The organism is Micromonospora sp. U21, assembly GCF_018070045.1.
Lineage (GTDB): Bacteria > Actinomycetota > Actinomycetes > Mycobacteriales > Micromonosporaceae > Micromonospora.
The window spans coordinates 113,752-169,124 of the sequence record NZ_JAGPYK010000006.1 but is presented as its reverse complement, the minus strand read 5'-3'; the positions used below and the strand labels follow the sequence as shown (position 1 = coordinate 169,124).

The window sequence follows — 55,373 nt, the reverse complement described above, 5'->3', positions numbered from 1 at the left end:
TTCTCAGCGACCGGTCCTACCTGGTCAGCGACGCCGGACTACCCCGCCTCTCCACCGACTACGGCCGGACCTGGCGGGACGGGAACGAGGCGATCGTGGCGGTTCCCACGTTCCCGGCGACGGCCCGACCGGTCTTCTGCGGGTTCGGCTGTGGCGCCCAGCAGGAGCCGCTGGCCGTGGATCCGTCGAGCGGAACCGTGTACCGGCTGAGCAGCAAGGCGCCGTCGTGGCGTCCGCTCTTCAGCCTCTACCCCAGCCCCGACGGGACGATCTGGGCGACGTACCAGATGCCGAGCCCCTCGGGAGCGACCGTCGCCCGCAGCTCCGACCGGGGCGCGACCTGGACCACCTGGGAGGTGGGGACCGACGCGAGCGTGGCGGCGGTGGTCGGGCTCGACGACCGAAAGGGGTACCTGATGGCCTGGCCGTCGACGGAAGGCGGCTCGATGCGGCTGCTGAGAACGACGGACGGTGGGGAGACCTGGACGGACACCGGCGCGGACCTGCCCACGCAGGCGCACTGGGACCTCACGGTCGGGTCCGACGGATCTCTGCTGGCGATCACAGCGGGAGCAGGCACGGAGCCCAACCGCCTCGCGCGGCTCCTGGTCAGCCGAGACGACGGGCGGCACTTCACGGTCGCCCGGGAGTACGGCCCGGTCGTCGGCGCGCTCAGCGTCGCCCCCGGGTACGCCTGGCTCTTCGGCCCGGATGACGGATCAACCGGCGAGCCGGACCATCTCCTGGTCACCACGGACGCGACCACCTGGACCCGTTTCACGCTCGCGCCCTGAACGGATGCGGCCGTATGGCAGCAATCCATTGACAGTCTCCTCATCGGGGCTCTACACAGAAGCTCGACGCCCATCGATGCGAGCGATGCCACGCCCGGCGACGCGCGTCGAGAAGGGAACCACCACCGTGAACACCAGACTCCTCTCCGTCGTACTGACCGCCGTGCTCGCCGCCGGCCTGTCCGCCATCGGTGCCGGGCCGGCGGCGGCCGGGCAGACCACCCTGCGGGCCGCCGATCCGAGCGTGATCCGCGTCGGCGGCACCTACATCTCCGTCCAGTCGCTCAACGGCGGGATCGCCGTGCGCCAGGCACTGTCGACCGACGGGCTGGCCGCCGCTCCGGCGCGGCAGGTCTGGTCGGACACCCGCAACCTGGGCGAGGTCTGGGCCCCGGAGATCATCACCGACGGCGGCCGCTACTACATCTACTTCTCGGCCGGGCGCGGCCCCGCACACCGGATGTACGCGATCAGCTCGACGGCACCGGCGAGCGGCTACACGGCCGAGCGGCAGCTCGCGCTGCCCGGCGGCAAGTGGGCCATCGACGGCAGCCTGTTCACCTTCAACGGGCAGCGGTGGTTCGTCTGGTCGGGGTGGGCCGGCGACACCAACGTCGAACAGAACATCTACCTCAGCCGCATGAGCGACCCGCTCACCCCGACGGGCAACCGGTTCATCATCTCGCAGCCACGGGAGAGCTGGGAACGCGTCGTCGGCAACCCGTACATCAACGAGGCCCCCGAGGCGATTCGGGACCCGAACGGGCAGCTGCACATCGTCTACTCCGCCAACGGCAGCTGGAGCAACCAGTACTGCCTCGCCGACCTGCGACTGCGCGCCGGTGGCGACCCGACGTACGTCTGGGACTGGTACAAGTCGAACGGCTGCCTGTTCGGCTCGAACCGGGCCACCATGATGGCCGGCTGGGACCCCACCCTGCACGTCGACGGCCCCGGCCACCACAGCTTCGTGCTGCTCAACGGCGACATCGCCACGAGCCCGCCCGCCGGGCCGAGGTTCCCGCTGATGTTCCACGCCGTGCCCAAGGGCACCCCGTACTCCTGGGCGAACCGCTACTGGTACACCGGCACCTTCTGCTGGTGGGGGAACACCACCTACCGCCGCGCCAACGTGCCCGGCCCGACGACCGACACCGGGTTCAGTATCAAGTTCTTCGAGTGATCCGCGCGCCTCAACCGTCGACGCCGACCAGCGGGGCGAGGGACGCCACGCCGGTCGGCGTCGGGTGGGCAACGACGGTCAGAAGTTGACGCTGACTCCGGCCGCCTTGCAGGCGGCCGTGATGAGCACCGGCCGTGATAGCGTTCCGGCGCGCCCCAGATGGGCCTACCCCCCGGAGGTTGTGGCTACTTCAGCCGCCACGCCGAGATCAACACGACGTACGTGTGTCTCGCGCGGAGTCCGGGGCGTCGGTGCCGTCGGGGCTTTGTCATCGGTGCGGTTGGTGGACGCCGCGGGCTTCCGATCGGGTCTTCGGATCTACCGGGAAGACGGTACGCATGGCAGTCACGTTCAACCACACCATCATCGCCACGAAGGACAGGAACGCGTCGGCCGCGTTCTACCGGGAGCTGTTCGAGCTGCCGGAGGCACCATCGTGGGGGCCGTTCGCCAACGTCCTGCTCGACGACGGTGTGCTGCTCCAGTTCGCCGAGCCGCCGGTGGACATCCAGATGCAGCACTACGCGTTCCTCGTCGACGACGAGCTGTTCGCGCGGTGCCTGGCGCGCATCGAGGAGCGCGGCATCACGTACTGGGCCGACCCGCAGATGCAGCGCGAGGGTGAGACCAACACCGAGCACGGCGGGCACGGGTTCTACTTCTTCGACCCGGCCGGGCTCGCCATCGAGATCGTCACGCGGCCGTACCTGTAGCCGGCCTCGGACGTGGTCCCTCCTGCGAGGGAGCGTCTTCCCCTGTCGGCGGGGGTCGCCCGCGCCGGGGCGCCGGAAGGATCGATGCATGACGACATCGGCATCGATCGCTCGCAGGAGCGGCCACGCTCTGACGTACGCAGTGCTCGGCTGGGCCGTGGCATACGGGGGCGCACGTCTGGCGTGGACCGTTGGCGAGGCTCCGGAGTTCGGGCGGTTCGGGTCTGACCTGCTCGGTTTCACCGGCTGGCGGTCGGTGGCGTTGTGCGTGGCCGCGGGTGTTCTGGCGGTTGCTCTGGACCGGGTGACGACGTGGCGGCCGGCGCTCGCGGGGTTCGCCTGGACGGTCGCCGGAGCACTGATCGCGGCAGCCGCGATTCTTCTGCCGGAGTTGGTGGGCTTCCTGCTGTTCACGGTCGGCCCGTACTTCGACCCGGTCGCGTTCGCCAGCCGGCTCGGTTGTGTCACCGGAGCGGTCCTGCTCGGTCTGGCCACCGCCCGCTATCAGCGGCGCACCCGGGGCGACTGTCCGGACTGCTGCCGGGCGGGCCGACCGGGTTCGCGGCGCTCAGCACCCGCGCGGTGGGCTGGGCCGCGTACGCCGCGGTAGCCGGCCTCGTCAGCCGCTTCGTGGCCCAGATCGTGGTGGGTTTCGACGGCCTCACGCAGGACGCCTCCGTGATCGGGTTGGAGATCGGCCTGGTGCTGGCTGGGGTGCTGTTGCCGTTGGCACTGGTGCACCGCTGGGGCGAGATCTGGCCGGGCTGGGTGCCGCTGCTCGCCGGCCGCACGATCCCTCGTCTGCTGTTGCTGGTGCCCGGCTTCGGGCTCGGGGCGGGCGTCGTCGCCTACTTCGGCATGGGGATGGTGCAGTTGATGTCGGGATCGGTCAGCCAGTTCTCCGACACGTTTCTCTGGGTGGCGATGTCGGCGTACTGCACCCTCGGGCTCGGGCTCGTCGCGGCGTCAAGCGACTACCACCTGCGCACCCGCCACGCGTGCGGGGCCTGCGGCCGGTGACGTCCCCTAAGCTTTCCTGCGCAGGTAGGCGTCGGCCAACTGGCGAAGGCGGGTCCTGTCGAAGCTGTGCCCGTGGCCGGGATGCACGACGGACACGTCGAGGTCGGTGAGGAACTCCATGCTTCGCCGGTAGGCCGCCACGTCGGAGTTCGGCAGGTTGTCGATCAAGGCACCCTCGTAGACGATGTCGCCGGAGTACAGGGTCCCGGTGCGCTCCTCCAGCAGGGCGATGCTTCCCGGTGTGTGGCCGGGAAGGTGCAGCACAGTCAGCACTCGCCCGCGCCCGCCCAGGTCGATGCGGTCACCGTCGTCGAGCGTGCGGTTCAGGGTCATGGGTTCGACGCGGTAGGTGGCCGGGTCGTAGCCGGGACCGGGCAGGACGTCGATCATGAGCTCCGGGACGGGTTCTCCCGCCGCGTCGATCCCGACTCTGTCGTAGAGCTCCGCGCCGTACAGGCTCGCCGGTACACCCGCCGCCAAGAGCTCCGCCTCGGCGGGGTGGGCGGCCCGGTCAGCGAACTCAGCTGCCCCACCGACATGATCCAGGTGCGCGTGGGTGAGCAGGACCATCGGATCGCGCTCGAACAGGCCCGGAATCGCATCCCGCAAGGCGACGACACCGAGCCCGGCGTCGACCACGATGTCACGATCGTTGCCGCGCAACCACCAGAAGTTCGCCGACACCAGTTCGTTGACGTGCGGTTCCGAGATCCGGATGACGTCACCACCCGCGTCGGCCTGCGCATACCAGTCGACCATGCCCGCAAGTGTGCCTACGCGGTGATGCCGTTTCGATCGTGTCGGATCCAATACCCCACCGCCCTACTCGACGACTTCCTCGCTCACAGCGGACTGACCCTCGAACCCAACACAACCTGACCGTTCAAGGTCTGTAGCCGGGTTCGTCGGGCGCCGGCCGCCAGCCCGGCCCCCGACGCGTTCCGCACCTTGTCAGCGCGGCAGACGGGTGCGGCGGTAGTAGGACCAACCGGCCAGAGGCAACGCGACCGTCCAGGCCAGAAGTAGCGGGAGGCCGATCAGCACGCCCGTCGGGGTGAAGATGTCCTGCGGGCTGGACCGGGACAGCTCGGCCGCGAACTGCCAGGGCAGGGTCGCCGAATAGCCGATCATCACGGCGGATCCCACCACCGTTGGCGTCAACGGCAACCACGGTGGCACTCGACGTCCGCGCGGCCACGGCACCCACCGGGGGAAGGTGATTCCCCAGTCACTGATGAGTCCAAGCGCCAAGACTCCGCCGAGCCCGGCGAGGACGCACAGGAGGCCCAGATAGAACGCGCCGGCCGGCATGCCCAGGAAACCGTCGACCGGATGATCGCCGACGCCGGGCCCGCGACCGTGGTACCACTCGTGGAACGGATCGGGATTGGCGAACATCGGGATACCGAGGATCCATGGAATGTGCAGCGGGATGAATCCCAGTACGGGGGCGATCTACGCCACGTGACCGGCTCGGCGCGCCCATGGCGACGCTGGTGGCGTACGAGGCGCACCAGACGTCGTGTCGGAAATGGTCTGCACACGTGGCGTTCGGATCACGGTGGTTTCTCCGTATCGGTGGTGAACGTCGGCACATCCGAGATCACCCTGCCCGAACGGCATGGCGGGCGAATCCCCGCACCGAGGGAGTCGCTTCCCCGTACGTGGGGAGACGCTTGCGATCACTTCCGCTCACTGAGCCGGATGTCGACGGCGTGCGCTTCGTCGAGTCGCATGGCTACGCCGAGGTCGACCGGTACCTGCCGCCGGGGGCAAGGAGCCCGTACGTCACTCCACCGACCAGGCAATGGCGGGAGGGCGCACCCGAGCGCACAGCGGCCCGCCTGCGGCGTCGGTCAACCCGACTCGGCCGACCAGGATCCCGCTGCCCTCGTGTGCGGCGCGCAGCAGCTCGGTCGGGATGTCGGTGAACATCAACTTCGCCCGTCTGAACATCGCGAAGCCGTCTTCGGTCACCGCGCCCCAGCTCAGATACAGGAATCGTGCTCCGGGGCGCCCGTGCACCCACGGTCCGCCGACGTCCAGCATCCCGTCGATCTCCCGGCTGGACACCTCGAAGCACCAGGTCGCCGTCGCCGCGTCGGCCGGCACCTGATCGACGACCTCGGCCTTGCGCTGGACCCCGACGTGCACGTTGCCGAGCCGCAGCGCGTCGGCTTCCGCACCGGCGCGCCGCCCCGGGAGGTCGCTGCCGTCGATCCGGATCCGCATACCGCCGACTCTAGTGCAGCAGCCGCCGTTCGATATTCCGCTGGTGGGAGCGGGTAGACGGGGCCCGGTCAGTGCACCGAGGGTCAGCCATGCGAGTCCTCGGACGGTGGCGGTGTGCTGGGCGTGTTCCCTGGCCACGACGTCGGGGGTGGGCCAAATGCGCGACGACCGGCCCGCACAGCCAGCGTGGCGAGGGCAGCGTTGGCGCCACCGCCAATCACAGCGCCGATACCGAACGGCGCCGCTCGACCGAGAACGATGATTCCCTGCTTGGTCCCGTACTTCGTGATGAAGTGTCTCCCCAAGATCCTGTTGATCTGACGCAACGTCTCGGCAGGCACCTTGGCGACAACCTGACGTCCCCAGTGTTGCCCCGTGCGCTCGGCGACCTTGGTGATGGTGGCGGAGCCGGACCCGCCGAGCATGATTCCCATCACGATCGTTCGGCGGCGCTCGATCTCGTCGATGGGGACTCCGTGGACTTCGGCGATCGAGAGCGCGAAGAGGGCGCTCAGCTCAAGAGATGAGAGTGCCTCGCCGGCCGACAGTGCCAGTGCGATGCCGGTGCCGACGCCGGGCGCCGCTGCCGCTCCTCCAACTGCAGCACCCGTTCCGGTCAGTGCGCTGACGTACATCCGCTCCAGATTGCGGATCACCTGTGCCGGTGTCGCCTCCGGGTTCCGCTGGCGGGCCCGGGCAATGTTCTTGCGCACCAACACGCTCTGGACGTCGATTGCCTTGTCCAAGAGGTCGAGGACTCGCTGCCCACGTACGGCTGTTTCCGGAACCGGTCCGTCGAGGGCATCTGTTGCCACGCCTTGAACTCCTTAAATCGTCACGTCCCAGCTGGGTCCCCCATTCGACCAGCGGAGCGGACCTTGCACCAGATCTGAACGGTGGACGCCGTACTGGTCGGCGAGTTGGTTTATTGAGACACCTGCGGCGTGTGCGGTCGAACAGCGTCCACCTGGGTCGCGGTAAACCAGGTCGCGCTGTGACCACCGACAAATCTGAAGATACGTCCACAACGGACACACGATCGCGCGGTGGCCGAAGGGATCGAGACGATCACCTGAGCGGCCAATTCTGACGGTCTCCGGTTCGCCGATGCGTGCGGCTTCGTCGAGGTGTCCCGATACCTGCCGCCGGAGGAGGACTTCGCCTACGTCACGCTGCGGCCAGGCTGACGAGACGGTTGCGCCGGCCACCGCGAAGCTCACCAGGATCGCGCCGGCCAGTGCCACGGGCCGACCAACGCCGCCAGTCGCGCCACGCCGGCCGGTGCCGAGTGCGCGCGGGCGATCTCGGCGATCTCGGTACGCGCCAACGGCCGGCACCGGACCTCGGCCGGCACGACCCTGTCCGACCCGGCCAGCCATCGTGGTTACTCGTCAAGCCGGCCTATCGGAATCACTGAGCCCTCCTGGGCAGCCACCCTGGACCAGAGTGGAACCGCCGGGTGATGCCGCGAGCCAGATTAAGGTGCTGCCGCGACCCAGATAGAAGGGCTGCTCAACGGGCCAGCGCCATGGCGCCCTTCCAGGGTGGAGACCGTTAATCTCGTCGTACGGGTCTGAACTCCTCGTTTCCTGCACACATGCAATCATTGCCGTATGGACTTGTCTGCGCACCCCCCAGGTGTGCCCGCAGGCGCCGACGCTGATCTCGTAGACGGTCTGGCCGCACTGAGCAGAGCCCTCGTCGGCATCACCGCTCACACTCTGGCGACCCTGGACGTGGAAGTCACGCTGTCCCAGTACCGGACGATCGTCGTCCTCGCGTCGCGAGGGCCGGTGCGGACGGTCGATCTCGCCGCCGCCCTGCACGTCCACCCGTCGACCGTGACGCGGACCTGCGATCGACTGGAGCGCCGGGGTCTGGTGGCTCGCCACCAGGGCGCGACGGACCGGCGAGTTTCCTGGCTGATCCTGACAGAGAGCGGGAAAAGCCTCGTGGGCGAGGTGATGCGACGGCGGACCGCGCAGATTCGCGAGCTCGTCCGGACCCCGGAGGCAGCGGCGGCCCGGTCCCTCGCCGAGCTGGTCGAGGCGCTGGCCGTCGCCTCCGGCGAGCCGTCCGAGCGGCAGTGGTGGCACCGGTGGGAGCACTGCACGGACCTCACGCCCACGTCGGCGGCCGGCTGACCCCAGGTGGCGAGCGGGCCGGTCACGAAACCGATCAGGCAGATTCCATCGATCATTCCCAGTGGGACGAACCGACCGGCCGCGGCAATCGGGTAGTGATCGTCGTAACTCACCGTGATGGCTACCCGCAGCTCGCCACAAATCTTCGTCGAGGGAAGTGCTGGTGGCCCCCGGAGCCGACCGCTACGCGTCCAGCACCACCGACAATCCGCCCACTCGTGCCGGGCAGGGGATTTCCGCGACAGATACGACGATCCAGTACCGCACTTCGATCGGGGTCCGTCCCCGGGGCAGCCGAGACGTACACCAACCTTTCGGCGCGGATCGCGCTGGTCACCGTGGGCCCCTCGGCTTGGGTCGGCTGACGTTGATGACGTAACGTGACCCCTTCCATTGTTTGCATGGGCACACGTACTTGGCAGAGGGAGGCGCGGGTGCGCTGATCGGCGACGACGTTCGGCGAGCTTGCTCTCCGACATGAACCGCCGTGTCCGGCACCCGGGAAGCCCGCCAGGGGAGGTGTAGATGACGTTTTTCGAGTATCTGCAGAGCCGAAGTGACCTACTGGTCGCCCAGACCATCGAGCACGCCACCATCGTGCTGATGTCGGTCGCGCTGGCGACGCTCATCGGAGTTCTGATCGGCGTGGCCAGCTACCGCAACCGGCGGGCGCGGGGATTCGCCGTCGCGGTCGCCGCGGCCATCTTGACCATCCCGTCGTTCGCGCTGCTCGGTCTGCTGATCACACCGCTGGGGCTGGGATACCTGCCGGCACTGGTGGCGCTGACCCTGTACGCCCTGCTGCCCATCATCCGTAACACGGTGGTCGGTCTGACCGAGATCGATCCCGCACTGACCGAGGCCGCACGTGGCATCGGGATGAGTCGCCTCCGGTCGTTGACGACCGTCGAGATACCGCTGGCCTGGCCGGTCATCCTGGCCGGCATCCGGGTCTCCACCCAGATGACGATGGGCATCGCGGCGATCGCCGCATACGTCGGCGGGCCGGGCCTGGGAAATCAGATCTTCTCCGGCCTGGCGAACCTCGGTGGCGTCAACTCGCTGAACCAGGCACTGATCGGCACCCTCGGTGTGGTCGTCCTCGCCCTTGTCGTGGACCTCTGCCTGGGACTGCTCGGTGTGCTGACCCGTGGCGGTCGGGGCGCCCGCAAGTCCCGGACCATGTCGACCAGTCCGATCCGGCCCGATGAGCCGGACACCGTCGGGACGCTCGCCGGCGCACCGGCCCTCGCGGTCGCGGCCAACTCTCAGGGAGGTCAACGATGACCGATGACGTGATGATCGAACTGCAACAGGTCAGCAAGTCCTATCGGGGGCAGAAAGCCCCGGCGGTGGAGAACGTGTCGATGACGATTCGACGCGGCGAGATCGTCGTGTTGGTGGGTCCGTCCGGCTGCGGCAAGACGACCACCATGAAGATGATCAATAGGCTGATCGAACCGACCTCCGGGCGCATCCTGGTGGACGGATCCGATGTCACGTCGCTCAACCCCACCGAGCTGCGCCGGCGCATCGGCTACGTCATCCAGCAGGTCGGTCTCTTCCCGCACATGAGCGTGGCGACCAACGTCGGTCTCGTACCGAAGATGCTCGGCTGGAGTCGCACACGGATCGACGCGCGGGTCGACGAACTGCTGGACCTGGTCGGACTGGAGCCCGGCCAGTTCCGGCACCGCCTACCACGACAGCTCTCCGGCGGCCAGCAACAGCGTGTCGGGGTTGCCCGCGCGCTGGCCGCCGATCCACCGGTGATGCTGATGGACGAGCCGTTCGGCGCCACTGATCCGCTGACCCGGGACCGGCTGCAGAACGAGTTCCTCCGCCTCCAGGAGAAGTTGCAGAAGACGATCGTCTTCGTCACCCACGACTTCGACGAGGCGATCAAGATGGGCAGCCGCATCGCGGTGCTCGGCGAGCGTTCCAGCATCCGGCAGTTCGACACCCCGGAGCAGCTGCTGGGCAATCCGGCCGACCAGACGGTGGCCCAGTTCATCGGGGCCGGGGCCTCGCTCAAGCAGCTCAACCTGCGCCGGGTGGACGGGATCGACTGCGACGAGGCCGTACTCGTCCAACTGAACGAGTCGCCGGCATCAGCGCTACGCCGACTCGACGAGTCCGGCGAGTGGGCTCTCCTCGCCGTCGACAGCGAACGTCGCCCCCTGCGCTGGGTCACCGCCCGGGACCTGGACCCGCAGCAGAACAACCTGGATGGCGTCGGCGTGGCCGCCACCACGGTGGATCCGCGCGCCACGCTGCACGACGCGCTGGACGCGATGCTTGCCTCCAGCAGCGGCGCCGTGGTGGTGGTCGACGAGGCCGGTCGCTATCGCGGCGTGGTGAACATCGACCGGCTGATGCGGGTCATCGCCGAGATGCGCGAGACGGAGCGGAGGCGCCACCGGCTTGTGGCGGAGTCTCCGGACCGCTCTGAAGGGACGACCGCGGGCATGCTGCCCACCCAGGGGCGCGGGACCCCGGCGATCGAGGATCGGACGTCGCGGTGAGTGCCGGCGCCACGGCTTCACGCCAGTCCATACCTGCTCCACCGTCGCGCTCACGCGGTCTGCTGCGCCGGCACTCGACCATGCCACTGGTGATCGCGGCGGCGTTGCTCGCCACCTACCTCTGGGTGCGCACCCTGGACTTGGACGCCATCGAGCAGCGCTCGCTCAACGCTGAGCATCTGCTCCGGGTGACCCGCCAGCACATCTCGATCACGGTGATGACCGCCCTGCTCGTCGTGGCGATCGCGGGCAGCGCCGGCATCCTGCTCACCCGCCCGGCGCTGCGCTGGTTGGCGCCGTACGCCACCGCCCTGGCGAACGTCGGCCAGGCGATGCCGGCCATCGGTCTGCTGGTGCTGCTCAGCATCTGGTTGGGCATCGGCGCCACCACGGCGCTGACCGGTCTGGTCGCGTACGCGGTGCTACCCGTGCTGAGCAACACGATCGTCGGGATCAACCAGGTCGACCGGAGCCTGATCGAGGCGGGCCGAGGTATCGGCATGTCCCCGTTCGCGGTGCTGGTCCGGATCGAACTACCACTGGCCGTACCGGTCATCCTCGCGGGCGTACGCACCGCACTCGTTCTCGCGGTCGGCGTTGCCACGCTTGCCACGTTCATCAACGCGGGCGGACTCGGCAGCCTGATCGTGACCGGGATCAAGCTCCAGCGTGATCCGGTGCTGATCACCGGCGCCGTTCTCACCGGCGCACTCGCCCTGACGCTCGACTGGCTCGGCGGCGTGGTCGCCGACCTGCTGCGTCCCCGCGGCCTGGACTGAGTCCCAGAACCATCCACTCCCCCGTTTCCCAGCCGACGCCCCGCGCGTCAAGGAGGTAGCCCATGCATGCCCGAAAGCTCCGTACCCGAAAGTCCGGTGCCCGAATGGTCGCCGGAGCCGCGCTCATCGCCTTGGCGCTGGCCGGCTGCTCGGTAACCACCGAGGACTCCGGCGGGGACGTCGCCGTCGGATCAGGGTCGATCAAGAAAGACGACGCGCTGGTGGGCCAGGCCGTCGTGGTCGGTTCCAAGGACTTCACCGAGAACATCGTGTTCGGCCATATCACCATGGTGGCGCTGAAGGCGGCCGGCGCGAACGTGACCGACCGGACCAACATCAAGGGTTCGGTCAACGTCCGCAAGGCCCTGCTCGCCGGTGATGTCGACGTGTACTGGGAGTACACCGGCACGACCTGGATCACCTACCTCAACCACACCGATCCGATCCCGGACTCTCGGCAGCAGTACGACGCGGTGGTCAAGGAGGACAAGGAGAAGAACAAGGTGGTCTGGGGCACCATGGCGCCAGCCAACAACACCTACGCCATGGCGGTGCGCGAGGAGAAGGCCAAGGAGTGGGACCTCAACACCCTCACCGACCTGGCAGCGTTCGCCAAGAACAACCCGGCCGAGGCGACCTTCTGTCTGGAGAGCGAGTTCGCCGGACGCAACGACGGCTGGCCCGGCATCACCAAGGTGTATGACATCAACGTGCCGGCCTCCAACGTCAAAATCGTCGATACCGGGGTTGTGTACACCGAGACGAAGAAGGGTGAGTCCTGCAACTTCGGTGAGGTCTTCACCACCGACGGCCGGATCAGCAACCTCAATCTGCGGGTGCTGGAGGACGACAGGAAGTTCTTCCCCATCTACAACCCCGCGCTCACCATCAATGGCGCCACCGCCACGAAGTACCCGAGCCTGACCACGATCCTGGACCCGATCACCGCCAAGCTCGACGACGAGACCATCCGCAAGCTCAACGAGCGGGTCGACGTCAAGGGCGAACCGGTGGCGCAGGTCGCCGCCGACTGGATGAAGGAGCAGGGCTTCATCGCCTGACCTCCTGAACCGAACACCGATCGGCTCTCCCCGGGCATCCGCAGGGAGCCGATCATGTGTTCCCCGGGTTCGGAGAAGACCTCCGCAAGCAGGTCGAACGCATCTGTTCCGGCAGTCGGCGCCTACGTCCACGACGATTGCAGTGCGTCCGGCGAGGAACTTGGCCGACACGCAGCTCGTACGGCTTGGGGAACCTGTTGCCGTCCCGGTAGCCACGAGGTACGTGCCCGATTTGTCGGTACTCTGGGTCGGGGGTGCGGATGGCCAACCCGCCTCAGGTATGGCCTACGTGCAGGCCGGCGGCGAGCCATGCTGCGATGCGAGGGCGTGGCTGGCCCGCCAGGGTGCGGCAGTGACCGCCAGTGAGCGAGGACAGACATGACGCAGGTGGACACGGCGGAGAGCGGGCAGGGCGGCGCCGGCCGCCGGGATACCGGCGCCATGACCTGGCGGGCCCGCATCCGCCGCGTGACACGCGCCGCCTCCCGGCCGGGCCCCTGGAAGCGTGGCCGGGTGCTCGCGGCGTTGGCGCTGCTGCTGGGCCTGTTCATGCTGCTGCACGCGAAGATCCCGAACCGGATCGGCAACCTCGGCAGTCTGGTGGAGACCTTCCTGCCGTGGTTCGGCCTGTTCATCCCCGTACTGCTGATCGGGGCGCTGTGGCGTCGCTCCGCCTTCACGGTGGCCGCCCTGCTGCTGCCGGCGGTGGTGTGGCTGAACCTCTTCGGCGGGCTGCTCGGCGACAGGTCCCGCCCGGGCGGCGACCTCACCGTGGCCGGGCACAACGTCGCCGCCGGCAATCCCGACCCGGTCGGCACCGCCCGCGACCTGGCCGCCTCCGGTGCCGACGTACTGGCCCTGGTGGAGCTGACCCCCCAGGCCGTGGGCCGGTACGAGAACGAGCTGGCGAAGGCGTACCCGTACCACACGGTGCAGGGCACGGTCGGGCTGTGGAGCAAGCTGCCGCTGTCGGACATTCAGCCGATCGATATCCAGATGGACGCCGGGCCGCTGGCGGCCACCAGGCCGGTCGACATCAAGATGGCCTACAACCGGGCGCTGCGTACCACCGTGGCCACGGACCAGGGGCCGCTGGCGGTGTATGTGGCTCACCTGGGGTCCGTACGGGTGAATCCCAGGGCGGGCTTCTGGACGGACCATCGGGACAGAAACGCGCAGGCGCTCGGCAAGGCCATCGCCGCCGAGCAGAACGAGCGGGTGGTGCTGCTCGGCGACATGAACGGCACCACGGACGACCGCGCGTTCGCCGACATCACTTCGCAGCTGCGCTCGGCCCAGGTCTCGGCCGGGGATGGCTTCGGCTTCAGCTGGCCGGCGAAGTTCCCGTTGGTGCGGATCGACCAGATCCTGGTCCGCGGCGTGCATCCGGAGAGCTCGTGGCTGCTGCCGGCCACCGGCAGCGACCACCTGCCGGTGGCGGCCGCGATCAGCTGGTGAACACCGCGTAAAGGCTGCGGCTCCACCGCGTGCGGCACGGAGCGCGATCTCACGGCAACACACAGATCCGCCGTCTCCGCACCGACAACGGCTCCTGCTACCGCTCCCGGAGCTGGTTGGACGCGCTCGCCGCAACCCGGCATCAAGCCCACGCGCACGAGGCCCTGCGGACGTCACGGACCGTGCGGCCGTCTTCGACGTGGTCGAGCAGGCGGTCGCGCGTTTCGACCGGCTCGACATCGTCGTCAACAACGCCCCCGCTATCCGCGCAGGCGGCTCGCGATCCGGTCGGCCTCACCAGCGTCCAAGGGACAGGGGCTGCCGTGCAGGATCGGACCGGTGAGAACGGCGGGGCCAGTGACCGGCGGCGAGCCATGCTCGGCGGCGAGCAGGCTCGCTGCGGGGTTGGGCTGCCCTGGCCGGGCCCGACCAGGGCTGTCCTCGGCGTGCCACAAGGTCAGGTCGGTGCCAAGCCTGGTGGATCGAATGTTCTCCGAGCCGAGCAGTCGGGCCACCTCCTGCACGAGATCCATCCCAGAGAAGTCTGTCGTCACCTGCTGGACGCCGTCGACGGTCACCAGCAGCAACTCGGCCGCTCTGCCAGCTTCGTGTGCCGTCACGGAATCACTTGGCCTGGCTGGAGAAGGGGTCACGGTCTGACTAAAGGTGGCCTGAGGCTGCGCCGGCCGGGACGCGCGCTGTATCAGCACGACGATCCCGCACACCACGGTGGCCAGCAACGCCACCGCCCCGAAGGGCACGGCCAGCATGAAAGGCCACCGCCAACCGACGGCGCGCCCCACCAGCACCCCCGCCACGGGCCCGAGACCCAGCGCCAGCACCACCGCGCCGGCAACGAGGGGCGTTACCCACACCCGTCGTGCCCCCATCTGCGTCACCAGCACGGCCGTGACACCCCAGGCCAGACCGGCCCCGAACCCCGTCACCGCGCGCCCGAGTAGCAGCAGACCACCTCCCGAGGCCAGCGCGGTCAGCAGTGACCCGAGAACCAGCAGCGCGATCGCGAGCAACGCGACGGCAGTCGGCAACCGCCGACCGACGAGAGCGCCGACCGCAACCGCCAGTACCGCCGGCAGCAGGTAAGCGACGAAGATCCAGAGGACCGCCGACGTCGGCAGGTCCATGTCTCGTTGGATCGCAACCCATTGCGGCCCGACGGTGACGGCGAGCAGGAAGGCGCCCAGCGACGCGGCGAGTGTCGGCCCGATCAACAGCCAGACCGGGCGGAGGACGTGCGGCCGATCACCGATCACGACGGAGCGTGGACCGTACGGTGGAATCTGGTTGGCGGTGCTGGGGAAGGGCGCGGTCACCACGGCGAATATACCGGCCCCGCGGCTCTGTGGAGTGTCCGGGCGGTCGATGGCGTGACCGTCCACGCCGTCCGCCGGTTCAGGTGCGGTTTCGGGCCTGTGCTAGTTGGCCGCGTCGGCCGGCACCTGATCGACCGCCTCGGCCTTGCGCTGGACCCCGACGTGCACGTTGCCGAGCCGCAGCGCGTCGGCTTCCGCACCGGCGCGCCGGCCCGGGAGGTCGCTACCGTCGATCCGGATCCCGCACACCACCGACTGTAGTGCGGCAGCCGCCGTTCGATATTCCGCTGGTGGGAGCGGGTAGGCGTAGCGCGGGTCAACCGTGCGAGTCCTCGGACGTTGGCGGTGTGCTGGGCGTCAGCCCGTCTCGCCGGCAGCCACTGCGAAGCTCACCAGAATCGCGCCGGCCAGCGGCACAGCGGCCGCGACGGCGAGCGCCCGCCGACGATGCGACCCGCCGGTCAGCACCACGATCAGCAGGCCCAGCGCAAGGTCGATGGCCACGTTCCACCACGCGCCGGCCCCGTAGTCGGGGTCGGTCGCCTTGCCGGCGAACCGGGCCGCCTCCTCGAAGAACACGGCGGCCGGCAGCGCAATCCCGACGACCTGCCGCCACCCCGCGCCGCGCGCCCAGGTCCCGGCGGTGCCGAAGACCACTCCGGCGAGCACACCGAAGAACATCCAGACCAGCGACGACGGTGCCCACAGCACCGCGAGGTCGTCGCCTTGCAGGAGTGCCGCCGCAAGGTAGTAGCTGGGCACCGCGACAACGAGCAGGACGGCAGCGCCGAGTGCCGAACGCAGCCGCCCGGACCGCACCCAGTACCCGAAGAAGAAGGCGGCGACCGCCCAGGTCGCGGTGGAGTTGCCGAGTTCCGCCAGGGGGAACGGCAGCCACTTTATCCAGCAGAAGTCGAGAAAGCCGAGCAGAAATCCGCCCACCACGGAGGCGAGTGCCACCGTACGGTCACCAGGTCGCATGGCCGCAGAGCATACCGAGTATGCCCTGAGGTCCGCCGCCGCGTCACCATGCAGCACCGTGGCCGACGCGGCCGCAAAGGGCGGGCGCGAACCTCACTGTGGTCGTCACCGTCGAGGCACCGCTTGGCGTACCTGTGGAACTATTCGGACGGGATCGTCCGGGTGGCTTGGATGGCGCGGCGCAGTCGACCGTCGGCAGCCAACTCCCCGAACAAGTAGATCTCCGTGGTGATGGTGCCGCCCTTGCGCAGCTCCGCGATGAGCCGGTACCGGGCGGCGACCTGGTCGCCGTCCACCAGCGCCTGCTCCACCTCGACACGGAGACCAGCAGCCCGTTTGCGGGCCGGACGGATGTGATCCAGCAGCCGCTTCCGGTCCAGCAGCACGCCGTCGTTGACAAGTTCATAGTCCGGGGTGTGGTAGCGGTCCAGCACAGTCGCCGGATCCTCGTCGCCCAGTCCCGCCTCCTGCGGATAGCGGACGAGGTAGCCGGTCAGATCGGTACGGGGCGTCACTTGATCTCCCTGAATCGACTTATCTTTGACACGATGTCTACGATAATTCTAGGCGATAGATTAGACAACGTGGCAGAGGTAAAAGGTGGTCGGCGCCGCCGACGGCGTTCGGACGCCGAGCGCAGCGCCGCCGCCGTACTCGAAGCCGCCGTCCAGGTGCTTGGCCGGCATCCGGACGCGAAGGTGGAACAGGTCGCCGCCGCAGCTGGCGTCACCCGCCAAACCGTGTACGCCCACTACCCGTCCCGGCCGCTGCTGGTGGCCGCGGTCATCGACCGCATCACTGCCGAAACCGTCGCCGCCCTCGACGCCACCGATGTTGACAGCGGCACCGTCACGGAGGCGCTGCTGCGCTGGCTGGACGTCACCTGGCGGCTGTTCGACCGGCACCCGCTGCTCCTGCACCCCTCGGTGACCGCCGCTGACCAGGCGGACTCCGACCGTCAGCATGCCGCGGTCATCGAGCGCCTGGAGCGGCTGATCAGGCGTGGCCAGACCACCGGCGAGTTCGACGGCACCCTCAGCCCGGCCTGGTTGGTCTCCGCGACCATCGCGCTCGGGCACGCGGCCGGCGGCGAGGTCGCCGCCCGCCGCATGACCACCGCGCAGACGGCGGCAGCGCTGCGCCACAGCATCCTGCGCGTGTACGGCGCCCGCGAGCCCTGATCAGCGACGGTCTCCTGCCACTCCTAGGGTCCACTCGAAGTTGATCGGTGCCACGATCATCGGTTCGTCGACAAAGAACTTGCCGTCGAAGATCGCCGCGGTGATCCGGGGCTCGGCCGCGGTCAGCTGTTCGGTCTAGTCGCGCCGGTCGGTGGCCTTGTTGTCCTCGCCGTACTCGCCGCGGATGGGTAGGTAGTAGGCGGGTAGGAAGCCGGCGATGATGACGACGCCGGCGATCGGCACGAACGCGCCGACGAGGATGCCGGAGCCGATCCAGACCAGCGCGAGCGCGAATCGGCGGCCGATGGCCCGGACGCCGGAGGGGCCGAAGTTCGGGTCCAGCAGTTTGGCGCGGCGGAGATGGGCCCAAATGATGTTGAACAGGGCTGCCGCCGTCCACAGTGTGGCGCCGTAGACGACGACCGCTGTCCGCAGGCCCTGCTCCGCGCGTAGTGCGCCGGCGAGTAGCGACGTGGAGAACGGCAGGAACGCGATGACCATCAGGAGCAACGTGTTGAGGAACAGGACCGCACGGTCGACGTGCCGGACGCGGTCGAACATGACGTGATGATTGACCCACACCTGCCCGATGAGCAGGAAGCTCAGCGCGTACGCCAGGTACGACGACCACAACGCCCCGAGGCCCCGCAGGAGATGCCCGAAGTCCTCCGGCGGTTGGATCTCCAGCACGAGAAGCGTCACGGCGATGGCGAAGACAGCGTCGCTGAAAGCCACCAGTCGACCCGGATGACGCGCGAGCCGCGGGGCGTCGCTCTTGGAACGCATGCCTCAAGTATGCTATTTGTCCGCTTCTGCCACGCTCGCCCGCGGCCCGCTCTCGGCCTAGCTCTGCAGCGCCAGGGTGCGCAGGACGCAGAACTCGTTGCCCTCGGGGTCTGCCATGACCACCCAGCTCCGGCCTGCGCCCTGGCCCACATCCGTCCTGGTGGCGCCGAGGCCGAGCAGTCTGGTCACCTCGTCCTCGGTGCTGCCGTCGATCGGGCTGACGTCGAGGTGCAGCCGGTTCTTTCCGGCCCTGCCCTCGGGCACCTGGATGAACACCAGGGTGGGCGGCATCTGGCGGGCCCGAACATCATCGACGGTCGGCACCCAGGAGCCGATCTCGACCTTGCCCGCGCTCCGGTCGATCACCGTGAAGTCCAGGACCTCGCACCAGAAGGCCGCGAGTCTCTCCGGATCGTGGCAGTCAACAGTCAACTCGGTGAACCTACTTGTCACGACTCTCCCCGATAGTGCGAGCAGGGCTCAGATCATGCCGCCCGTTCGACAGCGCGAGGCTTCACGCGTCGGCCAGTATCACCTACACCCGCCTGCTCGATGTCAGCCGGCCACTGCCGAGCGACAACCGGCGTCGACCAGCCCGGTTGAGTCTCCGCACCCACCAACCGGGGAGGGCGGCGGCCCACGCGTGCGCCTTTTCACCGATGCCGACGAGTACGCCGTGAAACACTCCGAGGTGCCCTCGGTCGTTTCACACCGGTCAGCGGTCCCCCACGTCCGGCCGCCGGCGGCGCATCGGCGCCCAGCGTGCGGAAGGGGCAGGAATGGAACCAACCTGGCTCCTGGCGCTTTCGTGGACGTCGCTCGCGGTTGGATTCGTCAGCCTTGCGACTGTCGTTGCCGACACCTATCTTCGCGGGCACCGCCAGCCGGTCAAGATCATGGAGCTCGTCTGGCCGGTGACCGTCCTCTACATCGGCCCGGCAGCCGTCCTGCTCTACTGGAACTGGGGTAGGCCGGAGGCATTTTCGCGACCGCAGCACGAAGATCCGCTCCGAAGGCCCCAGCGGGGCATTCTCGTCACCAACCTGTCTCGCTGCGGCGCCCATTGCGCTCTCGGCTTCGTCGTCGCCGAGGTCGCCTTGTACGTCATCAGATCCGAGCATGGTCACAAGACGCTGTGGGTCGATTACGCCGGCGACTATCTGACGGCGGTGGCGATAGCTGTTCTGTTCCGATACTTCGGCGCGACGGGTCGCGGCGTCACGAAGATCTGGCCCGCACTGTCAACCGTCGTCAAGGTCGAACTGCTGACCATCACCGTCTTCGAGTTCGCGCTGTTCGCCTGGCTGACGCTGGCGCATCACATCGTCTTTCCGGAGCCACTCATGCGACCCCACAGCCCCACATTCTGGTTCTCGGGCCAGATAGGACTGATAGCCGGCTTCATCGCGGCGTGGCCCATCGCCTCCTGGCAGCTCAGCCGAGCGGTCAGAATCGAACCGAGCCGACTTCCCCACCGGTAGGTGGGCGCACGATTTCCGGTCAGCGGGTGAGGCCGACCAGCGTCGCCAGTCGCGCCACGCCGGCCGGCGCCGGGTGACCCCGGGCAACTTCGGCGATCACGGTACGCGCCAACGGTCGGCATCGGACCTCAGCCGGCGCGACGCTGTCCGCGTCCACCAACGCGCGGGCGGCGCCGCGCAGGTCACCAACCTGAAGATAGGCCCGCGCGGCATCCACCAGGTACGCACCCCGATGCTCGGCCGGCAGCCGCCGCCACGCCTCCCGCCGGATCACCGTCACGTGCCGCCGCACCGCCTCGGCGGCGTCACCCCGCAGGACCGCCACCACCACCCGCGCCAGCTCGACGGCGATCGGCCCGAAGCTGGTCCGGTGCGGGTCGTCGTACCCCCGAAGGCCGGCGGCGATCCCCGCGGCCCGATCGGTCAGCTCGCCGGCGCGGCGGGTGTCGCCGCAGCCGGCGGCGGCCAGTGCGGCCTGGATCAGCAGCGTCCCGCACACGGCCCACTCCCCCGCCGGCCGCTGCGGCATGGGCGTGATGCGGTTCGCGGCGGCGAGCGTCGCGGCGAGGGCCAGCCGGTCCCGGCCCGACGCGCGCAGCGCCTGCCCGACCGACACGGCCGCCGTCGCCGCGAGCACCCGGTCGTCGCCCGCCACGGCCATCGCCCGGTCGGCGGCCAGCCACCCGAGGTCGGCCTCGCCGAGCTTCACCAGCACCGACGAGGTGATCCGGTACGCCTGCACCAGCAGCTCCGCGGACTGCGCGCCCTGGGCGGCGTCGAGCAGACCCGGCAGCACCCGCACCAACTGCGCGTAGTGCGCGTGCTGGTAGGTCAACCAGGCGTACCCGACCTGCCTTCTCAGCTCTTCCGTTGTCTGGGTCGGGGCTTGCGGGGTGTCGTAGCGGGCGAGAGCGGCCCGGATGTCGTCCACCCCGTCCGGCGTGCCGGCCGGGGTGTTCCGAGGCTGGCCGAGCAACACCTCGGTGTCGACCCGCAGCACGTGGGCCAACTCCTGGATCACCGAGTACCGGTCCAGGGTGCGGACGCCCCGCTCGACCTTGTCCACCCAGCTCTTCGACCTGCGGAGCCGGTCCGCGAGCATCTGCTGCGTCATCGACCGCCGCACCCGCCAGCGCGCCACCCGGCGGCCGATCGGAAGGTCATCGCTGGTCACGCCGCCACCGCCGGTCCGGGACCGCGCGGGTCGTGTCATCCACCGGTACGCGCTCCGCCTCGGCCTGGGCCAGGAGGCGTTGCTTGGCGGCCTCCCGCTCAGCCGCCTCGGACTGGTCGCCCTTGTTGTCCGGAGCGTTGTCGTCCTGACCGCTCATCCCCGCCTCCTCTGGTCGAGGCCCAGCGGTGATGCTCGGGACCGATCACCGCCGCACCAGGCCAAGGGACACGACTACGTCCCAAACCGGACACTAGGGCGAATCAGTGATGGCGGGATTACTGCCAGTTATGCGGTCAGGTTGATGCCGATGCGGCCAGCGAGCAAGCGCAGCTCGTCGGGGATGGCACGGCGCTGTGCGCGCTGCGCCAGCGTCACCACGGCGTCGCGGGCGAGGGGGTTGATGGCGAACGGAATCGGTGCGGCTCGCTCAGCCTGCACGAACGCCGCCAACGCCTCGGCGTCCCGGCGGCCGCCGTCCGCTAGGGCACGGCCGACGTCGAGCCAGTAGGACATCTGGCGATTAGATGCCACCAGCACCTGTGGTCGTACCGTCCGGGACAGCTCGATCACCTTGCCGGACTCGCCTTGCTCTGCTGCGATGGACATCTTCCAGAGCCCTACGTTGGTCGGCCCAAAGCAACAATCGTTGAAGCCGCCACCGTCAGCGGGATCTTCCAAACTCGCCGCCTCCCGCGTTGCCTCCGCGAGATGGTGGCGGGCATCATCCGGTCGAGCATCTACCGTGGAGGCGAGCGCGGCCGTGAGGTGCAGTTGGCCGAGCATTTGCCGGACCCGGACGTCGGCTGCGTTTCCCTGAAGCTCCGCCAGCGACCGGTCGGCAGCTCCGGCAGCCAACCGCGCCGACTCGATTGGCAGGCTCTGCACGTACGCAAACCGAGATGCCCCGATCCATGCGCGATCTTCGACGTCCTCAGCAGCCAACACGGATACTCGAGCGGCATTGAGCGCCAGGTGTCGGTATCCGAGGTGCCGGAGGCAGGTGGAGGCTTGGTAGGCGACCCGAACCAGCGGGGCCCCACCCACGGCGGCGGCTTCGAGCAGCAGGCCGGGGAGCACGCGAGCCATCGCCGGGTAGTTGCACGAGTTGCGGAGCTGGTCACTGCGGGCGATCTCGGCCGCCAGGCGGTCCTTGGTGTAGGTCAACGGGCGGCGCTCGCCGTCCTCGATCTCGATCAGGGCCGACCAGATCGCCGGTACGCATTCGGCAGCACTCTCGCGGGCCGGATCGCCGGACTCTGTACCTTGGCCGAGCAGGTCGGCCACCGTGACCTGGAGAGCGGCAGCGAGAGCGACCAGAGTGGAGCGGCGGTCGATGGTCTTTCGGCCCGATTCGACCTGCGACACGTACGACTGGGTCACGCCAGCCAGGCCAGCGAGGACGGCCTGAGTCATTCCGCCACGGCGCATCCGCCAGTACCGGATCCTGGCACCGATGGTGTCCGGCTTCTTCACCATGCCTTCGCCCACTCCCAGGTCGAGGACTGGAATTAGCGGCCACGGACCACTACCCCACGCGATTGGACGGTACACCGGGAGAGAGTCCTAGCGGTGACGCTAGGTGCCCGTCAAGTGCCGCGCGGCCCCCCACATGCGGCGGTGCATGGGCGATGTGTGGCAGGGCGGATCGTCACGGAGGTCCGGTGATCATCCAGTAGACGCTCTCGCCCGCGGTGCGTTCGGTGTCTATGGCACAGTCCTGAGTGTGCCGTTGGACGAGCTGCCGGGCTGGTTGCCGGCTTGGTGTCTTGACCATCTGGGCGGCGAGCCCGCCGGCGTGCTGTTCCGGTCGCAACAGGTCTCGATGGTGTTCGGTCTGCGGTTGGTCAGTGGCAGGGACGTCGTGGTCAAGGCGCGCGCCGACGACGGCCGGGCCGGGTCGTGTGTCGCGGCGCAGGCCCGGCTGGCCGAGCGCGGGTTTCCGTGTGCCCGGCCGCTCACGCCGGCGGTCGGTGTAGGTGCGCTGGCCGTGCACGCCGAGGAATTCCGGCCCGGCGGCGAGGTGTTGCACGGAGACTTGCCGGACATAGCCGTGCGCAGCGCGGAGGTGTTCGCCCGGCTGATGGCCGAACTTGCCAGCGTGAGCGTCGCGCCGCCGCTGCCGAATCCGCCCTGGGTGCGCTGGGACCACACCGATTCTGGGGTGTGGCCGGCGATCGACTTTCTCGACAGCCGAGACCAGAGTGTCGTGTCCGAGCACATTGTCGAGACGGCTGAGCGAGCCCGGGGGCGGCTGCTGGCGGCCGGCTTGCCGTGCGTGCTCGGCCACGCCGACTTCGAGGCGCAGAACCTGCGGTGGCAGGGTTGGCAGGTGTGGGCGGTGCACGGCTGGGACAGCCTGGCGTGGCAGCCGGAGGCGGCGCTGGTGGGAGCGGCGAGCGGGTCGTTTGCCAGTGCCGGGCCGCCCACGCTGGCGCCGATCGAAAGCTCCGAGGCGTTCCTGGTGGCTTATCAAGACATTCGAGGGCGTTTGTTCACGGCGGTGGAGCTGGAGGTCGCGTGGGCGGCCAGCTTGTGGATGGCTGCGTATAACGCCCGGGAGATGGCACTGTGCGGTGGCACCTCGGCGGGCGGCGATGCGCTGCGGGCGCAGGCAGCCGAACGCCTCCGCCGGGCTAATGCGTAACATCAGCAGGCAGATTCAGCGGGTTCAATCGTGTCGGTCGTGGCGTACGGACGGACGGTGCGGACGGCGTCTGAACCAGCCGCGTCTAGCTTGATTTTTAACCTGTTGGGCGGTGGTATCGACCCCGACTGATCATGAGGACAGCCCTTGATCGATCATTCCTCTTGTCTAGGGAAGAAGATCGCAAACCAAGGGCTGTCTGGTGATCAGTGTGCACGATGCCGGGGCGTTCGACGCGGTCGGGCGGCTGGCGGCGTTCCGGCGTGAGTTCCACCGTTGTCTGACCGCTCGCCGGGATGCGTTGTTCGAGCTGGCGGACGCGCTGTTGTGCGGTGACGCGCCGGTGCGGTCGCTGGTGGAGTTGTCGCTGGTGGGTGAGCACCGGCGGGGTCACGGCTCGCTGTATGCGGCGTTGAATCGCGGCCGGATCGACGTCGCGCGGCTGCGGAGCGCGGTGGCGGCGGTGCCGCTGCCGCGGGCCGCGGACGGGCGGATCGTCCTGGCGGTGGACGTGACGTGCTGGCTGCGGCCGGAGGCGCACACCTGCCCGCAGCGGGTGCTGTGTCACACCTACGGGCGCGGCAAGGACACCCACATCGGGGTTCCGGGCTGGCCGTACTCGTTCGTCACCGCTCTGGAGGCCGGGCGCACCTCGTGGACCGCGCCGTTGGACGCCCGCCGGCTGGCGCCCGGCGACGACGCCGCCACGGTCACCGCCGGCCAGTTGCGGGACGTGGTGCGGCAGCTGATCGCTGCCGGGCAGTGGCAGCCTGGTGATCCGGACGGGTGGATCGTCGCGGACGCCGGTTACGACGGGCCCCGGCTGGCGTTCCTGCTGGCCGATCTACCCGTTCAAGTCCTGGTGCGGATGCGTTCCGACCGGGTGCTGCGCCGGCCCGCGCCACCCCGGCTGCCCGCCACCACCGGCCGCCCACGACGGCACGGCGCAGAGTTCATCTTCGGTGACCCGGCCAGCTGGGGCGACCCGGACGCCGCCACAACCACCGACACCCGCCTCTACGGCACCGCGACCGCGCGGGCCTGGCACCGACTGCACCCCAGGCTGACCCACCGCACCGCGTGGACCGCCCAACACGGCCCGCTGCCGATCATCGAAGGCACCGTGATCCTGCTGACCGTTGACCGGCTGCCATCAGGTGCTATCGCGAAACCGGTCTGGCTGTGGTGGTCGCAGGCCACCGCCACCGCCGCTGAGGTTGACCTGCTCTGGCAAGTGTTCCTGCGCCGCTTCGACATCGAGCACACCTTCCGCATGCTCAAACAGACCCTCGGCTGGACCAGCCCGAAGCTGAGAGACCCGCAGGCCGCCGACCGCTGGACCTGGCTAGTGCTGGCCGCCTACACCCAACTCCGGCTGGCCCGCACCGCCGCCGGCGACCTCCGCCGTCCCTGGGAACGCCCCACACCACCCGAACGGCTCTCACCTGCCCGCGTCCGCCGCGCGTTTCGGCACCTACGCACCAAAGCCGGCTGCCCCGCCGCCGCACCGAAACCGAGCCGACCAGGCCCCGGACGACCGCCCGGGCATCCCAATCGCCACCGAGCCGCCCGTCACGACGTCCACATCGTCACCGCCGCCACCAGCAACAAGCCGAACAACAGCACCAAGAAACCGAAGACCTCGAACAACCCGAGGCCACGCCGCACAGGTTAAAGACCAAGCTAGTGCTCTGAGTAGACGCGTACTCCCTCAAAGTGCCGCGATGGCCGCCGTCTCAGCCGGCAGCTGGATCCGGTCCCGCATCACAGTGACACCCTCCCCTGTGGCCAACAGCACCCGCCGCGCCACCCCCGGCAACGAGATCCCCTGCCCCCGCCCAGCCAGGTTAGCCACCACGAGCGTGTCCCCCCGCCGCATCAGCAGGAACTGGTCCCCATGCTGCACGTTGACGGCGTGCAGCCGAGGATCCGACAGATCCGGAAGCGACCGACGCAGCGCGATCAACCGCTGGTAGAACGCGAACATCTCCCGATGCTCGGGCTTGTCCAGTTCCGCCCAGTCCAACCGCGACCGTACGAACGTCTGCGGATCCTGCGGGTCCGGCACGTCCCCCTCCGGCCACCCGTGCGTCGCGAACTCCCGCCGCCGCCCGTCCACCACAGCAGACGCCAACTCCGGCTCCGGATGCGACGTGAAGAACTGCCACGGCGTAGACGCCGCCCACTCCTCCCCCATGAACAGCATCGGCGTGAAGGGCGCGGTCAGCAGCAGCACCGCCCCGACGCGCAGAAGAGAAGGCGACAACGAAGCGGAGATCCGATCCCCGGTGGCCCGGTTGCCGATCTGGTCGTGATTCTGGAGGTACGCCACCAGCCGATGCCCAGGCACCCGCGGGTCCAGAGGCCGCCCATGGTGCCGGTTGCGGAAGCTCGACCAGGTGCCGGCGTGGAAGAACGCCCCGGTCAGCACGTCCGTCAGGGCCTCCAGCGAGCCGAAGTCGCCGTAGTACCCCTGCCGCTCCCCCGTCAGCAACGTGTGCAGCGCGTGGTGGGCGTCGTCGTTCCACTGCGCGTGCAGCCCGAAGCCGCCCGCCTCCCGAGGAGTGATGAGCCGTGGATCGTTGAGGTCGGATTCGGCGATCAGCGACAGCGGCCGGCCCAGGTGCGTCGACAAAGACTCCACCTCGATGGCCAGCTCCTCGAGCAGCGAAACCGCGCGGGTGTCGGGCAGCGCGTGCACGGCGTCCAGGCGCAGGCCGTCGACGTGGTAGTCGCGCAGCCACATGAGCACGCTGTCGATGATGTAGCGGCGTACCTCGTCGGAGTGCGGGCCGTCCAGGTTGATCGAGCGTCCCCAGCTGTTGCTCTGCTCGGCGAGGTAGGGCCCGAACCGCGGCGCGTAGGCCCCGGAGGGCCCGAAATGGTTGTAGACGACGTCGAGGATCACCCCCAGCCCCTTGGCGTGGGCGGCGTCGACGAGCCGTTTCAGGCCGTCGGGGCCGCCGTAGGGCTGGTGCGGGGCGTACCAGCAGACGCCGTCGTACCCCCAGTTGTGTTCGCCGTTGAAGGCGTTGACCGGGAGCAGTTCGATCAGGTCGACGCCGAGGGAGACGAGGTGGTCGAGGCGGTCGATGGCCGCGTCGAAGGTGCCCTCCGGGGTGAAGGTGCCGATGTGCAGCTCGTAGAGGATGCTGCCGGGCAGTTGCCGGCCCGTCCACGAGCCGTCGGTCCATTCGAAGGCGGCGTGGTCGTAGCGTCGGCTCGGCCCGTGCACACCAGCAGGCTGCCACAGTGACCGGGGGTCGGGCAGTGGGGTTTCGTCGTCGTTCAGCAGAAAGGAGTAGTCGAGCCCGGCGTCGGGCACCTCGACCCGCCACCAGCCGTCGGCGGTGGCGCGCATCTCGTGGTCGCCGTCGCCGGGCAGGCGCAGCCGGACCCGGGTGGCGTCCGGAGCCCACACGGTGAATTCGGTCATCACGCAGCCTCCACTGAGTCGGTGGGAGGAGCCAGCAGTGCGACGGGGTAGTCGGCCAGCAGATCGGCCAGGGAGGTCTCTCCGCCACTGTAGACCCGGCCGGTGAACAGGTCCTTCACCTCGTTAACGGGAAGCGACAGGACTGTGTCGCACCACCCACCGGCGCGGGCCAGGCCCAGCGGCAGCCGGGTGCCCACCGCGATCGCGCCGCCCCGGTCGAAGGCCACCGCGTGCCGCCCCACCGGCCCGTGCGCCGGCACCGACCGGTAGCCGGTGAACAGCTCCGGGTGCGCCCGGCGCAGCCGCAGGGTCCGCGAGACCACCAGCAGCTTCGCGGCGCCGCTGTCGTCCACCGGGGGACGCCAGCCGCCGTCGAGGCGCGCCAGCAACTCCCGGCGTACGGAGAAGTCGACCGGGCGGCGGTTGTCGGGGTCGACGAGGGAGTTGTCCCACAGCTCGGTGCCCTGGTACGTGTCCGGAACCCCGGGCATGGCGAGCTGCACCAGCTTCTGGCCCAGCGAGTTGGACCAGCCGGCCGGGGTGACCGCCGCCGCGAACTCGGTCAGCTCGTCGCGCAGGCTCGGGTCGTCGTACATCTGGTCGACCACGGCGTGCATCGCCTGCTCGAAGACGGGATCGGGGTCGCCCCAGCTGGTCGAGGTCGACGCCTCCCGCGCGGCCTTCTCGACGTACGCGTGCAGCCGCTCCCGCTCGATCGGCCAGGCGCCGACGGCGGTCTGCCAGAGCAGGTGGGCGAAGGCCGGGTCGGGCAGCGGGGCGTACGCCATCCACGCGGTGACCTGGTCGCCCCAGCGTTGCGGCAGCTCGCTGAGCACCGCCATTCGGGCTCGGACGTCCTCGCCGCGCTTGGTGTCGTGGGTGGAGACGGTGGTCATGCTCGCCGGCCAGCGGACCTGCCGGGCGGTGGCGAAGCGGTGGAACTCCGCCGGTGGCACCCCGAAGTGGGCGGGGCTGCCGCCGACCTCGTTGAGCGCCACGAACCGGCTCCACCGGTAGAACGCGGTGTCCTCCACACCCTTGGCCATCACCGCGCCGGTGAACTGGGGGAAGCGCTGGGCCAGCTCGTCGTCGGGGTCGCGCAGCCGGCGGGTGAGCGCGTCCAGGGCGGTGGCCAGGTCCGGGCGGCGCCGGCCCGCCTCGGAGCGGGCGGCGGCGAGGTGCCGGGCGCCGTGCGGCGGGTAGCCCCGGTAGACGGCGAACGCGGCGGCCAGCTCGGCGAGCGCCGCCCGCGCCGGCTCGCCGGGCACCTCGGGGGCGAGCGCGGCCAGCCGGGTCAGCTCGGCGGCGAGCAGCCGGGTGGCGGCGGCCAGCTTCGTCTCGTGGGTGAGATTCTCCCAGGAGGTGTGGCGCCCGACCAGGCGGGTGTCCAGCACCGTGAAGTCGCCCTCGGCGTCGGGGTCGACGAAGAGCCCGTTGACCGCGGCGAGGGCGTCGTAGCCGGTGGTGCCGTCCACCGGCCAGTCCGGCAGCTCCTCGCCGTACTCCAGGATCTTCTCCACGATCAGCCAGGCCTGCGGCGCGGCGGCCCGCAGCCGGGTCAGGTAGCCGGCCGGGTCGCGCAGCCCGTCCGGGTGGTCGACCCGGATGCCGTCGACCTCCCCGGCGGCGGCCCAGCGCAGGATCAGCTCGTGGGTGGCGGCGAACACCGCCGGGTCCTCCACCCGCAGACCGGCCAGGTCCGAAACGGCGAAGAACCGGCGGTACGTCAGCTCGGCGTCGCCGCGCCGCCAGGAGACCAGCTCGTAGTGCTGCCGGTCGTGCACCTCACGTGCGCTGCCGTCGCCGGTGCGGTCGGCGACCGGGAACCGGTGCTCGTGGTAGCGCAGCTCCCCGTCGACCAGCTTCAGGTCGTCGAGGGCGTCCGGCGCGTCGGCCAGCACCGGCAGCAGCAGCCGGCCCCGGTCCCAGTCGATGTCGAACCAGTCGGCGTACGCCGAGGCCCGCCCCCGGCGCAGCACGTCCCACCAGGCGGGGTTGGCGGGCGGCACGGCCACCCCGGCGTGGTTGGGCACGATGTCGACGACCAGGCCGAGCTTCTTGTCGCGCAGCGCGCGCAGCAGCCGCTGCCGGCCCGCCTCGCCGCCCAGCTCCGGGTTGACGGCCCGGTGGTCGACCACGTCGTAGCCGTGCGCGGAGCCGGGGGTGGCGGTCAGCAGCGGCGCGCTGTAGAGGTGGCTGACGCCGAGGTCGGCCAGGTAGTCGACGAGATCAGCGGTGGCGTCCAGGTCGAAGCCGGGGCGGACCTGCACCCGGTAGGTGGTCCGGATCGGGTTGGTCGGGGTCGTCTTCTGGTCGGGCTGAGGGGTGGCAGCCATCTCAGATCGTCCTCTCCAGCACCACCAGGGAGCGGTCCGGCACCCGGACGGTGCCACCCGCGCTGACCACCGCGATGTCGTCCGGTGCGGGTTCGGCGGTGCTGATCACCCGTTCCCACTTCTGGCCGTACTCGCTGCCGGGCAGGGTGAAGTCCAGCGGCGCGTCGTGGGCGTTGAAGCAGAGCAGGAACGAGGCGTCGTGGTGCTTCTGGCCGTACTGGCCGCGCTCGCGGATGCCCTCGCCGTTGACGAAGAGCGCCACCGAGCGGCCGAAGTCGTTGCCCCAGTCGTCGCCGGTCATCTCCCGCCCGTCCGGGGTGTACCAGGCCAGGTCGGGCAGCGGCTCGTCGACCTCGCGGCCGCCGACCGGCAGGCCGGTGAAGAACCGGCGACGGCGGAACACCTGGTGCCGGGCCCGGAACGCGGTCAGCGTCCGGACGAACTCCAGCAGCTGGGAGTCGGCATTGTCCCAGTCGACCCAGGCCAGCTCGCTGTCCTGGCAGTACGCGTTGTTGTTGCCCCGCTGGGTGCGACCCAGCTCGTCGCCGTGGCCGATCATCGGCACGCCCTGGGAGAGCATCAAGGTGGCCAGGAAGTTGCGCCGCTGCTTGGCGCGCAGGGCGAGCACCGCCTCGTCGTCGGTGTCGCCCTCGACGCCGCAGTTCCACGAGCGGTTGTGACTCTCGCCGTCCCGGTTGTCCTCGCCGTTGGCCTCGTTGTGCTTGTCGTTGTACGACACCAGATCGTTGAGCGTGAACCCGTCGTGAACGGTGACGAAGTTGATGCTGTGGAAGGGCCGGCGCCCGTCGTCCTGGTAGAGGTCGGCGGAGCCGGAGATCCGGGACGCGAACTCGGCCAGGGTGGCCGGCTCACCGCGCCAGAAGTCCCGCACGGTGTCGCGGTACTTGCCGTTCCACTCGGTCCACACCGGCGGGAAGTTGCCCACCTGGTAGCCGCCGGGGCCGACGTCCCACGGCTCGGCGATCAGCTTGACCTGGCTGACCACCGGGTCCTGCTGCACCACCTCGAAGAAGGTGGAGAGCCGGTCCACCGCGTAGAACTCGCGGGCCAGGGTGGCGGCCAGGTCGAAGCGGAAACCGTCGACGTGCATCTCCTGCACCCAGTAGCGCAGCGAATCCATGATCAGTTGCAGGGAGTGCGGGCTGCGCACGTTGAGGCTGTTGCCCGTGCCGGTGTAGTCGACGAAGTAGCGGCGGTCCTCCTCGCTGAGCCGGTAGTAGCTGGGGGCGTCCACGCCCTTGAAGCTCAGCGTCGGGCCGAGGTGGTTGCCCTCGGCGGTGTGGTTGTAGACCACGTCGAGGATGACCTCGATGCCGGCCGCGTGCAGCCGCTTGACCATGCCGCGGAACTCCTGCACCTGCTGGCCCAGCCGGCCCAGCGCCGAGTAGCCGTGGTGCGGGGCGAAGAAACCGATAGTGTTGTAGCCCCAGTAGTTGCGCAGCCCCAGGTCGACCAGCCGGTGGTCGTGGATGAACTGGTGCACCGGCATCAGCTCGATGGCGGTCACCCCGAGCCGGGTCAGGTGCTCGATCATCGGCGGGGAGGCGATGCCGGCGTACGTGCCGCGCAGCTCCTCGGGGATGTCCGGGTGGCGCATGGTCAGCCCGCGTACGTGCGCCTCGTAGATCACCGAGTGGTGGTACGGGGTGCGCGGCGGCTTGTCGTTGCCCCAGTCGAAGTACGGGTTGACCACCACCGACTTCGGCATGAACGGCGCCGAGTCGGTCTCGGACATCCGCTCCGGGTGCTCCAGGTCGTAGTCGTAGACCGCCGCATCCCACGACACGTCGCCGTCGATCGCCTTGGCGTACGGGTCGAGCAGCAGCTTGTGCGGGTTGCAGCGCAGCCCGTTCGCCGGGTCGTACGGCCCGTGGACCCGGTAGCCGTAGCGCTGGCCCGGCTCGATCCCCGGCAGGTACGCGTGCCAGACGTAGGCGTCCACCTCGCGCAGCTCGACCCGCCGCTCGGCGCCGGTGTCCCACTCGTCGAACAGGCACAGCTCCACCCGCTCGGCCAGCTCCGAGAAGATGGCGAAGTTGGTGCCCATCCCGTCGTAGGTGGCGCCCAGGGGGTAACGCTCGCCCGGCCAGACCTGCATGTCGCTCCTTCAGACCATGGTCATGCGCGCACTGCGCCACGAGCGCACCGGCATGGGTCGCCACTGCGCACGCCGGTATTGCCCCCCGCCCCGCCGCGCCAATCCATCCTTTCAGTCGATGCCCGGAATCCACCTGTCTGATGCGCGCTAAACCTTCAGGTGTCTTCCGTCACCTTGACCCCTCTCGGGATGCGCTGTGGCGCTCGATGCCCTTTGCTTGTTCGGGGACGCGCCCGCGCGTACCCCACTCGGCCTTCGGCCACCCCGCCACCTCCCGCTTCGCCGCCACCGACGCCGGCGCGTACCACCATGCATGGACGGAGATTGATGTGACCACCCTGCTGGTCGGCGAGCAGCTCGCTGGCGCCACGGACCGGGTCCACCGACCCACCCTGACCTCCCGGCCGCAGCTCCCGGCGCATCCCGGCTCGGGGGTGCCGCCGCAGACCCGCCGCATCCTGATGCTGTCGTGGGAGTATCCGCCGGTGCTCGTCGGCGGCCTCGGCCGACACGTCCACGCCCTCTCCGTCGCGCTGGCCGCCGCCGGCCACGACGTCACCGTCGTCACCCGCCACGCCGACGGCGCACCCCTGGAGGAGTACGCCGACGGCGTGCGCATCCTGCGCGCCCCCGAAGACCCCGTCACCTTCCCCCTGGCCACGAACTCCCTGCTGGCCTGGACGATGGCCTTCAACCACACCCTGACGCGCACCGCCCTGCGCGCCACCCAGGCCGGCACCTACGACGTCATCCACGCCCACGACTGGCTCGTCGCCCACACCGCGATGACCCTGCGCGACCACCTCGACATCCCACTGATCAGCACCATCCACGCCACCGAAGCCGGCCGCCACCAGGGCTGGCTACCCGAAGAGATGAACCGCACCATCCACGGCGTCGAGCAGTGGCTCAGCAGCGAGTCCAACCGCGTGATCGTCTGCTCCGGCTACATGCGCGACGAGGTGATCGCGCTGTTCGGCGTACCGGCCGGCCGGGTCGACGTGGTCGCCAACGGGGTGGAGCCGCACCGCTGGCGCGTGCCCGCGCGTGCCGTGGCCGCCGCCCGGGCCCGGTTCGCCGGGGACGGCCCGCTGGTCACCTTCGCCGGCCGCCTGGTCTACGAGAAGGGCGTGCAGCACCTGATCGCCGCGCTGCCCCGGCTGCGGGAACGCCACCCCGGGCTGCGTGCCGTGATCGCCGGCGACGGCCCGTACCGCGCCGAACTGGAGGCCGAGGTGCACCGCCGCGGTCTGGGCGGCATGGTCACCATGCCGGGCTTCCTGGGCGGCACCGACCTGCCCGCGCTGATGGCCGCCTCCGACTGCTTCGTGGTGCCGAGCATCTACGAGCCGTTCGGGATGGTGGCCCTGGAGGGCGCCGCGGCCGGTGCGCCCCTCGCCGTCGCCGCCACCGGCGGCCTCGCGGAGATCGTCGAGCCCGGCGTGACCGGGATGACCTTCCGCCCGCACGACCCGGACGGGCTGACCGACGCCGTGGACGCGCTGCTGTCGGACACCGACCGCGCCCGCGTGATGGCCCGTCGCGCCCGCCGAATGGTCCACGACCAGTACGGCTGGTCCTCGATCGCGCAGCGCACCGCCGCCAGCTACGCCGCCGCCATCGCGGCCGACTCCGCGTTCACCGCCCAGCGCGCCGAACAGCGGATGTCCCAGGGTCGCGTCCTCCCGGCGCTCCCCGAGGGCAACCTGCTCGCCGCCGCCGGCCTGCGCTGACCGCGCCCGTGCTCGCGTCCGCGCTAGCGCTCATGCTTGCGTGATGGACTCGGTTTCCTGAAGTCGGGGTGTCCCGGTGCTTGGGACGCCCCGACTTCCTCGAAGCCGAGTCAATCGTGGTGTTCCGGGACGGGTCCTCGCGGTACCGCACGGATCCCGTCCCGGCACCCGTGATCGGTGGACGGGTCAGCAGTCGATGTACGACCCGCCGTCGTCGAGGTAGTGATCAAAGACCCAGCCCGAGTAGGTCGGACCGCCGTTGCCATACCGCACGTGGGTCCAGCCGTTCCATCCGTTGATGTAGTCGCCGTAGCCCTGGCAGTCCAGGGTCACCCAGTGCCCGGTCGGGATGCGGGTGACCAGCCCGCAGCTGGTGTGCGGCCCGGTGCGCAGGGCCAGGCCGGTGCTTCCGGCGTCCTGCACCCGGTTGCTGCCGTAGTCCTTGTCCGACCAGGCGTGGCTACAGTTGGCGTTCGCCGGCGCCGACGTGACCGCCACGATCCCGGCCGCCGCGACCAGGGTGAGCGCCGCCTGTGCGAGCGCGACAACTGGCTTGGGTCTCCGCATTTCTTCTCCCCGTGGTGTACCGCCCGATCTTGGTGAGCGGTTTGGAAAATCCTATGGGAAGCAATTGATGCATACAACAGCCTGGATGAATTTGCCCACGCGGAGCTACGCCTTCTGACCCCCGGGCCGTCGACGGCCGACCGACTCCCGCGCCATGCGCATGATCGACTCGGCATCCCGAAAGTCGGGGCATCCCGGCGCGATGGACACCCCGACTTCAAGGAAGCCGAGTCGATCACGCACGGGCCCCGTGGCCGGGGACGCGGCAGGCCGCCGACCCGCGAGAGGGTCGGCGGCCTGCCGTTCGGTGCTGAGGGGTCAGCGGTCGGCGAAGGGGACGTAGTCCCGCTCGGCGGAGCCGACGTAGATCTGCCGCGGGCGGCCGATCTTGGTCTCCGGGTCGTTGATCATTTCGCGCCACTGGGCGATCCAGCCGGGGAGCCGGCCGAGCGCGAAGAGCACCGTGAACATCTTGGTCGGGAAGCCCATGGCCTTGTAGATCAGGCCGGTGTAGAAGTCCACGTTCGGGTAGAGCCGACGGGAGACGAAGAAGTCGTCGGCGAGTGCGATTTCCTCCAGCTCCATGGCGATGTCCAGCAGCGGGTCCGGCTTGGCCATCCGGCCCAGCACGTCCTGCGCGGCCTTCTTGACGATCGCCGCCCGCGGGTCGTAGTTCTTGTAGACCCGGTGGCCGAAGCCCATCAGCTTGACGCCGTCCTGCTTGTCCTTGACCTTGCGGACGAAGGAGCGGACGTCGTCGCCGCCGGTGTGGATCTGCTGAAGCATCTCCAGCACGGCCTGGTTGGCGCCGCCGTGCAGCGGGCCGAACAGCGCGTTCACACCGGCGGACACCGAGGCGAACAGGTTGGCGTTGCTGGAGCCGACCAGCCGGACGGTCGAGGTGGAGCAGTTCTGCTCGTGGTCGGCGTGCAGGACGAAGAGCATGTCCAGCACCTTCGACATCACCGGGTCGACCTCGTACGGCTCCGCCGGCACGCCGAACGTCATCCGCAGCAGGTTGTCCACGTACCCCAGCGAGTTGTCCGGGTACAGCAGCGGCTGCCCGATGGACTTCTTGTAGGCGTACGAGGCGATGGTCGGCACCTTCGCCATCAACCGGACCGTGGAAATCTCCACGTGCTCGGAGTCGAACGGGTCCAGGCTGTCCTGGTAGAAGGTCGAGAGGGCGCTGACCGCCGAGGAGAGCACGGCCATCGGGTGGGCGTCCCGGGGGAAGCCGTCGAAGAAGCGGCGCATCTCCTCGTGCAGCAGCGAGTGCCGCCGGATCCACTCGGTGAACTCGGTCAGCTGCTGCTCGGTCGGCAGCTCACCGTAGATGAGCAGGTACGAGACCTCCAGGAAGGAGGACTTCTCGGCCAGCTGCTCGATCGGGTATCCCCGGTAACGCAGGATCCCCGCGTCGCCGTCGATGTAGGTGATCGCGGATGAGGCAGCCGCGGTGTTGACGAAACCGGGGTCGTACGTTGTCATCCCGGTTTCCTTCAGCAGCTTGCTCACCCCGACACCGGCGGGGCCCTCGACCGCGGGATGCACCGGCATCGACAGCTGCCCACCGGGGTGATCGAGCTTGACTTCCGTCATGTGGTTCCTCGCTTCGCCGGCAGATCTACGTTGAATTGCCTTCGCTTCTACCGTAATTGCGGCTCGGTGGACACCGCCCGCCGTGGTTCTGCGGTGAGGTATGCGTCACCCGATTCCCGACCGGACCGCCGGGAAACCCTTTGTCCCGGTGGCCGGGACGAGCGCTGAGCCAGCTCAGGACAGCGCGAGGCGTCGCAGCGTACCGTCCGCCGCGACCTGGTAGACGTCGAGCTGGTTGGTGCCGGCCCGGAACAGCTGGTCGTCGGTGAGCAGCGCGGCGAACCGGCGTCCGCCGGGATCGGCCGGCACCACCGGGACCACCGCCCCGATCCGGCCGTTGACGGCCACCGCCAGCAGCGTGCCGTCCGGTATCCGGTCCGGTACGTCACCCCAGACCAGCGCCGGGAGGGTGCCGGTGTCCGGGTCCGTCGCCCGGAACGCGGCCAGGTCCGCCACCCTGGCGCTGCCCCCGGCCGGGCCGGCGCGAACCTCGGTGCCCACCAAGGGGTGCGGCGGCGGCAGCGGCGGTGGGGCGGGCACCCCGCCGGGGAAGGTGAGGGGTTCGCCGGGACGGTCGTAGAAGTGTTTCGTGCCGTCGGTGCGCGCGGCCTGCCGGGCGGAGCGGCCGTCGACCCGCCAGGGCAGCCGGACGCCGGCCTCATCGGCCACGGTCGGCAGCAGGTCGACGTGTTCCCAGTTGCGGTCGTCCACCCGGCCGGACTGCTGCCCGGGCTCCTTGACGAACATCGGCACCCACGCCACCTCGCCGGCGGCAGCCTTGATCGCGTCCATCCCCCGGCCCTGGGCGCCCGCGCGGAAGCTCACCCCGTGGTCGGCGGTGACCACGACGAGGGCCTCGTCGTAGAGGCCGCTGGCGCGCAGCGTGCGCAGCGTCTCGCCGATCAGCCGGTCGGTGTAGCCGAGTTGGGCGAGGTGGCGCTGCCGGGCCAGCTCGGCCCAGCCGGCGCCGTCGTTGGGCAGGTCCTCGGGGGCGTCGTAGCGCGCCCCGGACGGCAGGTACGCCCACGGCGAGTGCGGCATCAGCAGGTGCAGGAAGTGCAGGACGGGCCGGGGTGACGGCTTCAACCCGGCGAGGAAGCTGGTGAACCGAGCCGGCTGGTTGTCGTCCAGGCTGTCCCAGCGGAACTTCGGGTCGGCGGGAACCGGCTCGGCGGCGTCCAGGCCTGCCTCGGCGCGGGTCTGCTCCCGGTAGGAGTCCTCCGGGTCCGCCTGGGTCTCGGTCGGCCCGGCGACCTGGCCGAGCAGCTTGCCGGTCTCCCGTACCAGCACGCCGAGCCCCTGCTCCGGGGTGACCGGCTGCTCGCAGCGGCTGGGCGGGCAGAGCCGGGTGATGCTCTCCTCGGCGCGGATGTCGTACAGCCCGCCGAGGGCGGTGAAGATGTTGTCCGGGTACTGCGAGTAGTGCGGGGCGACCGGCCGTGCCGGGTACCGCCCGGTGAGCATCGCCGGCAGCGCGTTGGGGGTCCAGCCGCTGACTCCGGTGGCGTTGCGGTACCAGGTCGAGGCGCCGGCCAGCTCGGCGAAGTGCGGGTACCGGGCCGCGTCGATCCGCCCGTCGGCGCCGAGCAGGCTGACCAGCGGCAGCTCGTCGAGGATCAGCATGACCACCGGCGGGTGCCCGCCGGTGCCCTGCGCGGTGCCGGCCGCGCCGCCGTCGCCGCGCGGCAGCACCACCGCCGAGGTGGGTGAGACGAGCAGGAAGAGCGCCACGAAGGCCACCGGTCCGACGGCGGCCAGCCGCAGCACCCGGCCCGGTGCCCGCCACCGCCGGTGCGCGGCCGCGCCGGCCGCGCCGGCCAGGCCGGCGACGAGCAGCAGGGGTACGCCCCGAAGCGGCGTCCCGTGCCGGCCCACCTGCACGGCGAGGGCGGCCAGCAGCAGCCCGACCAGCCCGGTGTGGGTGAGCGCGCGAGCGGTCCGGCCGGCGAGCCGGCTGAGCGAACCGAGCAGCGCCACCGGCACGGTCGGCACCACCGCCACCAGGGCGACCAGCAGCAGGATCTGCCCCGGGTCGGCCCGGTGGAAGAGGAAGAAGTCGGGGCTGCGGCCGAGCACGTCGAGCAGCGGCTGGGTGACCACCAGGCCGACCAGCGCCGTCACCTCCAGCAGGCGGCCCAGCTCACCGCGCCACCCCCGGTCCCACCGCCCGGTCACCGGCTTCCCGGCCGGCGGGGGCGGCGGGGCCGGCGGGGGTGCCGACGCCGGTTCAGCCACCCATCACCGCCCGGTACAGCGTGCGGGTGCCCGAGGGCAGCTCCAGACGATCGGCGATCCGGCCCCGGGCCGCGAGCAGGCGCTCGAAGGTGTCGCGCCGGTAGTCCGGAAAGAGGCCCTCGGGCTTGTTGGCGAGCAGCCGGCGGGCCATCGGGTCCTCCGGATGCACGAACTCCACCACCACCGCTCCGCCCGGCGCGGTCAGCCCCGCCAGCCAGTCGATCACCTCCGGCAGTGGCACGTTGCGCCCGATCGCCAGGTGGTGCACCACCGCCAGGGCGAGCACCGCGTCCGCGGACGCGCGCTCGGCGAAGCCGGCGCGCTCGACGCCCCGCCAGCCGCCACCGGGCGACGGGTCGGCCAGATCCAGCACCAGCGGCAGGATCCGGCGGTGACCCTCGGCCCGCAGCGCCCGGTACAGCTCGTCGACCACGGCCGGGTCCTGCTCGACGGCGACCACGTAGTCGGCGTGCCCGGCCGCCAGCCGGGAGTACCGGCCGTCGTTGGCGCCCAGGTCGAGCACCAGGCGGGGCCGGGCGCCGGCGGTCAGCGCGGTGGACACGAACTGTTCCTTGGCCGCCCGGTCCGGCACGGAGTAGCCGCAGGTGCGCTGGTAGTCCGACCAGTGGCTGCCCGTCGGGCGACGATCCAGCCGGCGAACCAGTTTCTCGATGCCGCGCACGGTGGCCAGCAGCAGCTCCCGGGAGTAGCCGGCGGCCCGCAGCTGGGCCCGTACGTCGGTGGTGCTGGCGGCGGCGTTGCGCTGCTGCATCGCGCCGTGCAGGTGCAGGTGGGTCAGGACGCCGGGGCGCAGCCGGCGGGCTCCGGCGAAGATCGGGCGGAGCTGATCGGCCTCGATGCCGTCGACCCGGGCGCGCAGCCAGGGCTGGAAGTCCACCCCCAGATGGGCGGTGAGCAGCAACGGGTAGAGCACCGTCTGGCAGAACTGCCGGTAGCCGGCCCACGGCTCGCCGTCGCGTACCGGCTCGAAGGAGCCGATGTCGATGAAGACCGCTTCGGCGCCGCGCCACTGCAGGTTGTAGGCCGAGCCGTCCTTCGTGGTGAACCCGTCGGCGACGGCGGCGCGCAGGATCTCCAGGTGCAGGAGAGCGGCGTCGCGCAGCATGGTGAAGGACCACTCGTACGGGTGGGAGACGAACGGGATGCGTTCGTGGCGCAGCACCGCCGCCCACGGATCCCCGGCGGACGCGGGCACCAGCGCCGGCGGTGCTTCCTCGGTGGCGCACACCTTGCCCGCGGCGACCAGCGCCGGAAAGAACTCGGTGGCTCTCAGCGCCCTCCAGTGCTCGGCGGCCTGCGGGTCCAGCCCACGCAGCACCTCGTCCCCGACGTGGAAGACCCGGTTGGCCGGGTCTCGGAAGGAGGCCGGCTCGGGACGGGCCTCCGCGGGTGAGATCGCCATCGCCGGGACGTGCCGACTCACCGCTGGTCGGTGGGTTGCCGGCGGAACCGGTCGACCAGACGCCGCCAGTAGAGCTTGGCGGCGACCGCGGCGCCGGCCACCCCGCCGACGACCGCCTGCACGATCAGGCTGCCGGATCCCGCGTCCAGGTAGGCCAGATGGATCACCGATCGCTCCTTCCCCTCGCCGTCTCGACACCGGCGTCCCGGGCGTACAGCGGTGAGGCTTTTGACCCAGAAAGCCGGACTTGTCCCCCACCGTACGCCGATCGTCGCCGCCGTAGCGGACACATCGGCGCACTGCACCGCCGTCTACCTCGTACCCGGACATATCCCCCGGCCCGCCGGTACGCTGGGGGCGTGCGCTGGATGGTGGTCGACGCGCCGCTGGACTCCTCCGGCGCCGGTCGCGGTGAGGAACGGGCTCCGGCCGCGCTGCGCCGGGCCGGCCTGCTGGACGTCCTCGGCGCCGACGACGGTGGCCAGGTCGACGAGGCGCTGCTCCGCGATCCGGTCCGCGACCCGGCGAGCGGCCTGATCGGCGCCGCCGGCCTGCGTCGGGCCGGCGCCGCCCTCACCGCCCGGATCGCGGCGCTGCTCACCGACGGCCGCCGGCCCCTGGTGCTCGGCGGTGACTGCGCGATCCTGCCCGGCATCTGCCGGGCCCTGCCACCGACGACCGAGCTGTGGTTCGTCGACGGACACCCGGACTTCTTCGACGGCGCGACCTCGCCGACCGGCGAGGCCGCGGACATGGACCTCTCGGTGATCACCGGGCACGGGCCGGCCGCCGCCACCGGGCAGGACGGCGCGTCGCTCGACCCCGGCCGGGTCCACCTGCTCGGACACCGGCCGCCCAGCGACGACAGCAGCCGCGCCGAGACGGCCCGGATCGACCCGGCGATCCACCAGGTGCCCGCCCCGGAGCTGCTGAGCCGGGGCGCCGGGACGGTCGGGGCGGGCCTGGCCGCCGACGGGGACGGGCCGGCCTGGCTGCATCTCGACCTGGACGCGGTGGACCCCCGCGACCTGCCGGCGGTGACCTATCCCGAGCCGGACGGGCTGCGCTGGCCGGACCTCGTCGCGCTGGTCACCCCGCTGGCCCGCGCCGACCGGCTGCTCGGGATCAGCGTGACCGACCTGAACGTCGACGAGGACCCCGACGGGCGCCACGCACGGCGCGTCGTCGAGGTCCTCGCCGAGGTGCTCGGTTCGTCCCGGCGGACCGGCTGACCGGCGCTCAGTTCCGCGGTGGTGCATACCGAGGCGCAGCAGCACGAAGCGCAGCGCGGTGGCGGCCAGGTTCGCGGCCACCGGCACAGCCAGCTCCACCGGCCGGACGGGTACGGCGTCGACCGCGTGCAGCACGGCCAGCGAGCCACTGTCTGCCCCGTGAAGGTCTCCGCGACCCAGGCGGCAATCTCCTGCGCGGCGGAGCTGCCACCGTTGGCGCGGAAGCCGCCACCACCGACGAAGTGGTGGATCTCTCCGTCGGCGACGTGACGCTGGACCTGGGCGAGGGTCGGCGACGGGTCGCTGCCGTTGAAGCCGCCGATCGGCATCACCGGCTCGCCGGTGGCCAGCTGATAGCCGGAGGCGTTGTTGGAGCCGAGGTCGCCGCCACCCAGGTGTAGTCGACGCTGTCGCGCTCCAGCAGCTCGCGCAGCGCGGCGCTGGGCTCGCGGGCTGCCCGCTGCCGTGCGCCGACTATGCGTCAGCTGTGGGATTCGGCAACCGGACGGTGAACACGGTCCGGCCCGGCCGGCTGTGCACCGCGACGGTGCCGTGGTGGGCCTCCACCACCGCCGCCACGATCGCCAGGCCGAGGCCGGTGCTGCCGTGTGCCCGGGACCGGGAGCTGTCGCCGCGGGCGAACCGCTCGAACATCTCCGGTTGCAGCTCCGCCGGCACCCCGGGCCCGTCGTCGGCGACGGTGAGCACGGCCGCGTCCCCCTCGACGGTCAGCGTGGTCGTCACCACCGTGCCGGGCGGGGTGTGAACGCGGGCGTTGGCCAGCAGGTTCGCCACCACCTGGTGCAGCCGGGCGGCGTCGCCGGGGACCCGGATCACCACCTCGGGAAGGTCGAGCTGCCAGCGGTGCTCGGGGCCGGCCACGTGCGCGTCGCTGACCGCGTCCACCACCAGGGCGGACAGGTCGACCTGGTCGACCGCGAGCGGGCGGCCGGTGTCCAGCCGGGCCAGCAGCAGCAGGTCGTCGACGAGGCTGGTCATCCGGGTGCTCTCCGACTCCACCCGGCGCAGCGCGTGCGCCACGTCGGCGGGGACCTCGTCGCGGCCACGCCGGGCCACCTCGGCGTACCCGCGGATCGCGGCCAGCGGGGTGCGCAGCTCGTGGCTGGCGTCGGCGACGAACTGGCGTACCCGGGTCTCGCTGGCCTGGCGGGCGGCGAGTGCGTCCGCGACGTGGCCGAGCATCCGGTTCAGCGCGGCCCCGACCTGGCCGACCTCGGTACGCGGATCGGTGTCCGCGGCCGGGACCCGCACGGCGAGCGCCACCTCGCCGCGGTCCAGGGGCAGCTCGGTGACCCGGGTGGCGGTGGCGGCCACCCGGTTCAGCGGTCGCAGCGTGGCCCGGACGATCAGCGCGCCGGCGACCCCGGCGATGAGCAGCCCGACGGTGGCCACCCCGGCCTGCGCGGCGACCATCCACCAGACGGTTTCCCGCACGCCGGCCAGTGGCAGCGCGACGACCCGCACCCGGCCGTCGCGGAACTGCCGGGCGACGGCCCGGTACTCACCGCGCTCGCCGAGGTCGACGGTTCGCGGCTCGGCGCCGACCGGTAGGTCGGCCAGCGCGGCGACCTCGTCGGCCGGGACGGATCTCTCGTCGGGAAAGGGGTCCTCGCTGGACGGGCTGCGGGTCAGGGTGGACGCGGCCGTCACCCGATCGCCGGTGATGTCGGCCACCACGGTGCCGGGTGGCAGTCCGGGTGGGATGGCCGGTCCGTTGCCCGGGAACGCCGGCCGACCGGCGCCCCGCATGACCGTCGCGGGGGCCAGTTGGGCGTCGAGCCGGTCGATCAGGAACTGCCGCAGCGCCACCGTGGTTAGCCCGCCGATGGCGACGCTGACCAGCGCGAGCAGTGCGACCAGGGCGAGCACCAGCCGGGTGCGCAACGACCGGCCGGCCAGCCACCGGCGGGCGGCACGCACCGGCCGGCGGCCCGACCGGTCCCCGGGATCACTCGGCGGGCTTGAGGACATAGCCCGCGCCGCGCAACGTGTGGATCATCGGTGCCCGGCCGGCGTCGATCTTCTTGCGCAGGTACGAGATGTACAGCTCGACGACGTTGGCCTGGCCGCCGAAGTCGTAGTTCCACACCCGGTCGAGGATCTGCGCCTTGCTGAGCACCCGGCGCGGGTTGCGCATCAGGTAGCGAAGCAGCTCGAACTCGGTCGCGGTCAGGGTGATCAGGTGGCCGTCCCGCCGGACCTCGTGACTGTCCTCGTCGAGGCTGAGGTCGCCCACGGTCAGCACCGCGTCCGCGCGGGTGGCGACCGCGAAACCGGAGCGGCGCAGCAGCGCGCGCAGCCGGGCGATCACCTCCTCCAGACTGAACGGCTTGGTGACGTAGTCGTCGCCGCCGACGGTCAGCCCGGCGATGCGCTCCTCGACGGCGTCCCGGGCGGTCAGGAAGAGCACCGGCACGGTGGGCGACTGCTCGCGCAACCGGCGCAGCACCTGGAAGCCGTCCAGGTCGGGCAACATCACGTCGAGCACGACGGCGTCCGGCTGGAACTGCCGCGCGGCGTTCAACGCCGCCGTGCCGTTGCCGGCGCTGCGTACCTGCCAGCCCTCGTAGCGCAGCGCCATCGACAGCAGGTCGGTCAGCGTCGGCTCGTCGTCGACCACCAGCACCCGTACCGGCTCGCCGTCGGGGCGGCGTAGCTCGATGCGGCTGGACGCGGCCCGCCCTTCCATGACCATGTCCCCCATCGTGGGCGGGGCATCTGTGGCACGCCTCTGCGGCACCTGTGTGCCAGCTGTGCGGGCGGGTCGGCGGCGGGTCGGTGTCACCGCCGGTCAGCCCCGCCTCGGCGTCACTCGGACACCCCGAACGGGTCGGTGCGCACGAACCGCATGCTCCAGCCGCCCGCGCCGTCCGGCCGGTCGCGTTCGTAGAGGTGGTCGGGGCCGGCCTGCACCGGCCCGGTGCCATCCGGGTGCCGCATGATCCAGCGCTGCGGCGGGGCGCCGTCCGGCCCGGCCGGCACGTCCCGGACCAGGCCGTCAGCGGGCCCGCCGACGAAGCGTACGGTGACCTCGCCCATCGCGGCGTCCCCTCGGGTGACCGTGCCGGCACGTTGGGTGACGCCGGCCCTGGCTCGCAAGCTACCGCACCCACCGACCGCACCGCAGCGGGTGCCCGGGCGCGGTGGCCCCCCGTTTTCCGCGACGGTTTGCCCAGCTCGGGGCCCGGGTACCGCAAACGGAGGCACCGCCGCCGGCGGTACGAGGGCGAGGAGCGGTCGATGCGCACGCTGGACGGGCGATACCGGCTCGAACGGCGGATCGGCATTGGCGGCATGTCCGAGGTGTGGCGAGCCCACGACCGCGTGCTGGACCGGCCGGTCGCGGTGAAGCTGATCTCGCCCGGCGTGGACGGCCAGCACGGCCCGGTGGAGCGCATCCAGGCCGAGGCCCGCTCCGCGGCGCGCCTGGTGCACCCGAACGTGGCGAGCGTGCACGACTTCGGCACCTCCTCCTCCGCGCTGCCGGGTCGCCGGGTGCCGTACATCGTGATGGAGCTGGCCGAGGGGGAGACCCTCGCCGCGCACCTGCGGGCCGGTCCACTGGACTGGCGGATCTCGGTACGGGTCTGCGCGGAGGTCGGCGCCGCGCTGGCCGCCGCGCACGCGAGCGGCATCGTGCACCGCGACGTCAAACCGGCCAACGTGATGCTCACCCCCTCCGGGGTGAAGGTGCTCGACTTCGGCATCGCCACCTCGGCCGGCGCGCCGGAGCCGATGCCGGAGGGGATGATCGTGGGCACCCCGGCGTACCTGGCCCCCGAGCAGTTCGACGGTGCGCCGGCCACCCCGGCGGCCGACATGTATGCCCTCGGCGTGCTGCTCTACTACTGCCTCACCGGCCGGCTGCCCTACGCGGCGGACAGCACCGTCGAGCTGCTGGGCGCGCGTCGTCGCCGGCCACCGGAGCCGCTGCCCGAGATCGACGGGCTCCCGCCGGAGGTGGCCGAGCTGTGCCGCTCCTGCCTGGCCGAGGACCCGGCGGAGCGCCCGACCAGCCTGGTCGCCGCGCTGCTGCTGGCCGAGGCCGTGGACGCCCGGGTGTACGTGCCGATGCTGGTGCCCTCGGCGCGCCAGCCGGCTCCGACGTCGCCGTGGACCGAGCAGGCCGCGATGGAGGCCACCGAGGCGGTGCGGGTGGCCGACGGGCCGGACCGGTCCGCCGGGCGCTGACCGCGCGGCCCGCGGCGTTTCGCCGGGCGGCGGCCGGGAAGTCGGGCGGGTGAGCGACGGGAGGAACGCGATGCCGGATCCGAGTTCCTGGCTGCATGAGGCCACCGCGACCGCTGAGGGCGGCCACGTACGCACCGACGATGGCGGACTCTCCACCGCGCTGGCCTCGCCGCTGGCAGCGCACTGCACCGGGTTGAGGCCGGAGCAGTTGCTGGCGGCGGCCTTCGCGTCCTGCCTGCATCACGCGGCGGTGGAGGCAGCTGGGGAGATCACCGACGAGGCGCACACCGTCCAGGTGCGGGCCGAGGCGAAGCTGGGGCGCGACGACGACGGCCGGTACCGGGCCGACGTGCACGCCTCGATCTCCTCCGCCGGGCTGAGCCGGCAGCAGCTGGCTGACCTGGTCGAGTACGCCGACCGGCTCTGGCCGTTCTCCAGCGGCGACAACAGCCGGCACCGGCTGACCGTCACCCCGGCGGAGAACGGCCGGCACTGATCCGGTCGCCACCCGGGTCGTCCGTCCACCCGAACGGCCACGCCGGGGCATCGGCCGTTCGGCGGCCGGGCCATCGGTCGCAAGGGTGAGCCCTGACGGGCGGTCGGAGCGGACGCCGACGACGTCCGCTGGGACCGCCTTCGCCGGGCGAATCGGGAATAACCGGCTCGTCCAAAGGGCGAAGTTGATCGGCTCTGAAGTGTGCTTGCCCCTTATTGTCGCCAAGATCGGGACAAATTGTGGCGCATGCCACCGTACGGGCCGATGGCATCGGGCAGCCGCTTCTTTAGCCTCGGCGGGTGCATCCCGACGACCCCACCGACGAGAAGCTGACCGACGCGCGCCCGACCACCCGCTCGAGCGACCCCGCATCAACCGAACGGACGATCGGCCGTCACCGGACCCTCGGTCCGCCCCGGCGCGCCCTGCTGGGCTCGACCCCGCTCCGGGTGGCCCTGGCCACCGGTGTCACCTGCTGCCTGAGCCTGGTCGCGGTCGCCACCGCCCGGGGCGGCGAGGACACCACTCGCCCCGTGGAGCCGCTGGCCGAGGCGGTTGCCGACCGCGCCGCCATCGCCGACGAGCGCGCCTCCCGGTCGCTGGACCGCGATGTCGCCCCCGCGCGGATCATCCCCAGCCCGACCCCGAAGCCCACCCCCACCCGCGCCGCCGTGCGCAAGGCGGCCAAGAAGCCGGTCAAGCCGCGCCGGCCCCGGCCGGTCGCCGGACTCGACCAGGCCCAGATGGACAACGCCAAGGTCATCGTTGACGTCGGGCTGGAGATGAAGATGCCGCGCCGCGCGCTGGTGGTGGCACTGGCCACCGCCATGCAGGAGAGCAACCTCTACAACCTGACCAGCGACGTGCTGCCGGAGTCGGCGCAGTACGCGAACCAGGGCAGCGGCTCAGACCACGACTCGGTCGGCCTGTTCCAGCAGCGGCCCAGCAGCGGCTGGGGCACGGTGGCCGAGCTGATGCGCCCGTCGTACGCCGCGCGCGCCTTCTACGAGGCGCTCAACGAGATCCCGGGCTGGCAGGACATGAGCATCACCGCCGCCGCCCAGGCCGTACAGATCTCCGCTTTCCCGGACGCGTACGCCCAGCACGAGGATCGGGCCACGACCGTCGTGGCGGCGCTCGCCACCTGAGGCGCCGCGAACTGGCCCGCGGGGTGCGCGGGCAGAGGGCGGTCGTGGCGCGACCGTGCGGGCCCGCAGGCGGGCGTTCAGCGGCTGTGGGCGCCGTCCCGCCCGGTCGGCGGCTCCAGGCCCACGTCCCGGCCGCCGGCGGCCACCCGGGTCGCCGGTACGCCCGTGCCCGCCGCCGCGGTCGGGGTGTCGGCGGGTACCGGCTCGACCGTCACCCCGCCGAAAATCTCGTCCACCCGCGCCTCGCGCCGCCGGCGGGCGTCCAGCGCCGCCTCGAAGTCGCGCCGGGCCTGCATGGCCTCCGCGTACGCCCGCTCGCGTACCTGCCGGGCCTCCTCGCGGGCCTCGTCCAACTCGAGCCGGGCCTGGGCCAGGATCTCGGCCGCCTCCCGCCGCACCGCGGCCCCAGCATGCCGGGGGCTCGCGGCGTCGCCCAGATCCAGCCGCTGGAGCAGCCCGCTGAGCCAGGTCGCCTCCTCGCGGATCTCGTCCCAGACCCGAGTGGTCCCGGCGGCGCCCTCCGCCCGCGCCGCGAGCCGGGACAACCGGATCCCCAGCTCATCCAGGCAGGAATCCACCTGCCGCTGGTCGTAACCGGTCTCAACGACGGAGAACCTCATACTGTCGCCCCCCAGGCAGCTGCTGTTTCTTCCCCACCTGGATCCTCGGCCGCGACGGGAGCGGCCGAGGGTGTTCGGGAAAATTGTTCAGCATGCGAGCGCGCGGGGCGTCCCGGAGCGGCGGCGGGCGGTGCCGGGCCGGCGGCGTGGACAATGCCGCCCGGCTCGCGCCGGAGAGGTCAGGCGCGCTTGGGCAGCACGACCACCCGGCCGAAGAACTCGTCGATGCGGCGCACCACGTCGTTGAAGTCGTCCAGGTCGATGGGCTTGGTGACGTACGCGTTGGCCTGCAGGGTGTAGCTGCCCACGATGTCGGTGTCCGCGTTCGAGGTCGTCAGCACCACGATGGGGATGGTCCGCAGGTCCTCGTCCTGCTTCACCGCGCCGAGCACCTGCCGCCCGTCCATCCGTGGCATGTTCAGGTCCAGCAGGATGACGTCCGGCCGGCGGGCCGTCAGGTGCCGTCCCTCGGCGCGGAGGAACTCCATCGCCTCCTCGCCGTCGCTCACCACGTCGATGACCTTGTCCACGTCGGAGTCCGCCAACGCTTCCTCGATCATCAGCACGTCGCCCGGGTCGTCGTCGACCACCAGGATGCGTACCGGCTGCGGGCTCTCTGCGCCCATCACTACCTGCCTCGGATCGACGGAAACGGGACCTGACGGTCACCGGCGTTGGCGGGGAAATCTAGCCCATCAGGAGGCGCTGCGGGACGCCGGGTCGACAGTGTCCGGCTGGTAGTGCAACACGTCGGCGAGGCCGGTGACCCGCAACACCCGCTCGACCCGGCCGCTGGCGCCGGTGAGGCGCAACCAGCCCCCCTCGGCCGCGGCCCGGTTGTCTCCCCGGACGAACACGGCCATCCCGGTGGAGTCGCAGAAGGTGAGGTCGGTGAGGTCGAGCAGGACGCGGCTCTCGCCCGCGTCGGAGAGCCGGTCGATCGCGGCGACCAGCTCGGGCGCGGTGCTCAGGTCCAGCTCACCGGCGAGCCTCAGGCGGTACCCCTCGCCATCGCGCCCGGCGTCTCTGACGCTGAACGTCACCGTGCTCCCCCTTCGCTCCACCGCTGGGGTGGGACGTTTGCAGTGCGGCAAGTATAAGCAGGGGCACCCCGGCGAGCGCATGGCACGGTGATCGGCGGGGAGCGCCGCAGGCCGGCGATCAGCGGGCGGCGCTGCCCCCGGGGGTGAGCAGCGCGGCCCGGCCCAGGGTCAGCGCGCGCACCGCCCGGGGGAAGTCGCGCAGCGCGGCGGTGTAGTGCGCCAGGGGCAGCTCCACCGCGGCGGCGGGCACCCCTCGGCTGGTCAGGATCCCCACCAGCCACTCGACGAACTCGGTGAACAGCGAGGCGTCGTCGACGTACAGCGCGGCGGCCAGGAAGTCGACGATGTGGCCGAGGTCGCTCACGGTCGAGTCGAGCTGGGCGGCCGTGTAGGCCCGTGTCGCCGGGACCCGCTCGCGCAGGTCGGCCAGCGCGCTGTCGATCAGCTCGCCCCGGCGCAGGACCAGGCTGGCGTACTCGTCATCGGCCAGGTGCGACAGCTGTGCCGGCGGCACCCGACGCAGCGCCCGCTCGTCGGCGATCAGCTCGGCCGCCGTCGGCGCGTCCGCCGCCCAGGGGGCACCGAGCCGACGGGCCCACCGGCCGTCCGCACCGAACCCGCGCCCGCCGACCACCACCGGCACGTCCGAGCGGCGGCACGCCTCGATCATGCGGTGGGCGTGCGGCAGCCGTACCGGCAGCGCGCAGGCCAACGCCACCGCGTGCGCGTCGTGCTGGTGCAGGTACGACACCAGGTGCGCCGCCGGGACGCTCGCGCCCAGAAAGGTCACCTGCCACCCGCGCAGCCGCAGCACCTCGGCCACCAGCCGGGGCGGCAACGCGTGCCACTCACCGTCCATGCAGGCCACGACAACCCGCCCGCCGGTCGGGCGTGGGTTGGCGTGCGCGGCGACCGCCGCCACCACCCGCTCGCTGATGTGGGTGGCCGCGTGCTCCTGGGCGACGCTCCACTCGTTGCGCGCCCACCGCTCGCCCACCTCGGACTGGGCCGGCGCGACCAGGTCGAGCAGCACCCGCTCGGCCGGCAGGCCCGCGTCGAGCAGGCTGAGCGCCACATCGATCGCGGCGTACTCGTCGGCGTCGGCGAGGCAGTCCAGATAGCCGGGGTAGACGTCGGTCAGGTCGACTGCGGTGGACGGCGCGGTCACGCTCAGGTCTCCCTCTGCTGGTCGGTCGCGGCGGGTCGGGGCACGGCGTGCAGGTGTCGCGACGGTCGCCCGTTCGGGCCGACCGCGCGCAGCGCCAGCACCGCGATGTCGTCGTGGTCGCCGTGCGCCAACCAGTCGCAGGTGACCTGCTCGACCCGCTCGGCCAGGGCGGGTGCCGGCATCCGCTGGCATCCGGTCACCGCGGTGACGAGCCGCTCCGGGCCGAACTGCTCATCGCCTCGGCGGCCGCCACGGGCCTCGGTCACCCCGTCGCTGTAGAGCAGGCAGGTCTCGCCCGGGGCCAGCCGGACGGTCACCTCGCCGACGCGCGGGTCGGGCACCACGCCGATGAGCATGCCACGCAGCGGCACGGTCTCCACCTCGCCGGAGGCACGCAGCACCAGCGGCGGCAGATGCCCACCGCCGGCCATGGTGAGGGTGAGACCACCCTCGCGCTCCGGTCGGGCGACGCCGAGCACGATGGTGGCGAAGCGGCCCTGGCCGTGCGCCTGGGTCGTCTCCAGCAGCGCGTCGTTGAGCAGCCGCAGCAGCCGCCCGGGGTGCGACTCCACCCGGTGCAGGGCCTGCAGGCACTGGCGCAGCTGGCCGGTGAAGACCGCAGCCTCGACGCCCTTGCCCGAGACGTCACCGAGGAAGAACAGCGAGCCGCCGTCGGCGAGCCGGTGCGAGCCGTAGAAGTCGCCGCCGATCCGCAGCCCCGCCTGTGCCGGCCGGTACGCGGTGCCCCACTGCACGCCGGCGGTCTCGGCCGGCTCCACCGGCAGCAGGCTGGCCTGGAGGGTGTCGGCCACCTCCGCCTGGTCGCGGTAGAGCAGCGCGGTGGTCAACGCCGCCCCGGCCCGGGCCGCGAAGGCGCGGATCAGCTCCACGTCGTCCTCGTCGTACGGGCGGGTGGCACGGCGGGCGACCAGCAGCACCCCGACCGGGTCGTCCCCGCCCGGCAGCGGGACGACCCGGGCGGCGCTCTCGGTGCCGGGCAGGCCGGGCAGCCAGCCCGCGTCGACCGCCTGTTCCACCAGCCAGTCCACCGCGTGCGGCTCGACCCCGGTCAGCCCGTCGGCGATGGCCGCCGGCAGGTCGCCGCCGGCCAGCACGCCGCTGTCCACCAGCGGCGCCTCGTCGTCCGCCCGCGAGGCCCGCCACCAGCGGGCCCGCCCTGAGCGCGGGGCGAGCACCAGGACGGCCACCTCGGCCAGCGACGGCACGGCGAGCCGGACGACCGCCGCGGCGCCGCGGTCGGGGTGCAGCGGGTTGCCCAGCTTGTCGCCCACCACGGCGAGGAAGGCCGAGCGGGCGCGCTCGGCGAGGAGCGCGTCGGCGCGGCTGACGCTCTCGGTGACGTCCTCGACGTACCAGCAGCAGCGGGCGCCGGAGAAGGGTACGCAGCGGGCGGTGAGCCGGTGCCCGCGATGGGTGAAGCCGCCGGGACTCCCGTCGCTCAACGCGGGCACGCCGGCTGCGGCGAGCAACTCGCCGGGCACCACCTCGGGCAGCAACCGTTCGGCCACCGGGCTGACGTGCCGCACGACGCCGTCGGCGTCACAGACGACCAGACCCTCGCGGAAGTGCTCGACGACTTCGGACCAGTCGGGCGGGACCTGACCCCGGTCGGGGGCCAGCGGTGGCAGGGCGGCCGTCGGCCGGACCGGCGCGGCGGACCACGCCGGGGCCCGTGTGGTACTCGGTGTGGAGATCCGTCCGTCGCCCGGGTCCCAGTCCCTGACGTCGGCAGCAGTCACCAGCTGAGCCCCACTCCTTGTCGTCCGCCCGACCCGCGCCGGAACCGGCGTCTGTGGTCAATACTGTCCCGCCCACCCTACGCCGGGCGGCCGGGAGCGGCACCTCACGGCAGCTCGGAGGCCTGGTCGCCGACCCACCGGCCGGCGCGTTCCGGCCCCCGGATGCGCGTTCGGTCCCTCTGCTGGGAACATGGAGGAATGTCCTCCCAGCTGTTGACCATCGAGGTGAGCCGGCTCGATGCCGGGCACGTTCGGCTGCGGCTGACGGGCGACCTCGACTACGACAGCGCGCCCGACCTGATCGCGGCGGTTGCCGAGCTGGGCGGCGACGACCACCAGCAGCAGCAGCAGCAGCAGCAGCAGCGGCAGATGATCGACCTGACCGGCGTGAGCCTCTGCGACTCGTCCGGGCTCAGCGCCCTGCTCGTGGTGCACCGCGCCGCTGGGCCATCCGGCTGACCGGCGTCAGCCCGCGGCTCCAGCGGATGCTGGACCGCACCGGGCTGGCTGAGCTGCTGGCCGTGGAGCACGCCGACGACGACCTGCGCGCCATCGGCTGATCGGCGCACGGCGGGCCACTCCCGAAAGGGGGGTGGCCCCCGACCCTGGGACCTGGGGTCGGGGGCCGGAGGAATGTCTAGGGTGCGGTGATCGGCTGGAGCCGGGGTCCGTTCTCGCGTAGCTCGGAGGTCGGCGCGGAATCGGCGTCCTCGGGGGCCCCCGAATCGGGCGTCTGGTACAGATAGCGGACGAAATCCCCACCGGACTCGTTGTCGTCCGCGCCCGGCCACTGGCCGATGCAGTCCATGCCGACCACTTCGCGGCCGGTGCCGTCGGCCTCCTCCAGCAGCGCCCAGAGGCTCACCGCGTAGCACTGGGTGGCGTCGGGCGTGAGCTGCCAGCGGGCGTACCAGCCGGGTCGAGCGGGGACGATCTCGACGATCCGTTTCATGACGACCTTCCTTCCGCGTACCTCGGAAGAACTCCGGTCCTGACCTGAGCCTGCGGGCCGGGCGGGTGAGCGCCCATCACCCGCCCCGGATGAAGCCCACCGATGCCCGGCCGGCCCGCTCCGGCGGCGTCCGTTTCGGTGCCCGGGACGGCGGGAAGGCGACGGACGCAGGCACGATCCCCAGCGGAAGGGGTGTCACCATGCGCAAGCAGATGGAGGGCGACAACCAGCGGCGCCGGGCGCTGGCCCGGCAGGCCCGCGAACAGGGTCGCCAGCCCAGTGAGTTCGGCGCCAGCCTGAGCGCCTCCAAGCAGCTCACGAGCCTCGATCAGGGCAAGCGGGCCGGGCCGGCGCCGGCCGGACGCCACAAGCCGGACAGCACGCGCGGCGGGCCGGCCCCGCCACCGACGGGTACGCCGGACAATCCCCGGCCGCAGTCGTCCCCCGCGGCCGGCCTGGCGGGAACGAGCACGATGGGCTACAACGAGCTGGTCGAGGACGTCCGGCGCCGGGCCGGGGTCGACTTCAGGACCGCCAAGGTCGGCACCGAGGCGACCGTGCTGGTCCTCGCCTTCGCACTCGAGGCGGCGGAACGGCAGCGGCTGCTCACGGCGGTGCCGACCTCGTTGCACGACGTGCTGCCCGTCGACGGCGTCGAGCGGCACCGCGACCTGCCCGGCTTCCTGGCCGAGGTGGGCCGGATCAGTGGCCGTACCCCGGAGCAGGCCCGCTACCAGGCGGAGGCGACGCTCGCCGCGCTCGCCGCGCAGGACGGCGACCTGGTCGAGTCGCTGCACGTACCCGACGGCCTGCGGGACCTGTTGAACCCGCCGGAGGCCGGCGGCGGCCTCGTCGGCGCCTCCACCACCACACCCACCCTGGACGCGGCCGAGCTGCGGGCGGCGCTGGACGACCTGCCGTACTGGGCCGGCGACAGTGACGCCCTGTACCGGGTGGTCGCGCTGCCGCCGGACAACCTGGACCGGGTGCTCGCCCGGCTCGACCAGCTGCGCCAGGAGACCGGGCGCGCCCCGAGCATCGGGCGCCCCGGGGGCACGGCCGCCGTGCTGACCGTGCGGACCAACCAGTCGGACGGGGTGACCGCGCTCGACGTGGACCTCGCCCACCAGATCGACGACGCGATCGACGAGGTGGGTGCCGGGATGGCCGGCGGCTGACCGGGCACATCGGCGCACGCGGGCCGGCGGACGCGGAGCACACCCCCGCGCCGTCGGCCCGCCCGCCGTGCCGGCTAGCGTGCCGGACATGAGGCGCGCCGCCGACCGGCTGGAACTGGTCGCCGATCCGGTCCGCCGGACCGGGCGGATGCTGCTCTCCGGCGGCGTCGAGCAGTCGTACGTGGACGTCGAGGATCCCCGGCACCTGCATTTCGAGTACGTCCGGCGGATCGCCTCAGCGGTGGAGTTGGCGGCCCGAGCGGACGACCCGCTGAGCGTGCTGCACCTGGGCGGCGGCGCGTTGACGCTGCCCCGGTGGCTGGCCACCACCCGGCCCGGCTCCCCGCAGCGCGTCATCGAGCGGGACCCGGCGGTGGTCGAGCTAGTCGCCCGGGAACTGCCGCCGCTGCCGCCCGAGGTGCGGGTGGAGGTCGCCGACGCCCGGGAGGCGGTCGCCGCCAGCCCGGCCAGCCGGTACGACCTGGTCGTCGCCGACATCTACCGGGCGGCTCGGATGCCACGACACGTGCGGACCGTGGAGTTCGCCGCCGAGGTGGCCCGCACCCTGCGCCCGGACGGGCTGTACCTCGTCAACGTCACGGACCTGCCGCCACTGGTCGGCACCCGGGTGCAGGTGGCGACCCTGCGGGCGGTCTTCGGCGACGTGTGCCTGCTCGGCGACCGGCGGATGCTGCGCGGCCGGCGCTACGGCAACCTGGTGCTGGCCGCGACACCCCGCCCCGGCGGGCTGCCGGTCGGCCGGCTGGCGGTGGCCGCCCTGCGCGACCCGGTGCCCGGCGGCCTGCTGCACGCCGTCGCACTGGACGGCTTCGTCGCCGGCGCCCGACCCGTCACGGACGCCGACAACGCCGCACAACAATGATCATCTGATCGTGATCGGTCTGGTGCTGGCGACAGCGTTCACGCTGGCCTTCGACGCGCCGGGTGCTGGTCTGGGCCGTGGTCGCTGCCTTCTTCGCCGTCGCGCTCAAGCCGCTGGTGGACCGGCTCCAACGCCGGTTCCCGCGGCGGCCGGGGACGGCCACGACCAGCGGCTGCGTCGGGTGGGCCGGGAGGTCTCGCGCACCGTCACCGGCTACCTGACGGGCAAACTGGTGATCAGCGTGATCTGCGGGACGTTGACCTTCGTGGTGCTGGCACTCACCGGGGTGCCGTTCGCCGCCGTGATCGCCCTGACGGGCTGATCGGGCGATGCTCAGCGGGACCGGGCCGCGAGCTCGGGTGACGTGCTCTCCAGCGGGACCGCGTTCGCCGGGACCAGGCCGAGCTGGACCGCCGACCGGGGCAGCGTGGCGTCCAGCGCCCAGTCGGCGCTGACCCTCGTCCGGTTACCCGGCATCGCCAACAGGTGGTACGCGCGGGTGACCGCCTTCGCGGGCAGCCCGGCCAGCGGCACATGCAACGGGTTCGCCGCCGCGGCCTTGCCGCCCAGGTCGACCACCCAGCCCAGATCGTGGTGCTTGTACGGCTTGCGCTGCCCGAACCCGTACGACGCGGCGATGTTGTGCGCCGCGCGCTTGCCCTGCCGCTGGGCGTGCTGGGCGGTCATCGCGCAGATCTGACCGGGGCGGGTCAGGTCGGGCACCGCGGCGGCGTCGCCGCAGGCGTACACCTCGGGGTAGCCGGGGACGGTGAGGAACTCGTCGACCACCAGGCGGCCCTTCTCGGTACGCAGGCCCAGCTCGCTGACGAACGGGTCCGGGCGCACCCCCACACACCAGACCAGCGTGCAGGTCGGCACGTACTCGCCGTCGGTGAGCTTCACCCCGTCGGCGGTCGCCTCGGCCACCGAGGTGCCCATCCGCACGTCCACCCCGCGCCGGTCGAGCACCTTGTGTGCGGTCTGCGACATCCGCTTGTCCAGCTCCGGCAGCACCCGGGAGGCGATGTCGAGCAGCATCCAGCGGGGACGGATGGTGAGCCGGGGCCGCTGGGACTGCAGCGCATCGGTGAACAGCTGCCCGTGCGCGGCGACCTCGGTGCCGGTGTAGCCCGCGCCGACCACCACGAAGGTGCTCCGGGCCCGCTGCTCGGCCGGGTCCTCGGCCTGCTCGGCCAACTCGATCTGACGGACCACGTGGTCATGCAGGTAGACCGCCTCGGGCAGGCCACGGAAGCCGTGCGCGTACTCCGTCACCCCGGGGATGGGCAGCAGCTTGTTGACGCTGCCCACGGCGAGCACGAGCCGGTCGTACGCCAGCCGGTTCTTGTCCCCCTCCGCCTGCGTGAAGCCGACCCAACGGTTCTGCAGGTCCACGTGGTCCGCCTCGCCGATCACGACCCGCACGCCCTTGAGCGTCCCGGTCAGCGGCACGGCGATCCGCTTGGGCTCGACCACCCCGGCGGCCACCTCGGGCAGCAGCGGCAGGTAGAGGAAGTAGTCGGTGGAGTTCAGCAGCACGATCTCGGCCCGGTCCCGGGCGAGGCGGCTCAACGTCTTCGCCGCGTGGTAACCGGCGAACCCGGCCCCCACGATCACCACACGAGGTTTCGTCATTGCGGCCCGTTTCCCGCCGGAGCCCAGGACAAACGTCAAAGAACCGGCAGGTCGGGCGCGACGGGCAGCGGGCGGCCGAAGGCCCGCAGACGATCGGCCGTGATC

57 protein-coding genes and 2 pseudogenes (2 of these 59 only partly in view) are annotated in these 55,373 nt (G+C 71.3%); 24 read left to right on the top strand and 35 right to left on the bottom strand.

The window, feature by feature from the left end:
• The 5 genes from KBX63_RS10425 to KBX63_RS10405 form a co-directional block, all read left to right on the top strand.
• Nucleotides 1-794, top strand: partial view of a sialidase family protein gene (locus KBX63_RS10425; RefSeq protein WP_210910796.1) — the 3' portion only. It extends 415 nt beyond the left edge of the window; the window shows 794 of its 1,209 coding nt (coding positions 416-1,209); its start codon lies off the left edge, out of view; the stop codon is at nt 792-794.
• Nucleotides 795-921: 127 nt separating this feature from the next.
• Complete coding sequence (locus KBX63_RS10420) at nt 922-1,977, top strand: glycoside hydrolase family 43 protein (protein ID WP_307871681.1); 1,056 nt, start codon at nt 922-924, stop codon at nt 1,975-1,977.
• Between the two features lie 338 nt (nt 1,978-2,315).
• Nucleotides 2,316-2,690: a VOC family protein gene (locus KBX63_RS10415; RefSeq protein WP_210910794.1), complete on the top strand. Its 375-nt coding sequence runs from the start codon at nt 2,316-2,318 to the stop codon at nt 2,688-2,690.
• Nucleotides 2,691-2,778: 88 nt separating this feature from the next.
• On the top strand, nt 2,779-3,300 hold the full coding sequence (locus KBX63_RS10410; protein WP_210910793.1) for a hypothetical protein: 522 nt from the start codon (nt 2,779-2,781) through the stop codon (nt 3,298-3,300).
• Complete coding sequence (locus KBX63_RS10405) at nt 3,273-3,710, top strand: hypothetical protein (protein ID WP_210910792.1); 438 nt, start codon at nt 3,273-3,275, stop codon at nt 3,708-3,710. The genes KBX63_RS10410 and KBX63_RS10405 overlap by 28 nt, the downstream gene beginning before the upstream one ends.
• Nucleotides 3,711-3,716: 6 nt before the next feature.
• Here KBX63_RS10405 and KBX63_RS10400 read toward each other — a convergent pair whose 3' ends face one another.
• From KBX63_RS10400 to KBX63_RS10380, 5 genes are all read right to left on the bottom strand, one after another.
• A complete protein-coding gene (locus KBX63_RS10400; protein WP_210910791.1) occupies nt 3,717-4,469 on the bottom strand; it encodes an MBL fold metallo-hydrolase in 753 nt (250 codons plus the stop codon).
• Nucleotides 4,470-4,661: 192 nt separating this feature from the next.
• Entirely contained in the window at nt 4,662-5,108 is a 447-nt protein-coding gene (locus KBX63_RS10395) for a hypothetical protein (RefSeq protein ID WP_210910790.1), read from the bottom strand.
• Between the two features lie 390 nt (nt 5,109-5,498).
• Nucleotides 5,499-5,942 (bottom strand): DUF5990 family protein, encoded by a 444-nt coding sequence (locus KBX63_RS10390; protein WP_210910789.1) that lies wholly within the window; start codon nt 5,940-5,942, stop codon nt 5,499-5,501.
• Nucleotides 5,943-6,025: 83 nt separating this feature from the next.
• Entirely contained in the window at nt 6,026-6,757 is a 732-nt protein-coding gene (locus KBX63_RS10385) for a hypothetical protein (RefSeq protein WP_210910788.1), read from the bottom strand.
• Between the two features lie 401 nt (nt 6,758-7,158).
• A complete protein-coding gene (locus KBX63_RS10380; protein ID WP_210910787.1) occupies nt 7,159-7,296 on the bottom strand; it encodes a hypothetical protein in 138 nt (45 codons plus the stop codon).
• A gap of 259 nt (nt 7,297-7,555) precedes the next feature.
• On the opposite strand from KBX63_RS10380, the gene KBX63_RS10375 reads away from it, so the two are divergent.
• The 6 genes from KBX63_RS10375 to KBX63_RS10350 all read left to right on the top strand — a co-directional run bounded on the left by KBX63_RS10375 (nt 7,556) and on the right by KBX63_RS10350 (nt 13,909).
• Nucleotides 7,556-8,086 carry a MarR family winged helix-turn-helix transcriptional regulator gene (locus KBX63_RS10375; RefSeq protein ID WP_210910786.1) on the top strand — a complete coding sequence of 177 codons (531 nt, stop codon included), beginning with the start codon at nt 7,556-7,558 and terminating at the stop codon, nt 8,084-8,086.
• Between the two features lie 525 nt (nt 8,087-8,611).
• Nucleotides 8,612-9,373, top strand: coding sequence for an ABC transporter permease (locus KBX63_RS10370; RefSeq protein ID WP_210910785.1), 762 nt, complete (start codon nt 8,612-8,614; stop codon nt 9,371-9,373).
• Nucleotides 9,370-10,611: a betaine/proline/choline family ABC transporter ATP-binding protein gene (locus tag KBX63_RS10365; protein ID WP_210910784.1), complete on the top strand. Its 1,242-nt coding sequence runs from the start codon at nt 9,370-9,372 to the stop codon at nt 10,609-10,611. The genes KBX63_RS10370 and KBX63_RS10365 overlap by 4 nt, the downstream gene beginning before the upstream one ends.
• Nucleotides 10,608-11,390 carry an ABC transporter permease gene (locus KBX63_RS10360; RefSeq protein ID WP_307871680.1) on the top strand — a complete coding sequence of 261 codons (783 nt, stop codon included), beginning with the start codon at nt 10,608-10,610 and terminating at the stop codon, nt 11,388-11,390. The genes KBX63_RS10365 and KBX63_RS10360 overlap by 4 nt, the downstream gene beginning before the upstream one ends.
• A 62-nt stretch (nt 11,391-11,452) precedes the next feature.
• Nucleotides 11,453-12,451 carry a glycine betaine ABC transporter substrate-binding protein gene (locus KBX63_RS10355; protein ID WP_210910782.1) on the top strand — a complete coding sequence of 333 codons (999 nt, stop codon included), beginning with the start codon at nt 11,453-11,455 and terminating at the stop codon, nt 12,449-12,451.
• Nucleotides 12,452-12,892: 441 nt separating this feature from the next.
• Nucleotides 12,893-13,909, top strand: coding sequence for an endonuclease/exonuclease/phosphatase family protein (locus KBX63_RS10350; RefSeq protein WP_210910944.1), 1,017 nt, complete (start codon nt 12,893-12,895; stop codon nt 13,907-13,909).
• 260 nt (nt 13,910-14,169) lie between these two features.
• On the opposite strand, the gene KBX63_RS10345 is transcribed toward KBX63_RS10350, so the two are convergent.
• From KBX63_RS10345 to KBX63_RS10330, 4 genes are all read right to left on the bottom strand, one after another.
• Entirely contained in the window at nt 14,170-15,243 is a 1,074-nt protein-coding gene (locus tag KBX63_RS10345; RefSeq protein ID WP_210910781.1) for an MFS transporter, read from the bottom strand.
• A gap of 102 nt (nt 15,244-15,345) precedes the next feature.
• A complete protein-coding gene (locus KBX63_RS35130; RefSeq protein ID WP_210910967.1) occupies nt 15,346-15,492 on the bottom strand; it encodes a DUF5990 family protein in 147 nt (48 codons plus the stop codon).
• 108 nt (nt 15,493-15,600) lie between these two features.
• Nucleotides 15,601-16,224, bottom strand: coding sequence for a DUF6518 family protein (locus KBX63_RS10335; protein ID WP_210910780.1), 624 nt, complete (start codon nt 16,222-16,224; stop codon nt 15,601-15,603).
• 140 nt (nt 16,225-16,364) lie between these two features.
• Nucleotides 16,365-16,739 (bottom strand): nuclear transport factor 2 family protein, encoded by a 375-nt coding sequence (locus KBX63_RS10330; protein ID WP_210910779.1) that lies wholly within the window; start codon nt 16,737-16,739, stop codon nt 16,365-16,367.
• A 69-nt stretch (nt 16,740-16,808) separates the two neighbouring features.
• Between KBX63_RS10330 and KBX63_RS10325 the strand changes: the two genes are divergently transcribed.
• Complete coding sequence (locus KBX63_RS10325; RefSeq protein ID WP_210910778.1) at nt 16,809-17,405, top strand: TetR/AcrR family transcriptional regulator; 597 nt, start codon at nt 16,809-16,811, stop codon at nt 17,403-17,405.
• A gap of 135 nt (nt 17,406-17,540) precedes the next feature.
• On the opposite strand, the gene KBX63_RS10320 is transcribed toward KBX63_RS10325, so the two are convergent.
• Together KBX63_RS10320 and KBX63_RS10315 are read right to left on the bottom strand one after the other, a co-directional pair.
• Entirely contained in the window at nt 17,541-18,191 is a 651-nt protein-coding gene (locus tag KBX63_RS10320) for a TMEM175 family protein (RefSeq protein WP_210910777.1), read from the bottom strand.
• Nucleotides 18,192-18,248: 57 nt separating this feature from the next.
• Entirely contained in the window at nt 18,249-18,644 is a 396-nt protein-coding gene (locus tag KBX63_RS10315) for a VOC family protein (protein WP_210910776.1), read from the bottom strand.
• 326 nt (nt 18,645-18,970) lie between these two features.
• Here KBX63_RS10315 and KBX63_RS10310 point away from each other — a divergent pair, with 326 nt between their 5' ends.
• Nucleotides 18,971-19,672 (top strand): DUF4396 domain-containing protein, encoded by a 702-nt coding sequence (locus KBX63_RS10310; protein ID WP_210910775.1) that lies wholly within the window; start codon nt 18,971-18,973, stop codon nt 19,670-19,672.
• Nucleotides 19,673-19,691: 19 nt separating this feature from the next.
• On the opposite strand, the gene KBX63_RS10305 is transcribed toward KBX63_RS10310, so the two are convergent.
• The 3 genes from KBX63_RS10305 to KBX63_RS10295 all read right to left on the bottom strand — a co-directional run bounded on the left by KBX63_RS10305 (nt 19,692) and on the right by KBX63_RS10295 (nt 22,322).
• Nucleotides 19,692-20,885, bottom strand: coding sequence for a helix-turn-helix domain-containing protein (locus KBX63_RS10305; protein ID WP_210910774.1), 1,194 nt, complete (start codon nt 20,883-20,885; stop codon nt 19,692-19,694).
• The gene (locus KBX63_RS10300; protein WP_210910773.1) at nt 20,833-21,003 is read right to left on the bottom strand and encodes a hypothetical protein; all 171 of its coding nucleotides are present in this window, start codon (nt 21,001-21,003) and stop codon (nt 20,833-20,835) included. The genes KBX63_RS10305 and KBX63_RS10300 overlap by 53 nt, the downstream gene beginning before the upstream one ends.
• 128 nt (nt 21,004-21,131) lie before the next feature.
• Entirely contained in the window at nt 21,132-22,322 is a 1,191-nt protein-coding gene (locus KBX63_RS10295; RefSeq protein WP_210910772.1) for a helix-turn-helix domain-containing protein, read from the bottom strand.
• A 247-nt stretch (nt 22,323-22,569) separates the two neighbouring features.
• Here KBX63_RS10295 and KBX63_RS10290 point away from each other — a divergent pair, with 247 nt between their 5' ends.
• Nucleotides 22,570-23,490 (top strand): hypothetical protein, encoded by a 921-nt coding sequence (locus KBX63_RS10290; protein ID WP_307871679.1) that lies wholly within the window; start codon nt 22,570-22,572, stop codon nt 23,488-23,490.
• Between the two features lie 202 nt (nt 23,491-23,692).
• Entirely contained in the window at nt 23,693-25,165 is a 1,473-nt protein-coding gene (locus tag KBX63_RS10285; RefSeq protein WP_210910771.1) for an NF041680 family putative transposase, read from the top strand.
• Between the two features lie 36 nt (nt 25,166-25,201).
• On the opposite strand, the gene treZ is transcribed toward KBX63_RS10285, so the two are convergent.
• Genes treZ through glgX form a run of 3 tightly spaced genes read right to left on the bottom strand, consistent with a single transcriptional unit; the run spans nt 25,202 to nt 31,381 of the window.
• Nucleotides 25,202-26,926 (bottom strand): malto-oligosyltrehalose trehalohydrolase, encoded by a 1,725-nt coding sequence (gene treZ / locus KBX63_RS10280; protein WP_210910770.1) that lies wholly within the window; start codon nt 26,924-26,926, stop codon nt 25,202-25,204.
• Nucleotides 26,926-29,262 carry a malto-oligosyltrehalose synthase gene (treY, locus tag KBX63_RS10275; protein WP_210910769.1) on the bottom strand — a complete coding sequence of 779 codons (2,337 nt, stop codon included), beginning with the start codon at nt 29,260-29,262 and terminating at the stop codon, nt 26,926-26,928. The genes treZ and treY overlap by 1 nt, the downstream gene beginning before the upstream one ends.
• Nucleotide 29,263: 1 nt before the next feature.
• Nucleotides 29,264-31,381 carry a glycogen debranching protein GlgX gene (glgX, locus tag KBX63_RS10270; RefSeq protein ID WP_210910768.1) on the bottom strand — a complete coding sequence of 706 codons (2,118 nt, stop codon included), beginning with the start codon at nt 31,379-31,381 and terminating at the stop codon, nt 29,264-29,266.
• 329 nt (nt 31,382-31,710) lie between these two features.
• On the opposite strand from glgX, the gene KBX63_RS10265 reads away from it, so the two are divergent.
• Nucleotides 31,711-33,114 (top strand): glycosyltransferase family 4 protein, encoded by a 1,404-nt coding sequence (locus tag KBX63_RS10265; protein WP_210910767.1) that lies wholly within the window; start codon nt 31,711-31,713, stop codon nt 33,112-33,114.
• 186 nt (nt 33,115-33,300) lie between these two features.
• Here KBX63_RS10265 and KBX63_RS10260 read toward each other — a convergent pair whose 3' ends face one another.
• The 5 genes from KBX63_RS10260 to KBX63_RS10240 all read right to left on the bottom strand — a co-directional run bounded on the left by KBX63_RS10260 (nt 33,301) and on the right by KBX63_RS10240 (nt 39,108).
• Nucleotides 33,301-33,681: an SH3 domain-containing protein gene (locus KBX63_RS10260; protein WP_210910766.1), complete on the bottom strand. Its 381-nt coding sequence runs from the start codon at nt 33,679-33,681 to the stop codon at nt 33,301-33,303.
• A gap of 318 nt (nt 33,682-33,999) precedes the next feature.
• Entirely contained in the window at nt 34,000-35,283 is a 1,284-nt protein-coding gene (locus KBX63_RS10255) for a citrate synthase (protein ID WP_210910765.1), read from the bottom strand.
• 174 nt (nt 35,284-35,457) lie between these two features.
• Nucleotides 35,458-37,458: a sulfatase-like hydrolase/transferase gene (locus KBX63_RS10250; protein WP_210910942.1), complete on the bottom strand. Its 2,001-nt coding sequence runs from the start codon at nt 37,456-37,458 to the stop codon at nt 35,458-35,460.
• Nucleotides 37,459-37,510: 52 nt separating this feature from the next.
• Nucleotides 37,511-38,941, bottom strand: a complete 1,431-nt coding sequence (locus tag KBX63_RS10245) for a bifunctional 2-polyprenyl-6-hydroxyphenol methylase/3-demethylubiquinol 3-O-methyltransferase UbiG (RefSeq protein ID WP_210910941.1) — start codon at nt 38,939-38,941, stop codon at nt 37,511-37,513.
• Nucleotides 38,942-38,958: 17 nt separating this feature from the next.
• On the bottom strand, nt 38,959-39,108 hold the full coding sequence (locus tag KBX63_RS10240) for a hypothetical protein (RefSeq protein WP_007459587.1): 150 nt from the start codon (nt 39,106-39,108) through the stop codon (nt 38,959-38,961).
• Nucleotides 39,109-39,309: 201 nt separating this feature from the next.
• Between KBX63_RS10240 and KBX63_RS10235 the strand changes: the two genes are divergently transcribed.
• Nucleotides 39,310-40,173 carry an arginase family protein gene (locus tag KBX63_RS10235; RefSeq protein WP_247662108.1) on the top strand — a complete coding sequence of 288 codons (864 nt, stop codon included), beginning with the start codon at nt 39,310-39,312 and terminating at the stop codon, nt 40,171-40,173.
• A gap of 15 nt (nt 40,174-40,188) precedes the next feature.
• Here KBX63_RS10235 and KBX63_RS10230 read toward each other — a convergent pair.
• The 5 genes and pseudogenes from KBX63_RS10230 to KBX63_RS10210 form a co-directional block, all read right to left on the bottom strand.
• Nucleotides 40,189-40,323, bottom strand: a pseudogene (locus tag KBX63_RS10230) (glycosyltransferase family 2 protein); the annotation flags it as partial.
• Nucleotides 40,320-40,627 (bottom strand): annotated as a pseudogene (locus KBX63_RS10225) (glycosyl transferase); the annotation flags it as partial. The pseudogenes KBX63_RS10230 and KBX63_RS10225, both read right to left, overlap by 4 nt.
• A 20-nt stretch (nt 40,628-40,647) precedes the next feature.
• Entirely contained in the window at nt 40,648-42,093 is a 1,446-nt protein-coding gene (locus tag KBX63_RS10220; RefSeq protein ID WP_247662107.1) for a cell wall metabolism sensor histidine kinase WalK, read from the bottom strand.
• 49 nt (nt 42,094-42,142) lie between these two features.
• Entirely contained in the window at nt 42,143-42,889 is a 747-nt protein-coding gene (locus KBX63_RS10215; RefSeq protein WP_374102204.1) for a response regulator transcription factor, read from the bottom strand.
• 113 nt (nt 42,890-43,002) lie between these two features.
• The gene (locus KBX63_RS10210) at nt 43,003-43,293 is read right to left on the bottom strand and encodes a hypothetical protein (RefSeq protein ID WP_247662050.1); all 291 of its coding nucleotides are present in this window, start codon (nt 43,291-43,293) and stop codon (nt 43,003-43,005) included.
• Nucleotides 43,294-43,434: 141 nt separating this feature from the next.
• Here KBX63_RS10210 and KBX63_RS10205 point away from each other — a divergent pair, with 141 nt between their 5' ends.
• From KBX63_RS10205 to KBX63_RS10195, 3 genes are all read left to right on the top strand, one after another.
• Entirely contained in the window at nt 43,435-44,385 is a 951-nt protein-coding gene (locus tag KBX63_RS10205) for a serine/threonine-protein kinase (protein ID WP_210910762.1), read from the top strand.
• Nucleotides 44,386-44,455: 70 nt separating this feature from the next.
• Nucleotides 44,456-44,881: an OsmC family protein gene (locus KBX63_RS10200; protein ID WP_074309463.1), complete on the top strand. Its 426-nt coding sequence runs from the start codon at nt 44,456-44,458 to the stop codon at nt 44,879-44,881.
• Between the two features lie 299 nt (nt 44,882-45,180).
• Nucleotides 45,181-46,029: a hypothetical protein gene (locus tag KBX63_RS10195; RefSeq protein WP_210910761.1), complete on the top strand. Its 849-nt coding sequence runs from the start codon at nt 45,181-45,183 to the stop codon at nt 46,027-46,029.
• A gap of 77 nt (nt 46,030-46,106) precedes the next feature.
• On the opposite strand, the gene KBX63_RS10190 is transcribed toward KBX63_RS10195, so the two are convergent.
• The 5 genes from KBX63_RS10190 to KBX63_RS10170 form a co-directional block, all read right to left on the bottom strand.
• Nucleotides 46,107-46,649, bottom strand: a complete 543-nt coding sequence (locus tag KBX63_RS10190) for an ATPase (protein ID WP_210910760.1) — start codon at nt 46,647-46,649, stop codon at nt 46,107-46,109.
• 179 nt (nt 46,650-46,828) lie between these two features.
• A complete protein-coding gene (locus tag KBX63_RS10185; RefSeq protein ID WP_210910759.1) occupies nt 46,829-47,275 on the bottom strand; it encodes a response regulator in 447 nt (148 codons plus the stop codon).
• Between the two features lie 69 nt (nt 47,276-47,344).
• Nucleotides 47,345-47,692: an STAS domain-containing protein gene (locus tag KBX63_RS10180; protein WP_210910758.1), complete on the bottom strand. Its 348-nt coding sequence runs from the start codon at nt 47,690-47,692 to the stop codon at nt 47,345-47,347.
• A gap of 118 nt (nt 47,693-47,810) precedes the next feature.
• Complete coding sequence (locus KBX63_RS10175; RefSeq protein WP_210910757.1) at nt 47,811-48,860, bottom strand: B12-binding domain-containing protein; 1,050 nt, start codon at nt 48,858-48,860, stop codon at nt 47,811-47,813.
• Nucleotides 48,861-48,862: 2 nt separating this feature from the next.
• Nucleotides 48,863-50,620, bottom strand: a complete 1,758-nt coding sequence (locus KBX63_RS10170) for a PP2C family protein-serine/threonine phosphatase (protein ID WP_210910756.1) — start codon at nt 50,618-50,620, stop codon at nt 48,863-48,865.
• Between the two features lie 198 nt (nt 50,621-50,818).
• Between KBX63_RS10170 and KBX63_RS10165 the strand changes: the two genes are divergently transcribed.
• On the top strand, nt 50,819-51,079 hold the full coding sequence (locus KBX63_RS10165; RefSeq protein ID WP_247662049.1) for an STAS domain-containing protein: 261 nt from the start codon (nt 50,819-50,821) through the stop codon (nt 51,077-51,079).
• 178 nt (nt 51,080-51,257) lie between these two features.
• Here KBX63_RS10165 and KBX63_RS10160 read toward each other — a convergent pair whose 3' ends face one another.
• The gene (locus tag KBX63_RS10160; RefSeq protein WP_210910755.1) at nt 51,258-51,572 is read right to left on the bottom strand and encodes a hypothetical protein; all 315 of its coding nucleotides are present in this window, start codon (nt 51,570-51,572) and stop codon (nt 51,258-51,260) included.
• A 200-nt stretch (nt 51,573-51,772) separates the two neighbouring features.
• Between KBX63_RS10160 and KBX63_RS10155 the strand changes: the two genes are divergently transcribed.
• From KBX63_RS10155 to KBX63_RS10145, 3 genes are all read left to right on the top strand, one after another.
• Nucleotides 51,773-52,750 carry a DUF2267 domain-containing protein gene (locus tag KBX63_RS10155; RefSeq protein WP_210910938.1) on the top strand — a complete coding sequence of 326 codons (978 nt, stop codon included), beginning with the start codon at nt 51,773-51,775 and terminating at the stop codon, nt 52,748-52,750.
• 88 nt (nt 52,751-52,838) lie between these two features.
• On the top strand, nt 52,839-53,633 hold the full coding sequence (locus tag KBX63_RS10150) for a spermidine synthase (protein ID WP_210910754.1): 795 nt from the start codon (nt 52,839-52,841) through the stop codon (nt 53,631-53,633).
• A 10-nt stretch (nt 53,634-53,643) separates the two neighbouring features.
• Complete coding sequence (locus KBX63_RS10145; RefSeq protein ID WP_247662048.1) at nt 53,644-53,955, top strand: AI-2E family transporter; 312 nt, start codon at nt 53,644-53,646, stop codon at nt 53,953-53,955.
• Nucleotides 53,956-53,966: 11 nt separating this feature from the next.
• On the opposite strand, the gene KBX63_RS10140 is transcribed toward KBX63_RS10145, so the two are convergent.
• Nucleotides 53,967-55,268 carry an NAD(P)/FAD-dependent oxidoreductase gene (locus KBX63_RS10140; RefSeq protein WP_210910753.1) on the bottom strand — a complete coding sequence of 434 codons (1,302 nt, stop codon included), beginning with the start codon at nt 55,266-55,268 and terminating at the stop codon, nt 53,967-53,969.
• Nucleotides 55,269-55,303: 35 nt separating this feature from the next.
• Nucleotides 55,304-55,373 carry the 3' end of a hypothetical protein gene (locus KBX63_RS10135; protein ID WP_210910752.1) on the bottom strand. The gene runs 83 nt beyond the window's last position, so the window shows 70 of its 153 coding nt (coding positions 84-153); the start codon falls outside the window, past its right edge; the stop codon is at nt 55,304-55,306.

What these genes read in the sequence shown, in the direction of transcription:
- KBX63_RS10395 (WP_210910790.1), bottom strand. Translation starts at nt 5,108, where the DNA reads ATGTTCGCCAATCCCGATCCGTTCCACGAGTGGTACCACGGTCGCGGG.
- KBX63_RS10370 (WP_210910785.1), top strand. Translation starts at nt 8,612, where the DNA reads ATGACGTTTTTCGAGTATCTGCAGAGCCGAAGTGACCTACTGGTCGCC.
- KBX63_RS10150 (WP_210910754.1), top strand. Translation starts at nt 52,839, where the DNA reads ATGAGGCGCGCCGCCGACCGGCTGGAACTGGTCGCCGATCCGGTCCGC.
- KBX63_RS10140 (WP_210910753.1), bottom strand. Translation starts at nt 55,268, where the DNA reads ATGACGAAACCTCGTGTGGTGATCGTGGGGGCCGGGTTCGCCGGTTAC.
- treZ (WP_210910770.1), bottom strand. Translation starts at nt 26,926, where the DNA reads ATGACCGAATTCACCGTGTGGGCTCCGGACGCCACCCGGGTCCGGCTG.
- KBX63_RS10245 (WP_210910941.1), bottom strand. Translation starts at nt 38,941, where the DNA reads ATGGCGATCTCACCCGCGGAGGCCCGTCCCGAGCCGGCCTCCTTCCGA.
- KBX63_RS10205 (WP_210910762.1), top strand. Translation starts at nt 43,435, where the DNA reads ATGCGCACGCTGGACGGGCGATACCGGCTCGAACGGCGGATCGGCATT.
- KBX63_RS10295 (WP_210910772.1), bottom strand. Translation starts at nt 22,322, where the DNA reads ATGGTGAAGAAGCCGGACACCATCGGTGCCAGGATCCGGTACTGGCGG.
- glgX (WP_210910768.1), bottom strand. Translation starts at nt 31,381, where the DNA reads ATGCAGGTCTGGCCGGGCGAGCGTTACCCCCTGGGCGCCACCTACGAC.
- KBX63_RS10165 (WP_247662049.1), top strand. Translation starts at nt 50,819, where the DNA reads ATGTCCTCCCAGCTGTTGACCATCGAGGTGAGCCGGCTCGATGCCGGG.
- KBX63_RS10375 (WP_210910786.1), top strand. Translation starts at nt 7,556, where the DNA reads ATGGACTTGTCTGCGCACCCCCCAGGTGTGCCCGCAGGCGCCGACGCT.
- KBX63_RS10235 (WP_247662108.1), top strand. Translation starts at nt 39,310, where the DNA reads ATGGTGGTCGACGCGCCGCTGGACTCCTCCGGCGCCGGTCGCGGTGAG.
- KBX63_RS10410 (WP_210910793.1), top strand. Translation starts at nt 2,779, where the DNA reads ATGACGACATCGGCATCGATCGCTCGCAGGAGCGGCCACGCTCTGACG.
- KBX63_RS10300 (WP_210910773.1), bottom strand. Translation starts at nt 21,003, where the DNA reads ATGAGCGGTCAGGACGACAACGCTCCGGACAACAAGGGCGACCAGTCC.
- KBX63_RS10400 (WP_210910791.1), bottom strand. Translation starts at nt 4,469, where the DNA reads ATGGTCGACTGGTATGCGCAGGCCGACGCGGGTGGTGACGTCATCCGG.
- KBX63_RS10160 (WP_210910755.1), bottom strand. Translation starts at nt 51,572, where the DNA reads ATGAAACGGATCGTCGAGATCGTCCCCGCTCGACCCGGCTGGTACGCC.
- KBX63_RS10200 (WP_074309463.1), top strand. Translation starts at nt 44,456, where the DNA reads ATGCCGGATCCGAGTTCCTGGCTGCATGAGGCCACCGCGACCGCTGAG.
- KBX63_RS10415 (WP_210910794.1), top strand. Translation starts at nt 2,316, where the DNA reads ATGGCAGTCACGTTCAACCACACCATCATCGCCACGAAGGACAGGAAC.
- KBX63_RS10190 (WP_210910760.1), bottom strand. Translation starts at nt 46,649, where the DNA reads ATGAGGTTCTCCGTCGTTGAGACCGGTTACGACCAGCGGCAGGTGGAT.
- KBX63_RS10355 (WP_210910782.1), top strand. Translation starts at nt 11,453, where the DNA reads ATGCATGCCCGAAAGCTCCGTACCCGAAAGTCCGGTGCCCGAATGGTC.
- treY (WP_210910769.1), bottom strand. Translation starts at nt 29,262, where the DNA reads ATGGCTGCCACCCCTCAGCCCGACCAGAAGACGACCCCGACCAACCCG.
- KBX63_RS10365 (WP_210910784.1), top strand. Translation starts at nt 9,370, where the DNA reads ATGACCGATGACGTGATGATCGAACTGCAACAGGTCAGCAAGTCCTAT.
- KBX63_RS10390 (WP_210910789.1), bottom strand. Translation starts at nt 5,942, where the DNA reads ATGCGGATCCGGATCGACGGCAGCGACCTCCCGGGGCGGCGCGCCGGT.
- KBX63_RS10305 (WP_210910774.1), bottom strand. Translation starts at nt 20,885, where the DNA reads ATGACACGACCCGCGCGGTCCCGGACCGGCGGTGGCGGCGTGACCAGC.
- KBX63_RS10155 (WP_210910938.1), top strand. Translation starts at nt 51,773, where the DNA reads ATGCGCAAGCAGATGGAGGGCGACAACCAGCGGCGCCGGGCGCTGGCC.
- KBX63_RS10260 (WP_210910766.1), bottom strand. Translation starts at nt 33,681, where the DNA reads ATGCGGAGACCCAAGCCAGTTGTCGCGCTCGCACAGGCGGCGCTCACC.
- KBX63_RS10185 (WP_210910759.1), bottom strand. Translation starts at nt 47,275, where the DNA reads ATGGGCGCAGAGAGCCCGCAGCCGGTACGCATCCTGGTGGTCGACGAC.
- KBX63_RS10310 (WP_210910775.1), top strand. Translation starts at nt 18,971, where the DNA reads ATGGAACCAACCTGGCTCCTGGCGCTTTCGTGGACGTCGCTCGCGGTT.
- KBX63_RS10215 (WP_374102204.1), bottom strand. Translation starts at nt 42,889, where the DNA reads ATGGTCATGGAAGGGCGGGCCGCGTCCAGCCGCATCGAGCTACGCCGC.
- KBX63_RS10320 (WP_210910777.1), bottom strand. Translation starts at nt 18,191, where the DNA reads ATGCGTTCCAAGAGCGACGCCCCGCGGCTCGCGCGTCATCCGGGTCGA.
- KBX63_RS10335 (WP_210910780.1), bottom strand. Translation starts at nt 16,224, where the DNA reads ATGCGACCTGGTGACCGTACGGTGGCACTCGCCTCCGTGGTGGGCGGA.
- KBX63_RS10255 (WP_210910765.1), bottom strand. Translation starts at nt 35,283, where the DNA reads ATGACGGAAGTCAAGCTCGATCACCCCGGTGGGCAGCTGTCGATGCCG.
- KBX63_RS10350 (WP_210910944.1), top strand. Translation starts at nt 12,893, where the DNA reads ATGACCTGGCGGGCCCGCATCCGCCGCGTGACACGCGCCGCCTCCCGG.